Consider the following 54730-nt stretch of genomic DNA (forward strand, 5'->3'; position numbering starts at 1 on the left):
GCGTGCCGACATAAGCCGGCGCGCGGGCTGCATGTGGTTTTGCCGGCGGAACATTGGTCGCGTTCGCATCACTGGTGGAGGTGCGTACGCCGAGCTCTATCCAGGCATGCAAGTCGTCGATGTCGTAGAGGACGCGTCCACCGATCTTTCGGTATTTCGGCCCAGTGCCATAGGTCCGGTGCTTTTCGAGTGTACGGGCGCACAGTCCGACAATGGGTGCTGCCTCCTTTGTGCGCAGGTATTTTCGGGGCGCGTCCGCGGGACCCTTCGACATTGCTCGATCTCCATTCGGTTGTGCTGTCATCCTGGCCTGCCGGGACGCGCAAAGCGGATCATGCTCGAAATGGGGGAAAGGCAGGGAGGGCAAAGATCGGGGGGCGTGTTGTTGCTACCCCGATGAGAGACTTCGGCGGCCGGACTTCCCGCTGCGACTGTGGGGGTAGAAGAGAAGATCGCGATAGCCGCCAGCGACTAAAAAAGCTGCACGACGCAAGATAGCCCGGACCTTGTGCCGGAGGTGATGATCACGCCAGTCCCGCGGTACAATCGGCTCTCGCGACAACAGCACCTCCGCGATCTGACGATAGGTTGCACCCATGTGGCGGCCATCATGCGCGCGCAAATTGAGGATGTGCCTGATCCTGGTCTGTTGCGGTAACGAGCCGTAGGATGGACCGGCAGCTCGGCCGTTCAGCGCCCGCCAGAGCCGGCGCGCCGCATCGAGCCGCGTCTCAAATGCAGCGTCGAGCGGCAGAAAGATAGCATCGAATTCGCCGGAGCCGTCTTCGCAGACCAGATGGCTGTTCCCGGTTGGAGCAGACCAAAGAATGTGGAGCCCTTCTTGCTGCTCCCAAACGCTGGCTCCGATAAGTCTGGAAGGCCGAATTCCCTGATGAGAGGGGCTGAAAGAGGCAGACATCCGCGCGGTCCGCAGCACGCGCGGCGAGGCCTGTTCTGTCCAGATGATATTCTCAGCCTGCGGAAATCCGGCACCGGCAGTCTTGAAATCGCGCACCCCAACGGGCAGCGAAGTCGCGCTGATCGACAGGATCTCCGGAGCTTGAGAGCTGCGATGCGATCTGACTGCACTCGGCGATGAATTTGTCGTTCCGGATCAGATACTCGGCGGCGAACTCCTCAGCTTGGTAGCTGCTCATGTGAACGTAGGCCGCCGGTTCGGTCCAATCGTCCTGCACGGTTCCTGTCCTCTCCGCATCACTGCATCTGAGGCCCCGGCATCAACATTCAGGGCGAGGAGAAATATGAATAGTTGGAGAGTCGGCAAATCATTGCGCTGATTCAGCAAAGCGTGACTGGGCGCTCAATGGGGAGCGCCGCCTGCGAGAAGGTACCGGTAGCCGCTGGTCGTCATCCATCGCGCGCGTGCAAGATGGGTTTCCCAAGACCGGAAGGCCCGCTCCGGCTCCTGTTCTGGGTCAATGTGCAGGACGATCCTGGCCACCTCTCGCCAGTCGGCATCTTCCGCCGCCGCATCAAGCAGGCGAATGTAGGTAAGTAGCCGCTCCTCATCATAGCCGGTCAGGATCGGGGCGTCCGGCGCAATGTCGGCGACGTCAGGATCGAGCAGTGGCTTGAGCAAGTGATTTCCAATCGTCGAAGTCAATTTGTCGAGAATACTCCGTGGTTGGATACTCGACAAGGCATTGCACTCGCGGACATGGAAATACGCGAGGTATTTGCGCGCAATCTGAGGCGATACCGAAAGGCGGCGGGGCTTTCGCAAGAAGAACTTGCCCACCGTGCGGACGTTGATCGCACCTACGTCAGTGCATTGGAACGCAGCGTCTATGGCGCAACGATAGACGTGGCCGACAGGTTGGCAAACGTCCTTGGCATCGAGGCCGCAGATCTGCTCAGACGTCCCGCACCGAGTCTTCAAAGATGATACGAACGATTCTCGGGCGATTTTTGATGGCTGCGGTGAACCGCAACTGCAGTCCACTGCAGCGTTCACAAGCAAAAACCAGCTCCCGCCCGGTCGCGGGCGGGAGCTCGCGGCTGTCAATCGCCGTTACGGCGGCCGTTGGGCCGGGACCAGATGAGGCTTTGGCTTTCTGCGTCGTCATCGTCGAAGAGGTTAGCGTAGATTGGAGCGGTGAAGCTTGGATCGTCCAACTTCAGGCCGAGATATTCGCGGCCCTCGCTGGAGCGCTTGGCCCATGCGGCGCCGATCTCGACCTGCCCTACGAAGACGCGATGGCTGGGTGCGGTGTCGCCGGAGCGGTTTGCCTCGGGCACGATGCGGACGTTTTTGGCCTGAAGCGAGAGAGTGATGATTTCGCCTGTGAACTCGTTGTTGCCGGTCTTTTTGAAGGTTCCGATGGTCGCCATGAGCTTTCTCCTTGAACTCTGTTTCGAGCCCGCACCAGTGCGGCCTCGATGGCGATCTGAGGGCCGGAGGCGATCGACGCCGCATCGCTTGCGACCGCAGCGTCAGCGGAGGATGACAGCCAAGCGACTTTGTTGTTTCGCGAGGAATGACGGCGAAGCCGGCAGGGGGAGAAAGTCGATCGGCGCCATTGCGGCTTAGGCGATTGAGGCGAAGCCGACCTTCGGCCAGATCAGGCCATTGAAGAGGCCGTCTGGAGCGGCAGACCAGATAGAGACATCAACGGCAACCGCGAGCTGGTGCTAGCACCGCGCCTAAGACACGCACGCCATGGATCAGCTCAAGGCTGACGTGCATCACCGGAAATTCGCCATGTTTGGAACGGGACGGCACGTCGTGGCCGACCCGAACTGTGTCTCGCGCGAACCCGCGTCACCGATATCGAAGACGATGCACTGGCTGGTCAGAAACAGCATCCGATCCGCCCCGGTCCTTCGGTGAGTTCGCCCCGATCCAGGTCCCGTCCGGTTGAACGGACGTAACTATCTCGCCGGTGATGCCGGCTGCGAAGCAGCTGAAAAACGTGGAAGGTAAGCGTGATAGCGTCGCGCACCTTCGCATCCACGTCAATTTGACTATCGCAACAAACGGCGTCGGCGGAGTGGAAAAATCCGGCATCCCGGACCCATCCAATCCAGCGAACTGGAAGAAGCCCCGCGGCCCGACCGTGGCCGTATCGTGCAACGGACAAAGGGAAGAGAGCGGCGCTATGCGCCGCCTCCTTTGGGGCGGAAGTCGAGGACTGGTATGCCGAGCTTCTTTGCCTTGTCGGCAAGATTGTCCTGAATTCCAGTCCCGGGAAAGACGATGACGCCGATCGGCAGCACGTCCAGCATTGCGTCATTGCGCCTGAACGGGGCGGCTTTCCCATGCTTTGTCCAATCGGGGGCAAAGCCGATTTGGGGCACCTTGCGATGGTCGGCCCAGCAGGAGGCGACCTTTTCGCCACCTTTCGGCGATTTCCCGTGCATCAAGACCATATCGGGATGCCTGGCGTGGACCTGGTCGAGCTTGGCCCAGATCAACTGGTGATCGTTGAAGTCGAGACCGGCAGTGAAGGCGATCTTCGGGCCTGGTGGCAGAAGGACTTCCTGAGAGGCGCGTTTCTTGGCGCTGAGAAAATCGCGGCTGTCGATCACCGCAGAGGTCAGGTTGCGGTGGTTGACCATTGATCCGCTGCGCGGTCGCCAGCTCGATCCGGTGTGGCGCTCATAGTGCTCGGCGGCCTGATCGCGCATCAGTTCGAAGGCGTTCTGGCGTTCGATGAGAGTCTGTCCTTCGGCCGTCAGGCGTTCCAGCTCGACCGATTTCACTTCGCTGGCGTCCTGCTCACGCTGGCTGCGGCGCTGCGCCTGCTCGTTATGGTCAAGTTCACGCTCGATCCGATCTGCGGCGCGGTGAAAGACATTGACGGTCGACCAAAGGAGGTCGTCGAGGTCGGGCTCGAGGCGGGTATCTTGCAGGGTGGCGACGAACGCGTCGAAGATGTCTGCAATCGCGCCGGCGACGCGGTGGCCCTCCGGAAGCGGCCGGCGATCCGGCTCATCCGCGAAGGGCCGATAGCCATAGAGCTGGAGTTCGGTAACGGCGTAGTCGATCGGTGAGGACGAATGCTCCGGTTCGTAGTCGTCATGCTCGCTCATTTGGATGCTCCGTCGGTTAGACCGCGACCCTCGCGGCCTTCATGGCGACGAAAGCCGGCGGGCGGGACGGTCCTGCACCTGCAGCGAAGCGGAGGGCCGGAGCATCAGCGGAGGAGGGCGCAGGCCGGCTATTTTGCTTCGCGATGGAAAGCGCTCCCTTGGGAGCGCGCCGGAAAATAGTCGGCCGAAGACATTGCGGGGCCGGGTCGTTTGCCGGCCGATCGCCCTCTTGAAGGCCGGAGGCGCGGTTTCTCTCCGATCTCAGGAGCACTTAGCAATGCCACGATGGCGGGGAGCGACCGGTTCCGGGCTACGCCGCCACTGGCACAAATCGGGCGATGTCCTGCGGGGCGAGTTGGACCTGGGCGCGGGCTCTAAGATCAGCGACGCCGAACCTACAGAGGTCTTCGTTGAAATCGCCAAATGCCGGCGAGAGCACGATCGCCTCGATCCCGGCAGCATCTGCTCTTTCGATCAAGACATCACGCGCGCCGTCACCGGCTGGATCGGGGTCATGGACGATGTAGAGCCGTCTGAGGGTGACGGGGAACAGGATGGCAGCAAGATGCGCGGCCGAGAGCGCTGCGGCCATGGGCATGTCGGGCAAGACACACCGAAGCGACAGGACCGTCTCGATGCCCTCGCCGGCCGCCATGACTTCGTTGGGCGGACCAAAGCGAACCGCATGCCCGAGAAGGTCGCCCATAGCGCGCCTCGGGGTATCTACTGGTGCCTTGCCCCGGCCGGAAGGGTCAATCCAGGTGCGATGTGCGCCGGTCAAACGACCGCAGAGATCGGTGACGGAAGCGATCATCGCCGGCCAGGTCTCAGTTGGCGAGTGTTGGTCGGACCGATAATAGCAGCGGGGGTGGAAACGCAGGCTTTCGGTCCCGTGCAAAGCAGTAATACTGCGGTTGCGCAGATACGTCTCTGCGACCGTGCCGCCAATCGGCCGCGACACCGCAAACAGCCGGCGCGCTTTCTCCGACATTTCCGCCGGCGCCGCCAGCAACTTCGACCGGATTGATGTCTGCTCTGGCTCGGGATGCGGTAAGCCGAGAAACGCTATTGCCTCATGGGCAACGTCCCTGAAGTCGCTCAAGCCGCGGCTCTCGCGGATGATATCGAGAAGATCGCCATGCTCCCCGGTCGCCGCGTCAGTCCACTTGCCGGCTGCGCCCTTTCCGCTCTGCGAGCCGACGAGCCGCACGAACATCGAGCGGCCCGGCGTATTTCGGACATCGCCAACAAACCAGTAGCGGCCCTCGCGATGTCCGTTCGAAAGATAGTGGCGACAAACCGCTTCGGCCTGCCGACCCAGGAGGTGGGCCAGTTCGGACGCGTCGTGTCGGGGCATCATGCATCCTCCCGCGTGTCGATGCCCTGCACGGGATAGCGCTCCAGCAGCTTGCCCAGAATTGCGGGTCCGAGCGCCTGCGGCTCAGTGGGACTGGCCGACCCTGCGCGAATGTGGACGGTAAGGCGCTCGATGCAACCACTGGTGGTCTTGCGCACGATGAGGTGCGAGCGGGTCGTCACTTCAGCTACGAGGTCAGGTAGGTCCTCGAACCAGATGTCAGCCTTGACGCGGACCTGGGACATGAAGAGCACCACCTTCTTGAAGGCAATGTCTCGCGAGGACAGAAGGGTAATTTTCTGAAGGGTAGTCGCCATCGGAATGTACTCCGAGACGGGCAGCCGAGAGCCTCTCTCTCGACCTTCAAACCCGTCATGGAGATTCCGGCACTCCTCGTCCTCTTGTACTTGGCAGCCAACCGAGGTTGTCGCGGGGTAGCAACTCAGTGACGGCGTTCCTGTTTACAAACGCGGCTGCAACATACAAACGTGCAGCAGTAGCGATTAAGGACCACAGCGCCGCGATGAACGACGAGCGCGGCTGGTCGCCCCATTGGAAGCATCTGCGTTCTTCATCACGCCTTCGGCGCTGTGGCTTGCGACATCGAGGGTATGCGGCTGAGTTCGAGAGCGAACAGTGCGCTTTTGCGACGGGAAATCGATTTGGACTTGGTTGGTCATCACGGGCGGCCTGCCGCTAATCGTCGCCAGCAATGACCTTGCCAGCCAAGAAGCGAAGGAGATACTCCGCTGCCCTGCTCGCTTGAAGGCGGCGCGGGGCGCGCGGGCATTGCGACGCAATAGGCCCTGCCGGCAGTATCGATACTGAAACGATGGTCGAATCCCTTTAGGAGTGTGTCTGGCCGGACTGGAAGCAGAGGCCAGCCATAGACTTGTTGGCGCAACCACTCCGATTGACAGGTCGAAGGCGCCTCTTCGCCGCAGCACCTCCGGCGGGCGGTTTTCGCAGCCGGTTTTTTGGAGAAGAGTTCTCCGGCAGGATCATGTCCAGAACGGCGAGACAGGACGGAGTGCTCAACGAGGTCGGCGAACAGCTCGGACCTAAGAACTGCTGAGGGCTTCTTATTGAAAATCCCCGACCAATTCGACGAGACCACGCCACTGCGCGTCGAAATCGCTGCGCGAATTGCCTTTCCCGACGGCTCGATGAGCGCAGCAGGCCTACGCAAGGAACGTGACGCCGGTCGACTTGAAACGGAGCTAATCGCCGGAAAGGAATATGTGAGCCTGATGGCAATCGCGAGGATGAGGGAACTATGCCGCGGACGTCGAAAGGGCCACGCCTGGTATGGCGTGACGAAAGCTGGAAAAAAGATGGGACGCGCCGAAACAAAGCTGGATGGTTTATCCGCGATGGAACCAGCTTCATCAGCGCTGGCGGCGGCGAAAAAGGCCGTCCAGGAACTGAAGCTGAAAAGGCGCTCGCCGCCTACATCGGAAGCAAATACCACCGAGCGCGGGGAGCCGAGGACGTCTTAGTTGCCGATGTGGTCAACCTCTACCTTAAAGAGGTTGCACCGAAGCACGCGACACCAGAAGAGACGGCGGCTCGGCTGGACAAGGTCCTTGATTTCTTCGGGGAAAAAACTCTCGCCGCCATCAATGGCAAACTCTGCCGCGAGTACATTGCGTCGCGCCCCTCCGAAGCCGCGGCGCGCCGCCAACTCGAGGATCTTCGTGCCGCCATCAACTACTACCGCAAGGAGGGTTATACAACCGCCGCACCGGTCATCACCCTGCCAGACAAGGCCGCCGCCCGCGAACGCTGGTTGACCCGCAGTGAGGCGGCCGCACTGATCTGGGCCGCTTGGCGTATGAAGCAGACATGGAAGGGCCAAGAGAGTGGCCGGCGCACTGGGCGACATCTCGCGCGCTTCATCCTCGTCGCGCTCTATTCAGGAACGCGCTCGGCTGCAATCTGCGGTGCCGCCATGCGTCCAACCAAAGGGCGCGGTCATGTGGACCTTGACCGCGGTATCTTCTATCGCGCTGCCACCGGCGCTAGGAAGACCAAGAAGCGGCAACCCCCCGTACGCTTGCCGCAGCGGCTGCTAGCGCACCTCCGGCGCTGGGCGCGCACTGATCTCCACATCGAGACCAAATCGCGCGGCAAAAGTGCCAACATCGGTCGCAAGATATCGCAGGATTTTGTCGTGGAATGGAATGGAAAGCCGGTGCTGTCGATAGACAAGAGCTTCAAGACCGCGCGCGAAATCGCCGGCCTGGGGCCCGACGTCACTCCGCACGCGTTGCGCCACACCGCGGCGACTTGGTTGATGCAGGCCGGCACCGATATGTGGCAGGCTGCCGGCTTTCTTGGCATTACGGTGGATGTCCTGATCGAAACTTACGGTCATCATCATCCTAATTTCTTGGCAGACGCCGCCGAGAAGATCACGAAGAAGCCGGTTTTCTCCAAGTCGCCGCAAACCGTTCCGAGTATAACTCAAATCACAAGACACGAACGCAGTGTGCTCATCCCACAGGTTTCCCACAGAAACGGCGAAAGGAAACGCGACCAGTCGTGAGCGAACGTGGCGAAGGAGCCCAGGAACAATAACGACTTGCTGGTAAATCCACATCGTTCGGGACGATGGGATCGCACGTTCACAACTGCCATCCGCACCCGCTAAAGGTCTACTCCGGCCCCAGGGGGCGTGCTCCTAGCCGTGCCGTGGATCGGTTTGCCGGGTCCCGAAACTGACATTCAGTGTCGGAGGATTAGAGGCAAAGGTCGTGATGCTTGGCTTGACGGTGGCATACGGATCCCCATGTTATCCGAGCGCGTTTGACCTGCCGTCCATCAGAGAGGGCATCACGGCGGGTGATTTCGCCTTGCTGCTGAGCGCTGAACGGCATGAGGTGCCCGCTTCGGTGAGACCACCACGCTTCGGTTCCTGCCGGGATGCGCGCACATCGCCGAGGCGTGAGAATTCGCTGAACCGTTTATCCTCGCCAAAGCTCAAGCTGTCGTCGGTCAAGGCCTGTCGATTTCATTTAGAGCGGTTCATTCAGCAGCTTGGTCGATCCGTCGTCCGGCGTGTACTCGTTTGTTCGAAGGTTCAGAATACAGTCGCGACTGGCCCACAATCTGATCTGGAGCCTCCAACAAGGTCAACTGCTGATCCTCCCGTTCGACCCACTGGAAGAATCATCGGGTGCGGACGACTGGGTCCAGGCGGCTACTTAGGCGACGAATGGAGGCGTTCACTCGCGACCGCTGCGGGTTCTTCGACGAGCGCTGTCGAACGCCATGCCTTTGCTAGACACACGTTGTGAAAACGCGTGATAAGGTCGGCCCGCGCAAGATTGAACGATGGCCGGGGCACCAAAAAGATGGCACACGGAATGTGCAACTCAATGCTCGGCTGTGCGGCGCTCGCCTTGGCCGCGTGTCAATCGGCTCCTCAAACGCCGCAACCCGTCACTCTCGAACCTGCGTTAGGATCGGGAGTTCCTCTCCAACCGCCCTTGGCTGATGCCGGGGTTCCTTCCGGCTCAGCAATCATGCATCAATCCGTGGCGGTCACTCCGCCTGGCAAGGGCGTTCCAACAAAGTACGCTGCTTTTTCCGGTCTATGGGCTGGTCGATTGGAGGGGATATATGACGCCAAACTTGCTGTTCAAACGGTTTCTTCCAATGGGAAGGTGACGGTCACCTATGCGTGGGGAAATCTGGGCGACAACCATCCGGGAGAGGCCGCCGGCGCTGGAAGAATTGTAGGGAGCACGTTGAAGCTGGAGCGCCTACCGAATGGCGCCAACGTCAGTTTTGACATGCGGCCTGACGGAGCACTGGCCGGAACCGTTACTCTTGCCGGTCAGACCTACAGGGGCGCGTTCCTCAAGCAATGATCAAGAAACATCTGAAGCTTATGCAGAGGGCCAGGCGCCTGTTCCAATATGGCCTTCCACTCGGTTCAGTCCCGACTCTATCAAGGCGGCGAGATCAACACCTCCGGGAGAGCGAAGAGCACGGCCAGCCGATTAGAGCCGAAGCTCAAGCCTTGTCGTTTGCGTATTTTGCCGCCACCCTTGGTGACATTACTGTCACGAGCTCGGGTTGAACTGTCATGTTGTTGCGATGTTTCATCGGATAGTTTGTGCCAGCCAGGAAGACGCTCAGAATCCAACGTACTAGCAGCCAAAGCTGCTTGTACCACATAACCGGGTTCATTCTGCTCCATTCTTCTGAAACGTGACGAAGATAAGCCGCTTGCCTTCGCGCACGCTATCTTCGAGCGGCTTCGCCTTCGCCAGATGCGCCGCAATCGCGCTGGCCAGCATGCAACCTGTTCCGCGCATCGATGAAGCAAGGCGCGGCGTATCGAATTGGATGGGCTCATGATCGGAGCGTAACAGAAAATCGGTCGATCGGGGTCCCGAGGCATGCCCACCCTTGATCAGCACTGCCTGCGGGCCGGCGGTCAGCAGTCTTTGTCCTTGTTGGAGCGCACCGTCCTCATCCACTGCCAGTTCGCAGTCAATAAGGAGCGCCAGTTCAGGAAGGTTGGGCGTGACCAGGCAGCAAAGCGGTATCAGATCGCGCTTCATGGCGGCGATAGCGCCTGGTTCTAGTAGAGCCCGGCCTGAGGTGGAGGCCAGCACTGGATCGATTACTATCGGCACCTGTCGATTTTCGCGCAGTACGCCGGCAACCGCAGCGATGGTCTCGGCTGTTCCGAGCATGCCGATCTTGATTGCCGCCACTTCCTTGGCCTGCAGCGCGGCGCGCATCTGACCAGCCACCAGGCTTGGTGGGGAATGATGGATTTCTTTCACGGCGTCGTGCGTTTGCACCGTTAGCGCTGTGACGGCCAGACAGGTGCGAACGCCAATGGATGCGATCGTTTCGATATCGCGTGCTATTCCAGCGCCGCCGCTGGAATCCGATCCGCCAACGACAAGCACATGCGGTTCTCGTCTCATCGCCATCGGTCCGTCTTTTCGATCCACTCCCTGGTGCGCGCTTCGGGATCGGAGCTCAACGCGATGTCCGTGACCACTGCCGCGCTGTCGGCGCCGGCTCCAAAGACGCCGTCGAGGCGGCCAGGGTTGAGGCCGCCGATAGTGATTAATGGGATTGGCGCCACCCGCCGCTTCCACTCGCTGATTCGCTCTAGCCCTTGCGGTGCCCACTTCATTTTCTTCAAGATGGTGGGATAGATCGGACCCAGCGCAACATAGTCGGGATCGGCAAAAATGGCGGTTGCCAGCTCGACATGATCATGCGTGCTCAACCCGAGCCTGACACCGGCTGACCGTATCCTTGAAAGGTCGGCGGTCTGCAGATCTTCCTGGCCGAGATGCACGAAGTCGCAGCCCTCCTCGATTGCCAAGCGCCAATGATCGTTGACGATGAGCTGGCACTGGTGCTCGGCGCACAGGGCCTTCGCCTTCCGGATTTCGGTGCGCAACCTGACCTCATCTGTGGTCTTGATGCGCAGTTGCACCAGCCTGACGCCAAGCGGCGCTAGCCGCTCGATCCAGGCAGCGCTGTCGACGATCAGGTAGAAGGGATCGAGCTTCATGAAAAAACTGCCCTGCCGATTGCCGGCGTCGACGGAACTGCGACCTCGCGCGGCTCGAGCAGCCCCGAACCGTAGGCTTCACGACCGGCTTCGATCGCCTTGCCGAATGCTCGCGCCATGCCGACCGGATCGGCCGCCTTGGCAACCGCCGTGTTCAGGAGCACGGCGTCAAAGCCGAGTTCCATGACGGTCGCTGCGTGCGACGGCCGTCCGAGGCCGGCATCCACGATCATGGGAACGTCGGGGAAATGTCTGCGCATCGAGCGTAGCGCCATGATGTTGATCGGCCCGATGGCGGAACCGATTGGTGCGCACCACGGCATCAGGACCTTGCAGCCCGCCGCAAGCAGCCGCTCGGCGACAACAAGATCGTCGGTGGTATAGGGGAATACTGAAAAGCCGTCCTCGCACAGGATACGGGCGGCTTCAACCAGGCCGAACACGTCAGGCTGCAGCGTGTCGTGGTTGCCGATCACTTCGAGCTTGATCCAGCTCGTGCCGAAGACCTCGCGCGCCATTTTCGCGGTGGTGACCGCTTCCTTGACGGAGTGGCAGCCGGCCGTGTTGGGGAGGATTCTCGTGCCGAGCGCGCGGATCAGCGACCAGAATTTTTCGCCAGCCCTGCCGCCGGCCATCTCACGCCGCAGGGACACGGTCACCACCGAGGTGCCCGATGCCTTGATGGCGTCGGCAAGGATGGCCGGCGAAGGATATTGAGCCGTGCCGAGAAGCAGCCGGGAGGGAAGGGGCATTCCGAAAAGTTCGAACATTGTCTAGCCTCCCTGCATGGGCGAGAGGATTTCGATCCGGTCGCCGTCACTCAACTGGAACTCCGCCCGATTGGCTTTGTGTACGAGGTCGCTGTTGACGGCCGTCGCCAGCCAATCGCCTTCATAGTCGAGTGCGGCAAGCAGCTCGGCCAGCGTGGTGGCGGCAATCTCATGCGCTTCGCCGTTGACCATCAATTTCATGAGCAAGCTCCTTGGTTCCGTCTTGATTGAAAACCAGGTCGGCAGCCTGGCGCGCCATGGCTGGGGCGAGGAGAAAACCGTGGCGATAGAGCCCGTTGATCGCGACGGTGCTTCCGTGGCTCTCGACTTGTGGCAGGTTGTCCGGAAAGGCCGGGCGAACACCGGCGCCGGTCTCAATGACGCCAGCCTCACCGAATGCCGGGTGGAGAGCGTACGCCGCTCCCAAAAGCTCCATCATTGAACGCGCCGTCACCGGTCCGGTGGACCGGCTCTCGATCATGGTCGCGCCGATCATGAAACGGTGGTCGGTGCGCGGCACCATGTAGAGCGGAAAGCGTGGATGAAGCAGCCGGACCGGGCGCGACAGTGAGACATCGGGCGTGCGCAGGATCAGCATCTCGCCGCGAACGCCGCGCAGTCGGTCATCGACCGCGCCTATCCCCGTGCAGTCGGTCTGGCGATCGAAACCGGAGCCAAGCCGGGCGTCGACGCCGAAGCGGAATTCGACGCCCATCACCGCCAGCCTGTCATGAAGTGTCGTCATCGCCTGGCGTGGATCGAGATGGGCCTCGTCGGGGAAGAACAGCCCACGGCGGAAGCGGCCGGCGAGGTCGGGCTCCAGCAACGCGATTTCATCTTCATCGACGCGCCGATAACCCGACGTGCGGGTGGCAAAGCGGTCGAGCTCGCCCGTATCGCGCGGCGCGGCCACGACCAGTGTTCCGGCCCGCGTCACCTGGTCAGGCGTCGCCGCATCCCACCAGTCCGCGGCGTTGCGTCCGAGATCGAGCACGGACTGCTCGGCGCTTTCACGCTCGCACCAGGGCGCCAGCATGCCGCCGGCGAACCATGACGCATTGCCGCCAAGGCTGTGCCTTGTCTCGGCAACGGTCACAGCCGCGCCGCGCGTAGCGAGCTCGAAAGCTGCGGTGAGGCCAGCGACGCCGGCCCCTTTGACCAGCACCCTCATGATCGCTCATGCGCCTGCGAAAGGCATAAGCGCTGCGCCGGTCTCTGCCGCCGGCACGTAGAGGTCACCGCCATCCCGGTACCTCGCCGCCATCGCCGCCATGCCCTCCTTCTGTGCCTCGGCGCGGATGTCATGGGAAATGCGCATGGAACAGAATTTCGGGCCGCACATCGAGCAGAAATGCGCCACCTTGTGCGCCTCCTTGGGCAAGGTCTGGTCGTGGAAGGATCTTGCGGTTTCGGGATCGAGCGACAGGTTGAACTGGTCTTCCCAGCGGAACTCGAAGCGCGCGCGGGAAAGGGCGTCATCCCGGACTTTCGCCGCTGGATGGCCCTTCGCGAGGTCGGCGGCATGCGCCGCGATCTTGTAGGTGATCACGCCAATCTTGACGTCATTGCGGTCGGGAAGGCCGAGATGTTCCTTCGGCGTGACGTAGCAGAGCATGGCGGTGCCGAACCAGCCGATCATCGCCGCGCCGATGCCGGAGGTGATGTGATCGTAGCCCGGCGCAATGTCGGTCGTCAGCGGTCCAAGCGTATAGAACGGCGCCTCCCCGCAGACAGCGAGCTGCTTGTCCATGTTCTGCTTGATCTTGTGCATCGGCACGTGGCCAGGCCCCTCGATCATCACCTGGCAATCCTTCGCCCATGCGATCTGCGTCAGCTCGCCCAACGTTTCCAGCTCGGCGAATTGCGCCGCGTCGTTGGCATCGGCGATCGAGCCCGGACGGAGCCCGTCGCCGAGCGAAAAGGACACGTCATAGGCCCGGCAGATGTCGCAGATCTCCGCGAAACGCTCGTAAAGGAAGCTTTCCCGGTGATGGTGCAAGCACCATTTGGCCATGATCGAGCCGCCGCGCGAGACGATGCCCGTGACCCGGTCGACGGTCAGCGGGATGTAGTGCAACCGCACGCCGGCGTGGATGGTGAAATAGTCGACGCCCTGTTCGGCCTGTTCGATCAGCGTGTCGCGGTAGACCTCCCAGGTCAGGTCCTCGGCAATGCCGCCCACCTTCTCCAGCGCTTGGTAGAGCGGCACCGTGCCGATCGGCACCGGCGCATTGCGCACGATCCAGTCGCGGATGTTGTGGATGTTGCGGCCGGTCGACAGGTCCATCACCGTATCGGCGCCCCAGCGGATCGCCCACACCATCTTTTCCACCTCTTCGGCCATCGAGGAGGTGACCGCCGAATTGCCGATATTGGCGTTGATCTTCACCAGGAAATTGCGGCCGATGATCATCGGCTCGCTTTCGGGATGGTTGATGTTGGCGGGAATGATCGCGCGTCCGCGCGCCACCTCCTCGCGCACGAATTCCGGCGTGACGAAATCGGGGATCGCCGCGCCGAAGGCTTCGCCGTCGCGCTCGAGCTTGCCGCGCAGGATCTCGCGGCCGAGGTTCTCGCGGATGGCGACGAACTCCATTTCAGGCGTGATGATGCCGGCACGCGCATAGGCAAGCTGGGTCACGGCCTTGCCTGCCTTGGCCCTCAGGGGCCGGTTTCGGACTGGAAACTCCGGTGTCAGGCGTTCGCCCGTGACGAATCCATTGTCTTCCGGCCGGACATGGCGGCCCTCATAGGCCTCGACGTCACCGCGCGCCGTGATCCATTCGTGACGAAGCCGGGCAAGACCCTTCTCGATGCTGGTTTCGACAGTCTGGTCGGTATAGGGGCCGGACGGATCGTAGACGGTGACGGGCGGCTCGCCGGCCGTTGGATGGACGGAGATTTCGCGCATCGGCACCCTGATCTGCGGGTGGATGGCACCGGGTTTGTGGATTTTCCGCGAGGCGGGCAGCGGTCCCGTCGAGACGGCGGGAGTGAGGGCATTCATCTTGAGGCTCCTTTGCTCATGCATTGGAGACCCAGTTCTGTGACGGAAGGATGAGACGCTTCTGTCGACCTGCCGAAACAGGACCTCGGGCGTAAACTCCCGCAAAGCGCTTGCACCGTCCCTACGCCAGTATGAACTGGATCAGGTTCAACGGGTCACTGCGCCGCGAAAGCAAGCAGTATCTCAGCCCCTTGCCGGGACTCCCCTGGTGAATGCGTCAGGTTGGACGGGACGTCTCCGGTTTGTCAAGCGCGTTCTGGCCGCGGCTGATCGGCGGCTGGTCAGACCGTGCGGAAAAAATCGCGCATGTCTCGGCGACAAGTCAAGCGTGGGAGATGAAGACAGGGACAAGGAATCGCAAACTGTCGGACTAAAAATCGATCCGCCTCAATGGGAACCAAAGGTTTGCGCGTAGATCGCCTCGATTCTTCCTGCCTCGTCACTGGTCAGCGCGGAGAATTCCTTTTCGCGCTCGCGGTTCGACAGATGGCCACCATTCTGGTGAAGGAAACGGAAGAGCAGGGCGGCCAACCGCTCGGGCATGTCGATAAAGGCGTCCACCTGCTGCCGAAATTGGGCGTAGCGCTGCAGAAACGCGGTTTCCTCGGGAAGGTCCCGTTCGATCGTCCGCTGAACGCAGGCATAGAGGAATTCGGCGTGCGGGGTCGCATCGAAGAACCGGTAGAAATCACCGGTGTCATTCAGCACCCGGACGTTGAATTGCGGCGTCGGTTCCCATTCCACCCACGGCAGAAGGCGCTGCGAATAGCTCTCGAGCACGCCCCTGTACTCGTTGATCTGGTCCAGGATCGCGGCCGAGACGGGAAAGACCACTCCCGGCGGATTGAAGCCGCGCGTGGCAAGGACGTGGTGGATTAGGTAGCGGTGAATGCGGCCGTTTCCGTCCTCGAACGGGTGGATGTAGACAAAGCCGAAGGCGAGGATTGCGGCGGCTATGACCGCATCAAGGTTTTGCGCGGGGCCCTGATCGAAGGCCGCCATTCCATCGATTAGCCGCGGCAGGTCCTCGGGCCGAGCGCTGATGTGATCGGGCAGGGGCGTGCCGTTGTCTCGGTCATGCTCACCGACGAAACCTCCTTCTTTTCGGAAGCCAAGTCTTACGAAACGGGCGTCGCCAAGTACAATTTTTTGCAGACGTAGCAGCTCATCGCGATCGATCGGCCAGCGGCCGGCTTCGCCGATGGCGCGGCCCCAGCGCTGGATGCGATCTTGCGGCGGGCGCTCGCCCTCGATCGCATAGCTTGATCGCGAGTCTTTGAGCAAAAGAAAGGCGGCGGTCCGAGCAAGGAGGTCGCGCGGCACGTCCGCCACGATTGCCTCCGCGCGCCGCGGCAGTTCAAGGCCAATGAATTTTTCGAGAGTCTTGGTTCGGAACACCAGGGGGCAGAACTCAGGCGTGCCGGGGAGATTGTCCTTTATGCGGTAGCGCGAAGCGGTCTTCTCGGATCCGGGCCACTGCAGCTCGGGATCGACAACCGGAACGTATCGTCCGGCCGCCGCGTCCGGCAGATCGAGACGTGTGCCCGTCAGCCATTCAGATAGAAACCAGATGCGGCGGGCATAACTGCCTGTGGGGCTTTCACGGACGAGCGCCTCGATCGGTGCGGGACCGGTCACCTGGAACAGCCGTTTGAGGACGGCAAGGTCGAGCCCCTCGTACTTGAGCGCGAAGGTCAGATGGCCTTCGAGTGTTGGATGTGGGGCATGGCGGGGCGTCATGATCCGCCAGCCATCCCGTTCGGTAATGCGATGATGCTCGCCAGTGGCCGACAGGGTCCGGGGCAAGGGCACGGCGAGCTCGTAAGCTCCGATCAGGGCGCTGTACCCGGCCGGGGTCACCATCTCCGGAAGGCGGATTTCCTGAAAAACGATAACAGGACCTGAAAATTGGTGCTTCTGCGCCACAGGCATGAAAAGGGGATCCTTTCATCGAATTTTGGTGCGACTGAGCCAAATCTTATGAAAAACGATTCTACCTCATGAAAATTGATGCTGCAAGCCGACTTTTCCGAAAACCGATCCGCGGCGGTGATCCGTCTGCATGGCTCGGCCGGAAAGTGATCGTCGCGCCGCCAGCGATCGTGGGTCACTGCGCGACCGTCGGCTGTCTCGGCCACGCCTTCAGGCGGGGGACAATCACCTCAGGCAATGTGGACGGAGCGCCAGCGCAATGATGTTCCCATGGAAATAAGCGTCCACAGCGACCAAATCAGTTCCGCGGCGATAGCACGGCGGTCGCCGGCTTTTATGCGTCGCCTTACAGCTTTGGCCTCGTGTTCAGTCATTGCCTAGTTTTTCGCCACAATGCATCTCGGTACGCCTTGTGACCTGAGATCGATTCTGAACGTGAATCACGCTGTTGCGGCAGTCAAACTCGTACGAGCTGAAGCACACCCCTTGAGACCACCACCACGCTGATTGTTAAAAACAATCACAACAAGGGTACTGCGAAACTCGGCCGAAGCAGGAAAATGGGGGCCTCTAGCCCTTGGTTTGAAGCGCTTCGCAATGCAGCCACTTTGCTGTTTGATTTTGGCCTTCGCACCTGCACAAAACTATGCAAAACCGTTGACCGCTTAAACCTGACGTAGGGGAAATGTGCCGATGAGTGTGGCGGTAGAAACGAAGGCGTCGACGCCGCCGGACATCGCGGCCAGCAAGGGCAAGGATCCGGTCGTCTGCTTGACCGCCTACACCACACCCATTGCGCAGCTCGTCGACAGATATTGCGACGTCGTGCTGGTCGGCGACAGTGTCGGCATGGTGCTTCACGGTCTGCCCTCGACCCTCGGCGTCACGCTCGACATGATGATCATGCATGGCAAGGCCGTGCGACGCGGTCTTGAGCGCGCGTTGATGGTCGTTGACATGCCATTCGGCTCCTATGAAGAAGGCCCCGAACAGGCCTTTCGCAACGGCGCGCGGCTCATGGCGGAAACCGGATGCGCCGCCGTCAAGCTGGAGGGCGGCGAGAGCATTGCCGAGACAATCCGCTTTCTCACTGCTCGCGGAATTCCCATCATGGCCCACGTCGGGCTGACGCCGCAATCGGTCAATGTGTTCGGGGGCTATAAAGTCCAGGGCAGGGGCGTAGACGGCGACAGGATTTTTCGCGACGCCATTGCTGTTGCCGAGGCCGGGGCGTTCAGCATAGTGCTGGAAAAGGTCACGGAGCCGCTCGCACGGAGAATAACCGAGAGAGCCACAATTCCCACGATCGGCATCGGTGCCTCAGACGCCTGCGATGGTCAGATCCTTGTGATCGACGACATCCTGGGCATGTTCACTGGTTTTCGGCCGAAATTCGTCAAGCGCTATGCCGAACTGGGCTCAGAGGTCGAAGCTGCCATCGCTGCCTACGCGGCTGATGTGCGGGAAGGGCGCTTTCCAGCGGCCGAACATCTTTTCGCCGATGAGCCGAAGGCCGGAGATGTTGCATGAGCGTGCCGATTGTCCGCACCGTTGCCGAACTTCGTGCCTTCGTGGCGGGATGGCGCCGTTCAGGTGCCACTATCGCCGTGGTGCCCACGATGGGAGCCTTGCATGAAGGACATTTGAGTCTCGTGCGTTCTGCGCTTCAGAAGGCCGATCGTGTGATCGTGACGCTGTTCGTCAATCCCAAGCAGTTCAACAATGCCGCGGATCTTGCCGCTTATCCCCGCACCGAAAAGGAAGACGCTGCAAAGCTCACTCCGTTGGGCGCACACCTGCTCTATGTTCCGCATGCGACTGAGATGTATCCTGACGGCTTCACCACGACCGTGTCCGTGTCCGGCGTCGGCGAAGGCCTATGCGGTGCGTTCCGGCCTGGTCATTTCGATGGGGTGGCGACCGTCGTTGCAAAGCTCTTTTTGCAGACCGGCGCTGATTTCGCCTTTTTCGGAGAGAAGGACTTCCAGCAGCTTCTACTCATCACTCGCATGGTCCGGGACCTGGATATGCCAATTACCATCGTCCCCTGTCCGACAGTCCGGGAACCCGATGGTCTCGCTTTGTCATCGCGCAATGTTCGGCTCTCGCCAGCGGAGCGGGCCATTGCCCCAAGGCTGGCATCGGTCCTGCTCGATACTGCGGAGGGGCTCTCGAACGGCTCTCCCGTCCTGCCAGCGCTTGCCCAAGCGCGTGCAGCGATCCTGTCCGCAGGCTATCGCGAGGTCGAGTACCTGGAACTCCGTGGCGAAGCAGATCTGCAACCGATAGCAACAAGCATCGATCGGCCGGTCCGCCTGCTCGCAGCCGCGTGGCTCGGCCAAACACGGCTCATTGACAACGTCAGAACACTGCCGCCTTGCCAACTCACAAATGAGTCGCTGCGGACTTCCGGCTAGCGTGAAAATGCAGCTCGGGCCGCGCGAGCGTGATTGGACGCGGTTGTCTCCATGAAAACCTTGTCAACTTGCTCTGGCCGGGCAGAGAGAGCCTTGCGTGAATGCGCGCCCAGAACGAATATATTGGTCATTAGCATTTGCGTTGGTGAAAGTTCCCGAATAGGAACGAGTGACGAATCAGGGGCCTGAGCTTGATGGACGAAGCAACTGAGCAGACGAGCACTGGTCTTTTAGGGCTGACAGCGGGCATCGTCGCGGCCTATGTCCAGAACAACGCAATGCCGGTAGCGGATTTGCCGGCGCTGATTGCTGGCGTCAATTCTGCGTTGTCGGCTCTAGTTCAGCCCGTCGCGGCACCACCGCCAGTATCTACTCCGGCCATAAATCCGAAGAAGTCGATATTTCCCGACTATATCGTAAGTCTCGAGAATGGGCGGAAATTCAAGTCTATGAAGCGTCACCTGGGTTTGCTGGGCATGACACCTGACGAGTACAGAGCCAAGTGGAGATTGGCCTGGGACTACCCCATGGTGGCCCCTAGCTATGCAGCCAAGCGGTCTGCTCTGGCTAAGGCGAGCGGTCTTGGCCGCAGACGCACTGCAAAAACACCGCCTAGGAAAGGCCCCGCAAAGCGGAAACCCAAGGTGTAGCGCGCGCCTATCAGAGTTGGCAGACGCCAAAGCCTGACCTCTCGCTGACCAGATGAATGCGATTCCGCCCAGCCATCTTTGCGGCATCGAGGGCGGCGTCGAGGCGCCCGGCCCGTCGGTGACCAGCTCGTCCACTTGCGCGGTCGCCACACCTGCCGGGAAAGTGTAGCCGAACTCCGGCTCGTCCTTCAGCGGCCTTGAGTTACGAATAACGGCCAGCGTTCTTTCGACAATCAAATTCGGCCTCTGTCGACCTCGCTTGTAGTATCAAGACGAATTCCGCCCACGCGACCGAAACAATCTGCGAGTCGCACCTGACACTGAATGCGGACTGCGAAATTACGCAAAAGAGCATCACTCGCCTGGTGGCCGAACCTGTCGTCAGACCCAATGAGAGGTTGAGCAACCTTGCGTTGGACGGAAGCAGTGCTGGTAACAAATGCCAAGCCTAGTCTAGTAGAGTCCGCGAGTGGCAATCATTCGTCGTGAGTCGATGCTAATGTACGCGTTTCGCAGCACTCCGGCTCGCTATATCGCCTAAGACGGCATGAAGAAGCGATCCAACTTCCAGTTCGGCGAACCTGGGCGCAACTCCTGATTCGGACAACTGAAGGAGAATTGTCTTGGCAGTGCCGCGCCAGAACGCATTCGCATCTTCGCCGTTCTTGGTTTCCAGCACGCGGGCAATTCCCTCGACCAACTTCCGCCGCCGATACAGCGGAAACGCCCTTATGTTTGACACCGATCACCTACCCATTCAGTCTCGCGATTAAGCACTGGAGGATGAGAAAATCTGGTTAACGGCACATCCTTTTTGTTGGGTGAGCGTGTAGCGGGAGTTCTGAGGTCGGGCGGCGGCTTGGGCGCAACTGTCGGGTAGCAGGGATGGGCCAGAGCGACATTGGCCAATGTCCGTTCACCAGCCAAGACGGTCCGGGCTGGCAGAGCGAATGGACTTCGCTATGTCGGACGAGCAGCCTGGACGACGAATATGTTGGTCCCTGCCGGCGCCTGCCGTGGTAAGCGGGATCGGTTGTCCGATTTAGGAGCATGCCTGCCGCACCAAAGGGCTGCAATGCGCGCCGGCGAACCCAATGGGTCAAAGCGGGGATACGGCCTCGGAAGCAAGCCGTGAGGAATAGCTTAGCTGCCGGTATTCTGTGAAGGATCGTTAGCCGCGGCGTCCGACGTGAACAAGCCCTATGTCCCAATCAAGGGAACTGTGACTGTCGTTGCGTAATTTATCGGATACTGGTCGAAATATGGGAACTCGATGACGAAGGCATAGGTGGCGGTCAGATGCGCTAAGCGGAACCCGCCGCTAGGGGGATCGATCCCAATCGTAACCACGACGTCTTTCAGTCCCAGATCCAGTAATTTTTGCGTGGCGATGGCTTGGATCTGGGCCTGCGTCAGCGAGTTCTTCATCTGCAGCGCACGCGAGGACGTTTCCAGCGTATACCGAACGCTCGACATGCCGTTCAGAGCCCAGCCGAACGCGAAAATGCCGAACAAAAGCATCATCAGAAAAGGCGCGAGCAGTGCGAACTCCAATGCAGCTCCGCCTGATGCATTGCCCGCGAAAGGTCTCCGTTCAGCGGACACGAATCACCTGTTGATGACCGAGCTCGCGTGAAAAGGAAACCTCGCCAAAACTGAAGGGCGGTGACCAGGTGGCTGTCGCCTGGATTACGAGGAAGACCGAGGGGGCTTTCAAAGTGTCGCACAGGATCGATGGATCGACCACGATGTTCCCGCACATATATTTACGGCTCAGCGTCACCTGCGCGCCATCGGGGTGGTTTTCCCAGCTCGAAAGAGCGACAGCTTGGATGGTGGCGTCCTCGACGGCTCCTTGCATCACGAGGTTCGCCGCCGTCTTGACGCCTGCACGCATCGACAACGTGTTTGATACGAAGGACCAGCCGTTAATGATGCCAAGAAGTACCAGGCAAAGGATGGGCACAATCAGTGCAAACTCTACCGCAGCAACACCTGAATCGCTCCGGAAAATTCGGACGGATCGCCGTTCCACGAAAATTACTCGACAAGCCGAACGGATTGCGTCGCCGGAATATTGCGCATTCCGAGGCTCGTGCAATCCTGGCTGATGCTGGTGTTGCCGGACCACTGCAAGGTGCCGGCGACGACCTGGGTGCAACCACCCTTGCCAGAGAAATTGCCGAGATAATTGACGTCCTGGGTTGGAAAATACAGAGCGCCGGTCAAAAGTGAATCCGCCGTCCCATTGAAGGTGTTCGACCCCGTCAGGTTACCTTTGTTGCCGTAAAACAGAACACCGGAATACGTGCCCGACGTGGGTGCGCTAAGCTTGATGGTGGCGTTACCGTTCATGCTGACGCCCGAGCTGCCGGCCAGATAGATGAAGACGCCGTCACCGGAGATATTGGCGTTCGCGTTCGCTTTGAAATCACCGCCTCCGATGACGTACACGCCGGGCGAGAGGGCAACATTGCCGCTCAGGCTCAACCCGCTGCAGTATGTCCCGGGGTTCAGGGTCGACAATCTCGGATTTTGACAAGAGTCAGTGGCCGGTGGCGCGGGCAGGTCGGCAAACGGGTCACCGGCGGGTAAGGCCTGAGTTATCGGGCTGGCGCAAACGGTTGTCACAGGGTTGCTCAGCGAAACGCCGCCGGCTGATATGAGGCAGTCGGCCTGAAGGTTGGCCGATCCCTGAAGTTTGATGGCGTCGGCGGCTATCGAATTCGACATTACGGAGCAGCCCGTCATTTTTATGGTCGAACTGCCGGAAAACAGCGCCGCTTTCGGGGCGGAAGGATTGAGCGACAAAGCGCAGGCTTTTGATGCGTCAGTGATGAGAGCCACCGCTCTTGCCCGTGCGCCGACCGCGTTCTGCGTGAATATCGATGTAAAAAATCGATCGAGGTTTTGGTGAACGATTACCTCAACGGCGTTTTTCGCCACGCTTGATCCGGACGAAGGGGGGCTGAAAACTTCGATCGTGCCTGCCGACGCTGCAAAACCGTTCGAGGCTGCTGAAAGCGTCGCGGCGGAGACAATCGCGGACTTGTCTGATCCCGAAACCTTTTCCAAAGCGCCTGCATAGGCTGCCGCGTCGGCCACCGCCTGCAATTTCAAGCTACTGTAGTACCAATAGGAGGTTTCGACACCGAGGCCCGCACCGCCGACAACTATCGGCAAGGACAGCGCGAAAACAACGGCTACGTTGCCGTTATTCCCGAGGCGTCGTCGTAGACCGCGGCCGAACCGGTCGAAGATATGGGCGACCCATTCCATTGAGGTTTGTAGGCGCAAATACATGAAAGAATGAATAAGAAATTCCCTCCACTTGCACCCTCCTGGGCGGGCTCTGACTCAGAGATCCTGTCCATCGCCCCACCTGAGGCGGGCGAACGCGAACGAGCCTCTTGGTCGCTGGCAACTGGGGGCGCGGTGTCGATGATTTCACATACAAAATGGGGTTCGTTGACGGCGAACAAAAGTGACGCGATCGGCGGCGCCTTCAAGATCGTCGGCAACAGATATTCGGCCCTTCAGAGGGCCCGCGCCTGCACAAGTCCACATCACGGCGCGCGCAAGTCTCTTCGTCGCCGCGAGCTTGCCAGATCACTAGATGTTTTGGCGCGACCCGATAGATTCACTGAAGCGTCCGCGGTGACACGCGACCTGACGCATCCATTGCCGTGTGCCTGTCTTAGGTATTTTATGCCTAGAGGATGAATTCAGCTGATTTGACACTGATGGCAAACACTGCGAACCCACCTTATGAAAATTCCGGCGAGCATCGGCGCGAGCGCCGCCACCGTGTGCTAAAGGGCGGCACGATCATCACCGGGATCCAGAATTCCGAAATCAGCTGCACCTTGCGCAATCAACACGAGGGGGGTGCCGAGCTGAAGGTCGCGCCCGAAGCCCGGGTTCCCGATCGCTTCTTGCTCTACGTCGCGGTTGATGGACTTGCCTATCGATCGGAGGTTTGCTGGCGCCGCAACGACCGTATCGGCGTCAAATTCACCGGCACCGAGCCCAAACCGAAACTCCACTACGGCTGACCGACGGCAAGATGAAGGTCAGCGCGCCGCCATCCGGCCCGCAAACCAGCACTCCCCTAGGCGGGCACCTTCGCCAATTGCGCGCGTCCACCATAGGCGCGCAGGACACCTTCAGTGGCGGCGCTCGCGTTCTGAAACCCTGAAACCATTCGGCAAATCTCGGTCTGAGGCTCTCCTCCACTGGCCCTCAACCCGTCACCGCGACGCGGGCCGAATCTAATTCTTCGGGGCAGAGCGGAACTCGGGAAGCGAGCGCCGACTAGCAGAGGTCTTCCTCAGAAAGTCTGTACCCCGGCAAAGGAAATTTTCCGCTTTCGCGGGAGCCTTTGCTATGTCCGGGCCGCAGTCGCAAGGTCGCTACTTCAACGAACACATCCGCAATTTTTCGGGTGCCACCTGTTGCTGGCGATAGCGATCGGGGATGAGCTAACATTTTGGTGCTGATGTGGCCTTGTCACTCCAACTGTCGCTTGGTGGACGCATTGCAGCTGATGCGCATATGGTGTCCTGACGGTCCGCGCGCGCCGGGCAAACCCGATCCCGAGCCCGACTTGGTGCAACAACGCTTGATCGGCCCGGCCGCACGAACTGCGGCGGGTTTTTGTTTAGCTCGATTGAACACCGGTCCGCAGAGAACGTCAGGCGCACCCAGTAAACCTACCGCTGCCTGAGTTCACGCGATGATTGTTGTCATAGAGCGGTGATATCGATAACATACAACCGATTTGATTCTAGAGGAGCCGGGCTAATGGACAAAGCCGAAACCAGTTCCTGCCATACGATGTGCCGTTTGCTGCGGCTAGCGCAGAGGCATGATGGCTAAGACAGCGTCGTCGAGGCCCCTCGAGAGCCAAGCACCGACTATGGTCGATGTAGCCCTGCGGGCTGGCGTGTCGGCCATGACGGTCTCGCGCGCTTTAAAGGACGGCGGCCGCGTTTCCATGACCACTCGGGAAAAGATCATGGCCGCGGTCAACGAGCTGGGCTATGTGCTCGACCAGTCGGCCGGCAGTTTGTCTTCGCGCAAGACCGGATTTGTCGCGGCGATCGTTCCCTCGATCAACAATTCAAATTTCGCCGACACGGCGCGCGGCATTACCGATGAGCTGGAAAGCACGGGGCTCCAGCTTCTGCTCGGATACACCGACTACACGGTCGAGAAGGAAGAGAAGCTGATCGAAGCCATGCTCCGACGTCGGCCGGAAGGCATCATTCTGACCGGCGGCGCGCATACGGACCGGGCACGTCAACTTTTGAAAAGCACGGGCATCCCGGTGATCGAAACCTGGGAGTTGCCGGCCAAGCCCATCGACCAGGTTGTCGGCTTCTCCAACGAAGAGGCAATGGGGCTTCTCGTAAGAACGCTCGCCAGAAAGGGCTACCGGAAATTCGGCTACATTGGTGGTACGACCTCGCGCGACACGCGCGGCAGCCAACGGCGCGAAGGCTTCGTCCGAGCCATCGAGGAGCTCGGTCTGCCGAATGGCCGGCTTGTTTCCTTCGGCGTGCCGCCGATCTCGATCGAGCAGGGCGGGCAGGCCGTCGTCAGCATGCTGGAGCGTTGGCCGGACATTGAGGCCGTGCTGTGCGTCTCGGATCTGTCGGCTTTCGGGGCACTAATGGAATGCAAGCGCCGCGGAATGCGGGTCCCGCAAGACATCGCCATCGCCGGCTTCGGCGACTATGAGGTTGCCGCTTTCTGCCATCCTGGCATCACCACGGTAAATGTTGATTGTTACGGCATCGGGCGGCAGGCTGCACGCCGGCTCATCCAGATCATCCGGGGTGGCGAGAAGAACCACGGACAGGAAATCGTCCTGACTGGTTATCGTGTCGTTGAGCGCGAAAGCACCTGAGTTTAGCCTAGCGCGATCTGAACCTTCATCGATTTGTTTCGGTTGCCGGCGATCTCGAAGGCCGCAACCGCCTCATCGAGCGGATAGATGCCGGTCAAAAGTGGTTTCACATCGACGCGGCGCTGGTTGATCAGATCGATTGCGAGTGCGAACTCGTCATGGAAGCGGAAGCTGCCGCGCATCTCGATCTCCTTGGAGACGATCAGGTTCTGCGAAATCGAAAGGTCGCCGCCGAGCCCCAGCTGAACGAGAACGCCGCGCGGCTTTAGGACATCTAGACCCGCCCGCACTGCGCGCTCGTTGCCGGAGGCCTCGAACATCACGTCGAAGCTACCTTTGTTAGCATTATAGGCAGCAAGCTTTTCGCTATTTGTCGCGACATTGATGGTATGGTCGGCGCCGATCTCCAAGGCCTTCGCCAGCACGCCGTCTATGACATCGGTCGCAACGATTTCGCGTGCGCCGTGCGCTCGGGCGGCAAGGATACAAAGCGCGCCGATCGGGCCGCAGCCAGTGATGAGAACGCGTTTGCCGAGCAGCGAACCTGCGCGGTTGACGGCGTGCAGCGTCACCGCAAAGGGCTCGGCAAAGGCGGCTTCGTTGATCGAAACATGATCTGCGATCTTATGACATTGCCATGCCTCGGCGACCAGTCGCTGGCGGAACGCACCCTGGATGTGCGGCATCGGCATGGCGCTGCCGTAAAAACGCATGTTAAGACACTGGTTCTGCATGCCTTGGAAGCAGTAACGGCAGGCATTGCACGGCCGGCTGGGCGAGATAGCGACGCGGTCGCCGACAGCGAGCGAGGAAACGCTGCCGCCCACCGCGTTGACCGTGCCGGCGACCTCATGGCCTAGGATCATCGGCTCGCGAAGACGGATCACACCGAAACCGCCATGGTTGTAGTAGTGCAGGTCCGAGCCACAGATGCCGCCCGCCTCGACGGCAATCTCCACCTGTCCATCGCCAGGAATATCTGGATCGGTCTCTTCGATCCTCAGGTCTTTTGCAGCATGAATGACGATCGACTTCATCAGGTGGTCCTTCCTCAGACGACCGGCGTCAACAAGGGCTGTCCGCCGAAATGGGCCGCGAGATTATCACGAACGAGCTGACCCATGGCTTTGCGGGTCTCAACCGTGCCGCTTGCGTGGTGAGGCTGCAGTACGACGTTGGAGAGCCTCAGGAAGCGCTCGTCGATCGTCGGCTCGTTCCAAAACACATCGAGCCCGGCGCCCTTGATTGCGCCCAATTCCAAAGCAGCAAGCAATGCGGTCTCGTGGATCGTGCTGCCGCGCGAAATGTTTATCACGATGCCGTGCGTTCCGAGTGCTGCCAGAACCGCCGCATTGATGATGTGCTTCGTGCTGTCACCGCCGGCAAGCGTCACGATCAGGAATTCGCTCTGTCGTGCCAGCTCGACCAGATCGCCGACGAAGGCGTAGGGTAGGTCGTCGCGCTTGCGCACATCGAAATAGGAAATCGCACAGTCGAATGCAGCGGCGCGCTTGGCCACAGCCGCGCCGACACGGCCCATTCCGACGATGCCCAGCCTTTTGCCGCAGACGCGCGTGACCAGTGGCATGTTGCCCTTGCGCCAGCTGCCGTCGCGGACATAGGCGTCGGCCTGCGGGATTTTTCGAGCGACGGCGAGCAGCAAGCCGATGCCGATATCGGCAACATCCTCGGTCAGCACATCCGGTGTATTGGTGACGTGGATGCCATTCGCTCTGGTGTAAGCAAGGTCTATGGCGTCGGTGCCGACGCCATAACAAGAGACGATTTCGAGCATCGGCAGTTTTGCCATCAGCGCTGCACTGGCACCAAGCTCGCCGCGTGTCGCGATGGCGCGGACGGCGCCGGCATGACGGGCGACCAAGGCGTCCTTGTCCTCGGCCTGCCATAATTTATGGACGCGATATTTGGCCTCGATGTCTGCCATATCCCAATCCGGATAGGGACCTGTCATCAATATGTCGGTCACGGTGTTGTCTCCTCCGCGAATTCATTTTCTTATTGACTATGTTATCGATAACATTCATGTCAATAGTGGCTAGGGGCGGCGCGAACGAAATCGTGTCCGCTTTTGGGAGGTTGGTCTGGAGGTGCGCATGAGCAGTTCGCTCTTCGATTTGACGGGCAAGCGGGCGCTGGTCACTGGCTCGGGGCAGGGGATCGGCCTGGCCTTGGCACAGGGGCTGGCGCAGCACGGCGCCGAAATCGTGCTCAATGGGCGCAGCGCCGAAAAGGTCGCGGCCGCTGCCGATGCACTGGCGGTCAAGGGTCACAAGGCTCACAGCGCGGTCTTCGACGTCACCGATCACGCTGCTGTCGTCAAAGGCGTCGCGGAGATTGAGGATGCGGTCGGCGCCATCGATATCCTCGTCAACAATGCCGGCATGCAGTTCCGGACGCCGCTTGAGGATTTTCCCGCCGAAAAGTGGGACGAATTGCTGCGCACCAACATCTCCAGCGTGTTTTTCGTCGGGCAAGCGGTAGCGCGCCACATGATCCCGCGGCGGAGCGGTAAGATCATCAACATCGCCTCGGTGCAGAGCGAACTCGCTCGTCCCAATATCGCCCCCTACACGGCAACGAAGGGCGCGGTGCGCAACCTGACGCGCGGCATGTGCGCCGACTGGGCCAAGCATGGGCTTCAGGTCAACGCCATCGCGCCTGGCTATTTCAAGACGCCGCTCAACCAGGCGCTGGTCGACAATCCCGAATTCTCGGCCTGGCTGACCAACCGCACGCCTGCTGGACGCTGGGGCGAAGTCGGTGAACTGGTCGGCGCGACGATTTTCCTGGCCGGACCGGCCTCATCCTTTGTCAATGGACACACGCTCTATGTCGATGGCGGCATTACAACGTGCCTCTGAGGCGGCGCTCATTGTCGTGATGGGTGTCAGCGGCTGCGGCAAGACCAGCATCGGCGTCGAGATCGCCGCGCGGACCGGGGTTGCCTTCCTCGAAGGCGACACGCTGCATCCGGGTAGCAATGTCGAGAAAATGTCGGCGGGCATCCCGCTTGGCGATGATGATCGCTGGCCCTGGCTGGATCTGGTGGGCGCAGCCTTGCGCCAGGCCTATGAAGAGGGCCGCGGGCTGGTGGTGAGTTGCTCGGCTCTGAAGAAATCGTATCGCGATCGCCTTCGCCATGCGGCGGGTGGGCCGCTGGCGTTCATATTCGCGGCGGGATCGCGCGCCCTGCTGCAAGCCCGGATCGCCGAACGTCGCGGTCACTTCTTTCCGCCAGCGCTGCTCGACACTCAGCTCGCCACACTGGAAAGCCCGGGCGATGAACCGCTTGTGGTCACCGTCGATATAGACGCTCCGGTCGACAGGATCGCCGACGCGGCCTTGAAAGCGCTCGGCAATTTTCTGCAGCCCCATGCTGCCGGCACAAAGAACGAGGCACGTTGAAAATGACACAAGCAGCAGCGAAGGTCGCCGTCATCGGCGCCGGCATTATGGGATCGGCGATCGCCACCCGCCTGGTCGAGACAAAGCAGGCAGTGACGGTGTTCGACCTCGATAAGGCGAAGGTCGCCGCGTTGACTGCAAAGGGCGCGGCTGCCGCCACCTCGATTGCCGAGGCAACGCGAGCGAGCAGCTTCGTGGTCCTCAGCCTCAACCATACCGACATCGTGCGCTCGGTGGTGTTCGGCGAGAACGGTGTCGCGGTTGCCGGGTCGTCCGAAAAGCTCCTAATCGACATGTCGTCGATCGACCCGGCCGACACCGCTCACATGGCAAGACAGCTTTCGGCCGAGACCGGCATGAGATGGGTCGACTGCCCGCTTTCAGGTGGCGTTCCTGGCGCTTTGGCGGGCCGACTGACTGTCATGGCGGGCGGCGAAACAGCTGACTTCGAACACGCGCGCACTGTGATGCGGCATCTGTGCGCCAACTACACGTTAATGGGGCCGAGCGGAGCCGGGCAGACGACCAAGCTGATCAACCAGCTTTTCTGCGCTGTCCTGTTCCAGGCCGTTGCCGAAGCCGTGAAGCTCGCTGAGGCCGGCGGCGTCGATCCGAAGGCAATCCCGGCGGCGCTTAAGGGGGGACGCGCCGATTCCAGCATCATGCAGGAGTTCATGGTGAAATTCGCCGCCCGGGATTTCTCGCCGACCGGCCGCATCGACAACATGTTGAAGGATCTCGATTCGCTGCAGGCCTTCGCCCTCAAGACCAACACGCCGATGCCGATGACCGGGCAAGTGGTCGAGGTCCATCGCCTGCTCTGCGCGGCTGGCCTGGGGCCGAAGGATTCGGCAGAGATGATGCGCCTTCTCGACGGCAAGATTGCCGGCTAGCAATCGAACACTTTGTCGCTTGACGCCCGGAAATGTTATCGATAACATCAGCTGGCGATCTTGGGAGGAACGCTTTGTGGCCGAAGAAAAACTGATTGAGTTCAAGTCGGTTACGAAAGAGTTCGGCGGCACTCGCGCTCTTTCCGACGTAACGCTCGATCTCCACAAGGGCGAGATCCTGGCACTGCTCGGCGAAAATGGTGCCGGCAAGTCGACGCTGATCAAGACGCTTGCCGGTATCTATCGGCCCGATGGCGGCCGTATACTGTTTCGTGGCGAGCCGTATCACCACCGCCCGCCACGGCCGAGCCAGCGTCAGTCGGTTGCCTTCATTCACCAAGATCTCGGCCTGATCGATTGGATGACGGTTGGCGAGAATGTCGGCCTAGCCCAGGGGTTCTCGGTTCGCTCAGGTCTCATCGACTGGCATGCTACCGAAGAACGCGCGCGCGCGGCACTCAAGCTCGTCGGCTGTGATTTCGACCCGACGACGCGTGTCCAGGATTTGACCCGCACAGAAAAATCGCTGGTCGCCATCGCTCGCGCCTTGGCCACCGAGGCCGATGTGCTGGTGCTCGATGAACCGACCGCCAGCCTGCCTGCCGACGAGGTCGATCGCCTGTTCGACGCCATCCGCCCGCTGAAGCAGCGGGGCGTGGGCATGATCTATGTCTCGCATCGTCTCGACGAGATTTTCCGCATCGCCGACCGTGTCGCCGTGCTGCGCGACGGCAAGCTGGTCGGCCAGAAGAAGGTTGCCGACACCAAGCCGGACCAATTGGTCGAGATGATTGTCGGCCGTCCTGTAAGTCAGGTTTTTACCAAGGCGTCGACAGAGGCCGGCAAGACGATCTGCACCGTCCGCGATCTGGTTTGTGCCGGCGCCGGTCCGGTCTCCTTCGAGGTGCGCAAGGGTGAGCTGCTCGGCCTGGTCGGGCTGCGCGGCGCCGGGCAGGAACTGGTCGGCCGGGCACTGTTCGGTTGTCAGCCATTTTCAGGCTCCGTGACGATACGCGGCGTTCACCCGGACCTGTCGAGCCCGATCGCGGCGATGGCGTCCGGCGTCGGCCTGATAGCCCGTGACAGGACCGAAGAATCGATCGCGGCCTCCTTGTCGATCCGGGAAAACAGCTTCCTCAACCCCGGCGCTGGCAAGCGCGGCCTCTTCTCGTTTCTGGCGCCGCACAAGGAGGCTGCCCTCGCACAAGCTATCGGCGGTTCGGTCGGGCTGCGCCCCAATGATCCGAACCTGCCAATCGAGGCATTGTCCGGGGGCAACCAGCAGAAAGTGGTCGTCGGCAGGTGGTTACACACCGGCCGCACTTTGCTGATCGCCGAAGATCCTACGGCCGGGGTCGACGTCGGCGCCAAGGCCGAAATCTACCGGCTGATCGGACGCGCGCTCGAAGCCGGCCTCGCTGTGGTCGTGGTCTCGACCGATTTCGAGGAGATCGCCCACATCTGCCATCGCGCGCTGGTGTTTTCGCGCGGACGCATTGTGCGCGAACTTACCCGCCACGACCTGACCACTTCCGCCGTGATCACCGCGGCATCGGCTTCCGAAGCCGCCTGACCCTTCCGGAGCAAAGCCATGCAATCTATCGAATCCAGCGCACTCGAGCCGACCCGTGGCGAAATGGCGGGATTGCCGTTGACGCAGAAGATTATTCGGCTGCTGCCGGTCTACGGGCTGGTGATCCTGACCCTGTTGTTGATCCTGCTGTTTTCGGTCTTGCTGCCGAACACGTTTCCGACGCTGCTCAATTTGCGCTCGATCATCTCCGACAAGGCGATCATCGCTTTGTTGTCGCTGGCGGCAATGATCCCGATGGCGTCCGGGCGCATCGACTTGACGGTCGGCTATGGGATCGTGCTGTGGCACATTCTTGCCATCAGCCTGCAAACCATGTTCGGCCTGCCATGGCCCCTGGCGGTGATGATCGTGCTGCTTCTTGGGGCGGCAACCGGCTTCCTCAACGGCCTGCTGGTCGAAGTAGCCCGTATAGACTCTTTCATCGCCACGTTGGGCACCGGTACCGTGCTCTATGCGCTGGCCCTATGGCACACTGGCGGCCGACAAGTGGTTGGTGTGTTGCCCAACGGGTTTTATGCGCTCAACGGCACGATGGTTTTCGGGCTGCCGATCACCGGGCTCGATGTGCTGGGCATCGCCGTCGCGCTCTGGATCGTTCTCGAATATTTGCCGATTGGCCGCTACGTCTATGCCATCGGCGCCAATCCGAAAGCTGCCGCCCTCAACGGCATTCCGGTGCGCCGCTTCGTCATTGGAGCCTTCATCTCATCGGGCTTCCTGACGGCGCTGACGGGCGTTTTGCTCGCCTCGAAACTGCGCATCGGGCAAGCCAGCGTCGGGCTGGAGTATCTTCTGCCGGCACTCGTCGGCGCGTTTCTTGGCTCGACGACGATCAAACCAGGACGCGTCAATGTGTGGGGCACGATGACCGGCGTCATCATCCTTGCGGTCGGCATTTCAGGCATCCAGCAGTTCGGCGGCTCGTTCTTCGTCGAGCCCCTGTTCAACGGCGTGACACTGCTCGTTGCGATCGGCATTGCCGGCTACGCGCAACGAAAGCGCGGCGCGGCGCACATAGCAAGGATCAAGAATGTCGCGCAATCTGCGAAGTGACCGGCACGGAACCAGCCCAGGGACAATGACGGTGGATTGCCGTCTGCAGCCAACAACGCTTGGCAACTACGAGATATTGGATGACCGGTTCCGGAAGCTGACGATTTCGCATGCCAAGCTGGAGCGGCTGTGGTCCGGCAGCCGCTGGGCCGAAGGTCCGGTCTACGTTCCGGCCGCTAAGCACCTGCTGTGGTCTGACATCCCCAACGATCGGCTGCTGCGGTACGATGAAACCGACGGTTCCGTCAGCGTCTTCGACACGCGCTGCAACAACCAGAACGGACATACCCTCGACCGCGAAGGCCGCGTCGTTGCTTGCGAGCATCGCGGCCGGCGCATCTCCAGGCTCGAGCACGACGGAGGTTGGAAGACCCTCGTCGAAACCGTCGATGGCAAACGGCTCAATTCACCGAACGATGTTGTTGTCAAATCCGACCGGACGATCTGGTTTACCGATCCGGTCTACGGCATTGAGGGCCATTATGAAGGTATCATTGCCAAGGCGGAGATCGGCGGATCCCATGTCTACCGGTTCGACGAGACCTCCGGCCACGTGAGAGCCGTCGTCACCGATCTGGTCCAGCCCAACGGTCTCGCTTTCTCCCCGGACGAAAAGATTCTTTACGTCTCGGACACCGGCGCAAGCCATGTGCCCGGCCTGCCGCGGGCCATCAAGGCATATGATCTTGCGCAAGACGGTCTCTCCGCTCGGGCACGCGGTGCTTTCGCCGAATGCGAGGCGGGTGCCTTCGATGGTTTCCGTGTCGATTACGGCGGCAATATCTGGGCCTCGAGCGCGGACTCGGTCCGCGTCTATTCGCCGGACGGGACCTTGATAGGCCGAATCCTGGTTCCGGAACTTGTCTCGAACGTTTGTTTCGGCGGTCCGAACCGGAACCGGCTCTACATCACCGCCCAAACATCCCTCTACGCTGTCTACGTGAACACCCAGCCAGCCGGCTCAGGTCCGGCAGCGGGAAAAATCGCCGCCTGAAACCACGCCGTGCCGATCAATCTCAAGCCTTCTCGGGAAGGCCAAAACATTTCAAACGCCAAGGGAGGTTACCGAACATGCAACGCAGAACATTCCTCACAGCATCCATCGCCTTGATTATGATCACGACCGCTGCTCCGTCCTTGTTCTCAAACCAAGCGCGCGCGGACGAGATGGCCGACGCCATGGCGGTCGTTCAAAAATATGCCCAGAAGGTCACCGCTTGGGACGGCCCGACCACTGGTCCGAAGGCCCAGCAAGGCAAGACGATCGTCGTGCTTGCCGGGGACCTCAAGAATGGCGGCATTCTCGGCGTCGCCAACGGTGTCGAGGAAGCGGCCAAGGCGATCGGCTGGGAGGTCAAGGTAATCGACGGCGCAGGATCGATTGGCGGGCGCACCGCCGCTTTCGGCCAGGCGATAGCGCTGAAGCCAAATGGCATCGTCATCGATGGGTTCGATGCCATCGAGCAGGCGCCGGCGCTGGAGCAGGCGAAGTCCGCGGGTATCCCGCTGGTCTCATGGCATGCGGGACCGGTCATCGGGCCTGATGAAAAGAGCGACGTCTTCGCCAATGTCTCGACCGATGCGATGCAAGTCTCTACCGCTGCGGCCGACTGGGCCTATGCCGACGCCAAAGGCAAGCCCGGCGTTATCATCTTCACTGACTCGACGTATGCGATCGCCATAGCCAAGGCCGACAAGATGAAGGCGGAAATCGAGCGGCTGGGTGGAAAGGTGCTCGAATATGTCGACACGCCGATCGCCGAGACTTCGCAGCGCATGCCGCAGCTCACAACTTCACTGCTGCAGAAATACGGCGATGCGTGGACGCACTCGCTGGCGATCAACGACCTGTATTTCGACTTCATGGGACCGTCGCTTGCCGCGGCCGGCAAGGCTGGCACCGACGCGCCGGTCAATGTCGCTGCCGGCGACGGCTCCGAATCCGCCTATCAGCGCATCCGTGCCGGCGAATTCCAGAAGGTAACGGTCGCCGAACCGCTCAACCTGCAGGGCTGGCAACTGGTCGACGAACTCAATCGCGCCATTGCCGGTGAAAAGTGGTCGGGCTACTTGTCGCCGCTGCACGTCGTGACGGCCGACAATGTGGAGTTCGACGGCGGCCCCAACAATGCATTTGACCCCGGCAACGGTTACCGGGACGAGTACAAGAAGATCTGGGGCAAATAGGCATTCGGCAAGCGGGCGCCTCACGCGATGCGCCCGCAAAGCCAGACTCACGTTGTGGTCGCAACTTCAGAAAATTGCTTGACCCGCTAACTGCCGCCACCGGGCGGCAGGTGATCCCAGGTAGAAAGTTAGGAAACTCTCGTCATGATCATTCGTTACGCCCTCTTCGAAGGTCAAATCCACGCCGGACGCGAGAGCGAGTTTCGGCGTTTCGTCAAGGAGAAGCTGGTGCCGCTGTGGACGCAGTTTCCCGGAGCCGAGGAAGTGCGAGTCTTGGACGGTGCGGTGCGGGACGAGGGCGCTCCGGTCTATGCCATGGCGCTCGCCATCCGGTATTCGGACATGGATAGCTGCAACCGGGCGCTTCTGTCCGATGTCCGGTCTCAGAGCCGGGACGTGACCGGCGAGCTGCTCAAGATGTTCACGGGACGTGTCCATCATCATGTCTTCGAGGCCAATGACTACGCACCTGACCAGATCTCAAAACAGCAGCAAACGGCGCACTAGCCGCAAGCCCGGCGCACCGCTTCTGAGTGAAATGTCACTGTCAATCGGCAAGACCTTCGGCGATTCCAACCATGTCGTTGTCCATCATCATTGCCGGATCGCTTGCTCCGGGCGGCAAGACCACCGAACAATTGCGATGGTCTCGTAGGCGGGCGTATCGGCGTTTCTGGCGCCGACCTCAACCAGGATCCCGCAATCTTTTTGCCACAAAAGTCATGCCGTCCACACTCCCCATCTGACTCGGTCAGTCGTGTATCTCTGGCCTGCTACCCCGCGACGACCAAGACCGTGCTTTCCGGCGATCAACGCAGCACGACATCCTGACCTTCCGCCAGCCTGGCAGCGCCGGTGTTCTGCACAATGACCTTGAGCGTCTGGCCAGCACCCTCGACAAAGTAGGTGCTGCTATTACCGGCGAAGATGCGCTTCGACACCTGGCCTCGCAGCACATTCGCATCGGCCGCATCCGGGGCCTCGGCATCAGTGACGATGCGGATGCGTTCGGGCCGCACGGCGCAGCTTGCCTTGGCCCCAGCTGTAAGCTTGGCACCCGCGCCTGCGGCAATCCCCGTTCCGTCAGGCAGCCGGATGCCCGTAACCAGTGGCGTTGCCGCGAAGGATGTTGGCGTCGCCCAGGAAGGTGGCGGCAAACTCACTCTTCGGCCGATCGTAGATCTCCTCGGGCGGGCCTTCCTGCACCAGTTTGCCATCGCGCAGAATGCCGATGCGGTCGCTCATCGTCAGCGCTTCTTCCTGGTCGTGGGTGACGAAGATCGTGATGCCGATCTCGCGCTGAATACGCTTGGGCTGCAATGGATGCCGCTTCGCGACGCATGACGACCATTCCCGACTTGCCCGCCGACCAATGCGGAAATCGTCGAGCCCGCGGTTGCGCCAGAGGCGGTCGTCGACGCTCAGAAATCGGCTTCTTCGAAATAATTGACCTTCAGCCATGTGTTCGACGGTCCACTCCTGTAGCGGCTGTCGGCGTGCTTCGAGACGATGCTCTCGAGCCCCATCTTCTCGATCGCGCGGAAGATCGCTAGCGCACTGTCCTCGAAATGCTCGCTGTACTGGATCTTGCCGAGGCCGTGCTCAACCAGTTGCCACAGCGCCTGCTTGCGCTGCAGCAGGGGCAAGGAGGCTAGATTGCGAGCGTCGAGATGGAGGATGTCAAACGCGACGAACACCAGCCGGCTGGGTTCGTTCCAGATCGTGGCTTCCAGCGCGGGGTAATCGGGAGCGCCCTGGTCGCCTGGCACAATGACCACGCCGTCGATAATGGCAGCCCGGCATGGCAGCTCGACAGCCAGCGCGATGGGCCAGTATTTCGTGGTCCAGTCACGGCCGTTCTTGTTGTAAAGACGCACGCCGTCTTTGTCGATGATGAGCTGCGTTCGGTAGCCCTCAAGATTGATCTCGTGAACCCATCCCCCATCATCGGGCGGCTGCTCGACCCAAGTCGGGATCTGTGGCGGAATGAACTCCAGCCGGCCACCGTTGACCTTGGCACGCTTACTCAATGGCGCCACCTTTGGCTGCGCAGCGAGGCTAATCGGCACAGGCGGCCCGACATCCCCCCAACTCGGACGCCTGCCGTCTGTGCCGGCCCCACCAAGCCATTGCGAGCATCTGCGCACGTCGCCGAATTGTCGTTAGCTTCGCATCCGAATACTTATCCGGGCGTACATATCTCGCTCTTGCGGCGCTCTTGCACGCCGTCCTTTGGCTAATTTCGGACGACCTTCGTCAGTCCATCAAAAGCACCACAGCGGGATGCAGCTTCTTCAGATTCGGCAATGATTTCGATTGCCAGGGTATGTCGGGCGTTCCACGCACGACGAGTCGAACATCGGGATGCTTGCGCACCTCGATGGTAAATTTCGCCAGCAGGTTGATGCCGGACGAGTTTAGAAAGTGAAGGTCCCTCAGATTGAGCGTAATGGAAGCGGGATCACAGGCAAGAACACTGGCCGCCAACGCCGTGATAGGCGCACCGGCCTCGGAACTGGCAAGCCGCATTGCACCGTCGAAGAAAATTTCGCTTCCTTCAGTCCACACACGGTAGTCGTCTGTCTTGATTTCCATAGCCTGGCTTCGTTTCATCTAGTTGTGAATTTGCGAGATCGGAATGGAGGCATATGTCTCCACGCAAATCCGATCGCTTTCGTCGGTGGCGCTGAATATCCAAGCCAGGCGTGCGCCGTAGTCGCTCATCAACGTCAGCAATCCAAGTCCGGAGCCTGCCATGTCGGGGTTGGCGGCATTCTCTTCAATTCGCTGTATCAGCAGGTCCATAGGGTCGCCAACCGTGAGATCCGCCAGGAGACTTTGGAACTTAGAGGCATCTTCACCATCGACGTCATTCGACACTTTGAGCTTGAAGCACTCCGAATCCATCGACGCCTCGATCAAGATCTCACCTGGTGCGCGAAACTTGACGGCATTTTCGATGAGTTCGTTGACCAGATATCCAATACTGTGCCGCACTTCTATGTAGTCATTGCGGGACGACCGGAAGCGCAACGCGAAAAGATCGGCGATGAAGTCCGCGGTCGTGGCACAATGACGCCAACTCAAGTCGAGAGGTCCGTCAAAGAGCCGCACGCGACTGGCGCTCTCCTTCATCCCGATTGCAATGTCAGGGGTACCGAACAGCGTTGTCATGGCTATTTGTGCCTTATGATCACGAGGGTGATGTCGTCGTGGATCTTCTGGACCCCGATATGGGCCATCAGATCGTCGATAATCCCGGTTTTGATGTCCTCGGCGCTGCTGCCGTGACGTTTTTGTGCGCTCTGACAGAGGCGATCGAACCCGAACAATTCTCTGTCTTGGGCTTCGGCCTCGGTCACACCGTCTGTGTGCAGCACGATCACGTCGCCGCTCCCGAACAGGATGTCACGCGTGGCAATGAACTTCGAGATGTCATTCTCCAAGCCAACCGGCAGACCCAGATCAATTGTATCGATACGTTCAACTTCCCCATCCGCGCGCAAGACGAGAACGTCCTCATGCTGGCCGGATAGCGTTACCCGCTCGTCCTCGAAGTCAAGAAAGGCCAACGAGAGATGCTTGCCGGTGTTCGTCCGCTCGATGTTCTTGTAGATTGCCCTGTTCAATCGATCGAGAAACTGGTGCGGATCCCCCTCGTTGGTCTCCTGCAGCGCACGTGCAACGGATTGGACCATCAGCATCAGCACGCCGCTCTCGAGACCATGACCGGTCACGTCGCCGATGCCGATCTTGACCCGTGGCCCGTTCTGCAGGACGTCGTAATAGTCGCCGCCGACCTCGTCGGCCGGCCGCATGTAGGCTGCGATCTCCAGCCCCGGAATCGCTTCTAGTTCGAATTGCTTCGGCAGGACCATCATCTGGATCTGTCTGGCGACCGCGAGTTCGGCACCAAGGCGAACGTTCTCGTCCTGCAGCTTTTCGTTGAGTGCGGAAATCTCCTGATTTGCGTCCCCAAGTTCCCTGGTTCGTTCGTCGACGAGTTGCTCGAGGTTTTCCGTGTGAAAGCTGATCTGCTCAGCCATGCGATTGAAAGCCACCCCTGCCGCTCCAACTTCGTCGCGCGTTGGGATGCTCACGCGGACTGAATAGTCTTTGGACTGGAGCCGCTGGGCGGCGCTGGCAAGCGCCCTGAGGCCCGCGGTGATCCGCTTCGAAATTCCGAGCACGGCGGCAAAAACAATCAGAAGCGAAACGACGATCGCGGCGATCTGAAAGAGCAGGATACGGTTGGTTGCGCGGGAAATACTCTTCTGCGCGGCGAACAGGGATGCATAGATCTCTCGTTCGGGAACGACGATCCCGACCGACATCATTTCGGACTTGATCGGTCCCGAACTCCACAGATTGGTCGGCTTCAATCTTTTGAGGACAACAATGTAGGGCACGCGTTCGCCCTTGTCGTCGAGCATGACATGCTGAATGACGCCGTCATTGTTCTGGTCGAGAGGCAGCGACGCGATAGCCGGCTGCGTACTTCCCCGCAGGGATCTCTCCAGGCCGGTGACGCCCTGGGTGCCCGCATCGCTCGATGAAGTCAGGCCGATGATTGCCTCGCCTGACGGATTGATCGCCACCACGTTGCCAGTCGACATTGTGAGAAAGCCGAACCCGGTCTCAGCGATCTTCACACGTTCGACGACTTCCGCGAGTTGATCGAGAGTGATGTCTGCTCCCGCCGTACCAGCGATACCGGTGCGATCGCGCGTCCACAGCGGGTGGAAAAAGCTGACGATTAGCTTTCCCGTGATCGCATCGGTGTACGGCGCTGTCTGGGTGATATCGTCAGGGACCGGACGCGAGGCTGGATCCTTGGCCCATTGCTGCCATGACCCGTAGATTCCCGGAAAGAAAAACTCCCAGAACTCCGCCTTGTTGTGGCCTGGATAGAGCCGGTCGAAGGTCTGTGCCTGGTCCGTATACGGTACGGTCCTGAAGATCGGCCGTTCCTTTGGACCAATATAGTACATTTGCAGTTTGGACGACCCGCTGGACATGAGCGTCGGCGCAACGAGGTCCAACACAGTGCTGTCTTCTATTTCCCGCTGAACGCTTGGCATTGGATTGTGGTCGGCGCCCAGCAGGTAGCCCCAGACGCTGACCACGGAAGGCGCTCCCGGCAGGTTCTGTGCCCAATCGCCCTGTGCGTCGTAGACGACCCTCACGGAGCCGGGCACCTCCTTCGACAGCGTGGCCCCGACCTGCTGTTGCCTGCTTGGATCGTCGATCTGGGCCTGCAGCACGCCCGCCAGGGCCTTGACGTCCCCATGGACTCGATCGAGCAGCAGGTCGACGCTTAACGCTGTCGATTCGGCATAGGAACGAATGTATTCTTGGTTTGCGGTCGTCAGGCCCTCACCGACTTCGGAAGTGGCGTCGCGCGACAGTTTTTGAACATTCCAAAGCGCCAGGCCACCGCTCAAGAGGAGATCGAACAGCACGGCGCCGCCAACGACCAATACGAATTTCGCTCGAAAGGAGCGCAGGCCGAATCGCGGTGTTAGCTCGTCATCGGCTTTCATTGCGGCCGTCGCCCCGATGCGACCCAGATCGGCCAACCCGCATAACCCTTGGGGTGGAGCGCAGCGAAAATGTGGTCCTGGAAGCCCTGCCGAAACCGTGCGACGAACTCCGGTCCATCGCCGCGTCTGGTCACCATCTCGCCCGCATAGACATCCGCCCAGGCCGCAATGACATCGGCGAAGTCCTGCGGATCCCCGTCCAGGTTAGTGACCATGAAGGTCTCCACACGGATGTCTTCGAATCCGGCTTCGATCAGGTATCGCCGGCTCTTGGGTCCAAGCTCGACGTCCATCTCGAAATGCCCGAAAAGCTTCGCTACCTCATTGTAGGTCCAACGAATGCTTTCGGCGCGGGGCTCGCCGAGGCAATGCGAGTTCTTCTCGTTGGTGATATAGACCCGACCGCCCGGCTTGCAGATGCGGTAGAGCTCCTTGAGAATGAGTTCAGGTCGATTGAAGATTTGAAGGGAATGTCGGCAGGTGACCAAGTCGAACTGCGCTTCGTCGAGCAGCATCTCCGAGGCATCGCCATAGGTATATTCGATGCCCCGGATGTCGAACTCCTGCATCACTCGTCGAGCATAGTTCAGGCTTGACATGGAGTGGTCGAGGGCGACGATCCGCGACGGCTGGAACTCCTTCTGCGCGAGCACGGCGAAATCACCGATCCCGCAACAGATGTCAGCCATGACGATCCCGGACCTCATGCCGTGTCGCGGCAAGATTGCGCGCTCGTGGCGCCAAGTCAACTTTGTCTGAGTGCGCAGGATGGGTACGAACCCGCCTTCCTCAAGGAAACCCTGCCCCGGATAGAATTCGGTGTCATACTCCTCGACCGTGATGTTCGGTTCGATTGCGCTCAGGCGACCGAATTTTCGCGAGGTCCATCCGACGACGCTTGATGTGATGACCACGAATTTGAGATCGGGTCGAGCGCGACAAGCGTCGATGATGATCCTCGAAAAGCTGTGAAACGCAGCGTTGTTCATCTGCGTCAGGCGCCTGACATTGACGTAGAGAACGCCGCGCACATGGCCGATCGCATCGCGGAGCAATGCTATGCTCGGCCCAAGCTCATCGATCCCCTGAGGCCGGACCACTCCCGAAATGGAGAACTCCTGGTTATTGGCGTCGTATTGCGCCTTGAAGCGCGGGAGAAGGTCGTAAGGGCTCAATGTTGCAAGCCCTCAAGCGGAAGGTCCACGACAAGCTTGATTGCATCGCCGTCGGCGTCCTCGAGCCACAGTGTCGCATTGTAGTCAACAGCCAATTCCAGGAGTACAACCTCGCGGCTCGGCGCGAGATCCCCAGACACCGAAGTGAGATACCGCTCTCTGGCCTCCATTCCTACGAACTGCGACACGGCTTCTTCGTAGAATTGGCGCTCCTCTGGCACACAAGGAAATGTTAACTCGATCCTGTCCGTCGCGCCATGGCGAGACACCCTGCATGCCAGTTCGCCGTCGGCATGGCGAGTACGAAAGGCGACTTCCAGCAATTCGTTGAAGGCAGAGGAAAAGAGATTTGAATGGTGGACCGAGTCTGACCTGTTCTGACTGATCATCCGGGCCACGTATGTCGAGACATAATCGCAATGCTTCCAAGCGGAGACAAACGCTTTGATTTCCATGTCGATCTGGATCATCGGCTCAAAAGTCGGCTCGCCAGCCAGGTCATGATGAACAGGTCCCATCGGCATCCTCACTTGTTCCATCAGTATTGAGCTCTCGCGGGGTGATGGCCTCCGCGATGAAAAATTTCTCCGCGCCCGCAATGAGTCAGTCTCGCACCGACTCGAAGAATTTCGCGGTATCTGCCTCGATCGTTCTACAAATCTCCGCCTCACCGTTAACGAAGGGCGCAAGGCGCTAGAGCGCTTGTTTTGATTCCTCCATCGCGCGTACCACCCTCAGCGGAGACCGCCTGATGAAACCGCTGATCGCCTCGGCTCCAAGCGGCTTTCCCAGGAAGTTGCCTTGCAGGCAATCGCAATTCTCCTTGATCAGCCACCGTGCCTGTGCCGCTGTCTCGACCCCCTCGGCAGTGACATTTATCCCGAGGCCGTGCGCCAGATTCATGATCGATCGCACGATCGTTTGGCTTTTGAGATCGGTCTCCAAGTCCGCAATAAAGTACTGATCTATCTTCAACGTATCGAAGGGAAAATTTTTTAGGTAGCTCAACGAAGAATAGTATGTTCCAAAATCGTCTAGCGATATTCTTATTCCCAAGACATTCAGCGTATTCAGTGTGTCTATATTGTCGATCGTCTTCTCAAGTAGAACCCTCTCGGTTATCTCAAGTTCAAGTCTGTCGGCTTCAATCCCAACTGCGTCGATGACCTGAGCGACGGTGTCCGTCAGCGAACCGCTAAGGAACTGAGCCGGCGACAGGTTCACTGCGACTGTCAGCGAGGAGGGCCACGTCAACGCCTGGCGACAGGCTTCCTCGAGCACCCATCGCCCAATCTCGTCCATCAGACCGTCAGCTTCGGCGATCGGTATGAACACGTTGGGTGGAATGATTCCGACCTCAGGGTGCCGCCACCGCAGCAGCGCTTCGAAACCGGTCACTGACGAGGGAGGTCGAATGAGCGGCTGATACTCCAGATAAAGCTCGCCGCGCTCCAGCGCGGTTCGAAGGCTGCGCCTGAGATTCTCGCGTTGCTCGAGCAAGAGCAGCATCGAACGGTTGAATGTTCGAGCGCAGCCGCGTCCATCTGTCTTGGCCGCGTAAAGAGCAATATCAGCGGCTTTCATCAACTGTTCGCCATCGGTCCCGTGCTCCGGCCCGAAAGCAATTCCGATACTCGAGCCGACGAACACGGGAATGCCGTTGATGAGGAACGGGTCCTTGAACGCGTCGACTAGAGATCCGGCGAGGCGTTCAGCCTCTGCTGGCTGCTCCTTTCCCAATTGGATGACAGCGAACTCATCGCCGGCATACCGGTAAGCGGATTCGCCGTCCTGCAGCGCGTCGCGGATACGACCCGCCGCGAGTTGAAGAAGAGTGTCGCCTGCTCCATGGCCGAGCGTGTCGTTGACCGCTTTGAAATCGTCAAGGTCGATTTGCAGAAGGGCGGCTTTCGGCTTTGATCCGCCGAGGGCCGCCATTGCCTGCTGCAGCCGCTCGCCGAATCGCCGCCGATTCTGCAGTCCGGTCAGCACGTCGTGCGTCGCCTGATGGAGCAGAACTACATGCTCTTGTTCCTGCGCTGCGCTCCGCCCGCCGTCCTCCCTTAATTCGATGATTCCCGCACCATTTGCCGTGGTGAACACAAAAACGGACCGGTGCGCTCCGCCCGATGATCGCGGCAAGTCGATGCTGGCCGGAGAGCCACCCTGGAACACACGAAGAAATTCGTCGCGATAGCTCGTATCGAGAAAACTCGGGTAGATCTCCCAGACGGCGGCGCCCGGCGCTACCGCGCCTCCGTACAAGCCTTTGAGCCTGGCCGCGTAGTGCGTCAGGCGAAAGTCACGGTCATAGAACGACAAAATTTCGGTCGTGTTCGCCAAAAGGTCTGCCAGAACGCCTTCGCCGACACTTGGAGCATCGCTCGATGAAAGCCCCTCACTCTCGGTGCCGACGCCTGAAGCCTCTGAGGGCAAGTACCACCTCCATAGGCGGTGCAGAATCGCGCCCCCCAGTCTAAAAATAGCATAACTGCCGAGCTTGGCAAACTTTCAAATCGCAGTCTTAATAAGAGTCGCCCGCAGGTTAGTTCCATGTATTCTCCGCCTTGATTGGCGGCAAATTATCGATAAAGATGAACCGTCCCAGTTCGTTAACAAATCGTGAATTGGCCAGAATCAGCTGTGTGATTGATGCGCAGTAGGCGCGACACGAAGATATTGTGGTTCATGAGGCGCCGTGACCTTCGCCACCGCGGGCAACCCCTCTTCTGAATCAGCCCAATCAGCTTCGCGATCCTGTAATCAGTTTCCGAGCGCCTTAAGCCAACCTTCGAAGGAAGAGGCCTCCTTGTCTCCGGCATGCGAAACAGAGTGGGCGGGGCGGGGCAATACCACAGTACTGCGGCCTTCGCGGGGGCTGTAGCCGAATTCCTTGCTGAATGCTCGGCTGAAATTAGCCGCTGAGCTAAACCCAAAGGCCTCAGCAATTTCAACAATGCGCCGGCTGTCCGCTGGATCGCTAAGCGCAACATGGGCTGCCATAAGGCGGCGACTTTGTATGTAGTGGAGAACGCCACCGCTCGGTTCGAACACCTGATAGAGACGAGAGCGCGATACGCCGAGCGCCCGGCAAATTGAATCCGGTGTGAGATGAGCTGCATCCAAATTGTTTTGGACGTATCGACGCGCTCGCTCCATTAGGGCGACACTTCTCAATTGTTCGGCGGCCGCAGCCTGTTCGGCCGGAGGCCCCAGGCAGGCAATGATCATGCTGCGTGTTGCGTGCACAATGCGGGGTAGATCGTCAGCGGTGAGACTGCGCAGCCTTGCTTCGATGCTGTTGACGTAGTCGACCAAGAGGTTGGCAAAGTTACCTGACAGAATTGAATTGTTCTTTGCATCGAGGGTTGACGCCGCATCAGAGAACAAATCACGCGGCAGATAGAGAACAAGACTTTCCGAGTCCGTTACCCTCCCGCGAAACGGATAGCCAAGTGATCTGATCTCCAACTTGCCCGGCTGGTTTTCCGCAACGAGGCGGTCGATCTCCGTCCACGACCGGCCGGTACGAGGCAAGACGATATACCAGTGATCGATCGAACTGGATCGGAGCTTCGCGGCGGAACGCATGAAGCTATGTGCCGGCGCGCGCTGTTGAATCATCAGCATGCCCCCGAGATGCCAAGCCGTGTGGTCGGCGGGAAAGCCATCGTTCAATGATTTGTCATCCGGCAACCTGACCTCGACAAGCGGCGCCATATGCGCTTGCCAAGCGGCGAACTGATCCTCTGGCGCCAGTTCCAGCGTCGAAAAGGACAGAGGTTCGAACGCCGGCGCGGGCGATGGAGCGTCTTCATTGTGGGATTGATCTTCGCGTGGCCAACGACGCCGATCACGGTCCCGCAGCTGCCCCGCGCGGACCTCGTCTTGCCGCTTAGTGTCCATCGCGTGGTGCCATATCCGAATCGGGTATGCCCATGCCCGTCTCAATCATGTGGTGTACCTCGGGCATCTGGCAAGACTGGTGAACTCGAGTCGAGTGAAACGGCGATCACGCTGGATTACGGCAAGAAATGCATTGCGAGATAAGTTTCTGGATGCGACGCCAACGACACTCTTCAACCTGGTGCGTATAGAATCGGGCATCGTGGAATATCAGTTGAGGAGACCACCAAAATGGCCACTAGGCTCAACAGCGAAACTCGTCGCAGGATAATTCTGGATGGATACGGTAACAACGAGCCGTTGAAAAACATTGCGGCAAAGGTCGGATGCTCACTGGCGAGTTTGAAAGTCACCGCCAGCAAACTCGGTTGCACCCGAACTCCGAAAGAGGCAGCCGAATTTCGGCGCGGATTTCACGTCCCGGAAAACAAGCGGCAGGATTACTATAGACTTATGATTACTGGACAATATAAAGCCCGTGAGTGTGCGCTTATGCTAGGATTAACAACGGAGCAATCAGGAACCAAGTAAATTGATTCCTATGCACTGCAGATGACATTGTCATTTAGACAGCCATCGCTTCAGCGGTTCATCAGCAAAAGCCCGCCGCAAGCACGGCAGCGGGCCCTGAAAGGTTCGCACAGATGCTGCGTCGGCATTTCAATCGCACCTGCCTCAGCCCTCATGACCTGGCTATTTGCGAACGCGTGTTCGATCAGGTCTGCGCGGATGAGCATCTCGACCCTTTGGACCCGGCTGCCGAAACCTTGACAGTAATGGTTGTGGCCATTTTTCGAAATGCTCATACCAGCGAGCGCGAACTGCTTGAGGCGGTCAAGTCTCGTCGGAAAAAGGCTGCGGGAAGGCGCGTCGCATGAATCCGTTCAGTCGCGACGCGCGGTTGCCAAAGACACCGGACTCGAAAACCGCCGCGGGCACGGGTTCACAGTGGTTTCAATACTACTCCCTCCAGTGGTTGCCTGGTGCAAGTCGCTTGATCGGTTCACGCCGTGCTGGCATCTGCGAACGGCTTTCGAGCGACCTGCCGAAGGATCCAGTGATCCGAGCGGATATCGCGACGAAGATTTCGAGAGAGACCGACGGCAAAATTGGGCCGGACCATACGGTGGTCGCGAAAGCCAAGCTGGACCACAACCTGTTTGAGGAACAGGACGAAGCTGACGCCTTCGATCGCGAACCATCTGTGGTTCCGTTGCTCCTGGTTCTTTATGTGCTTTCAATGTTGATCTTGGCCGGGTACGCGCTCGCTCGTGCGTATTTTCTATGACGCCCGCTCACCTCTAGTGCGCCATCTCAATTTCGAATTTGATCCTAGCGTGTAGCAAAACCTCGCCCGTCTCGGTGCGAACGATCATCGCAAAGCTGCGATCAGAACCGTCTGCCTTGTCTTTCACGATCGCCGCCAAGGCCTTTGCAGCCTCGACCTTGGCAGCTTCCACGTCTGGAAGATCGGTGCCTTGATCGTCCGGATATACGTCATTGGCATCCGCGAAGTCGAAGAAATATCGCGGCATTGCGTTGGTGCATCTGTTCGAGGATCAACTAAGACGAAGCGATTTTGCTGCTTCTGTAAGGCGGGCGCGATCGTTGCCGTAGGTCTTGATCAACTGCCGAACCTGGTCGGGCGTCAGGCCGTTTTGCCCGGCGAAGTATTCTACCTCATATTCTTCGTCCACCGATACGCGGTTGCGGTCTCGGAAATCCCGCTTGCCCCTGTCGTCAGCCATTCTGGTCCTCCTCTCGGATTCGGATCAACAGCAACGCCGGGAAGCAGCTTTCGTTGCCACACCCCTGGAATCACGTTCCGTTCACTGTGGCTAACATAGCTTTGTACCTAGTATTGACTGGGTGCGTAAAGTTGTAAGTGCCGGCGGCGGCCGCCTCGAGTTCATTCCGCCGAGGGTGCCCAAGCTGGTCTCAAAGCCGCGGGAGGGTGAGCACTGGATTCACGAGATCAAACCCGACGGCTTTCGAACGCAGATCGTCATAAACAGCCTCGACGACATTCGCGCCTCACGGGGAGCGGTGCGAACTGGACGAGCAAATATACCGGCCCCATCGAAGCCGCGCCATGATCCCTCGGCGCCTTTAACATCATGCATCTCGACGGCCACGATCTGCGCGACGTCGGCTGCAAGGCGCGCCGCATAAATCCTGTTCGGCATCATCAAGCCAAACAGCAGGATCCAGTTCAGCGAAGCCATCCCCGGAGATCCCAAGGTGATCTTCTATCTCGCCGACCAGGCGGGGCTCGAGGGGATCGTTTCCACGCGCGCCGAGGGAGCCCGGCAAGGCCGCATTCGCCTTGCTGGCGGAGCCAGGCGCCGGGAAGTATGTCGGTTCTTCATCAGTCTGGGGCTCGATGTGAAGGAACGGCTGTGGAAGCGGGTCCAAGAACATGCCGGGCCTCCTCCGGAGGGCGTCAAGAAGCGACCAGCGACGCAGTGGGTCAAGCCGGGAGAGGTCAAGCAGCGCGTCAAGTGCCTCCGCGGCGAGCATAAATATATACGCAGCGCTTCCTTGCAGAGATTCGACGATGAGAAGTAGCCCTATCGGGGCAGCCGGTCGACCGTTTCGATGATGGCTTTGGCTAGGGCCTCGGCCTGGTGGGTCAAACTCAGCCGTCAGAGTAATCGCGTTTTTCGTGGCCGGCTGGCGCGCATCATCGCGCGCGATAGCAAGGCTCAGTCACTCGCTACTTTATTGCTGGTGAATCGTTCTTCACCAAGCGGACTGCGGCCTCCACCAGACGCCGTTGCGTACGTATCCTGTTGGACAGCACGATATTCTGGGTCAACATTTCTTCTGTGCGTTCGAGCGCGAGCTCGGTCCGATTGATGCGCTCCCTGGCATCGGCCATCGCGCGTCCCTGGAGTTCCATCGCGTTCCTCATGATTTACTAACTCATGGCGGACCGTGTCGTTCCCTCATGCCTGTCGCACGGCATCGTCGGGCAAGCCAGGGCATTCGTGCCTCGACTCTTGGCATTTCCTTCTGTGTCATGTGTCGGTCGCCATCAGCTCCCGCGGGTCCATCGCGCTTCCAAGATGCAGTGGACTATCGCCTGAATGAGGCCAGCCAATTCTGGTCGATCTTTTCGGGCTTGCTGGACGGTCAGGTCGGCGAAGCGACCGATGGATTGATCGGCCGATCAAGATCCTTGCCTTTGTAGCGGCCTCGTTGTTGGTTTCAATCCGCCTCGCCTCGGAGCACAGCCATCTTTCTGCGCGAATTGGGCGTCCAGGCCGTGATGGTGTCCGCATCGACGGTGATCAGCGCCCCCGCTTTCAAGGTCACTGTCCGATCCACCTCGTCCACGCGCGCCACTTCGCCTGTTAGCTGTAACTCGTCACCCGGTTTGACCTTCTTCGGTGCTGGGATCGAATGCGGAAATCCGTAGGAGGGGATGCTGACGCTAGCTCTGCCGTCGTCGAGCAGCTTCAGGACCGTGACGGCAATTGCCACTCGTCGCCGACATTGATGTCCTCAATTTTCCAAGCCATGTCCATGAGTCTGGGGCGGCTTTGGCGGTCGTCAAGAGATCGCCAATTATGGAGAGGGTGCGAACTGCGCCCGACCTGCGCTTTGTTTCGGAACCGATTCGAACCAGCGATATTGAATCAAATTCGCAGTGTTTGGAGTGACGGGTGCATGCTTACCGAGCTTGGCGTTGGCCGGCTGTCGTTCATTGAATTTCAAATGCCCACGCTGGTCGATAAGCCACCTAAGGGAAGCGGATGGATTCACGAAATCAAGTATGATGGCTACCGCACACAGCTGATCATTCATTTGGGGCGGGTGCAGGCCTTCACACGAAACGGCTACGACTGGACCGACAGATACCTCCCGATCGTCCGCGCTGCGGCTGAGCTAAAAGCGAAGCTGGCAATCATCGATGGCGAAGCGACAGTGTTCGGCGCCACGGGGCGTCCGGATTTCCAGGCGCTACGCCGGGAACTTGGAAAGGCCGAGTCGATGACGCTGGTCTTCCACGCCTTCGACCTCCTCCACCTCAACGGCAAAGATCTGCGTGAGGCTCCGCTGCTCGAGCGCAAGGGGGCATTGCAACGTCTATTGAAAGACGCGCCCCCGGCGCTCGTCTATGTCGATCATGTGGAAGGCGACAGCCCAACTGTGTTCGCGCACGCGTGCGAAATGGGCCTTGAGGGTATTGTCTCCAAGCGTGCCGATTCCCCTTATCGCTCCGGCCGGCAGGAGAGCTGGCTCAAGCTCAAATGCGTCAAGAGCGACAATTTTCCGATCGTCGCCTTCGTCGAGAAGTTGGGTGCGCGGCCACGCAGGATTGCCTCGCTCTATCTCGGCCGTCGCAAGGGCAATCGCATCCACTACGCAGGCAAGGCGCAGAGTGGCTACAGCCTCACCGACGCACGCGAAGTGCGCGAACGGCTGGACCCACTGATCATCAGTAAATCTCCACTCGCCGAACCAATAGACAAGCCAAAGGCCACTTGGGTGCGGCCGGCAGTCGAGGCCGAAATCCAGTATAGCGGCATCACCGATGATGGGCTGCTGCGCGAAGCGGTGTTCAAAGGGCTGCGCGACGATGTGAGCCCGCCGGCCGGCGCGCCATTGATCCGCAAGACGCGGCCGCCCAATGAACCTTTCGGCGTCCCGCGCGAGAACATTCTGCAACTGCTGCCCGATGCGGTCGTGCCCTCGAAAGAGGATCTGATCGGCTATTGGAAGAAGGTGGCGAAGAAGGCGCTTGTCCATCTCGGCCGGCGCCCACTCAAGCTTGTTCGCCACTCGCACGGCACAACGTTCTATCACAAGGGCAAATTGCCCGAAATTCCGGAAGCCGTGCACCAACTCCGCATCCAGAAGCGCGAGGGAGGCGAAGGTGTGAGACTCTGGATCGATGATCTGGATGGCCTGCTTGGCTTGGTCGAAATAGGCACAGTGGAACTGCACCCTTGGAACGCAACTGTTGACGACATCGAGCATGCTGACCGCGTTGTCATAGATCTTGATCCTGGCCAAGGGGTCGAATGGGAGTTGGTCCTCGAGACCGCTCTAACGCTTCGAGACGTGCTGCGTTCGGAAGGACTCGATAGCTGGCCCAAGGTGACCGGCGGCAAAGGCGTGCATGTGATGGCGCCACTGCAGGCTGCGGTCACCCACGACGCCGCTCGGCAGTATGCTCGCAAGCTGGCGCAACAGTTGGTCAGCAAGCATCCCGATCGCTACCTTTTGTCGGCTGCGCCAGCCGCCCGCTCAAAGCGCATTTTTCTGGATTATCTCCGCAACGGGCGCGGCAACACGGCGGTAGGGGCCTATTCGCCACGGGCCCGCCCCGGCTTTCCGATAGCGGCTCCGGTTAGCTGGAATCAGCTTGAAAAGGGAATACTGCCCGATGCGTTCACACTACAAAGTCCTTTTGCCTGACGACACCGCATCTAGACTAAGAAAAGGCCACACTCTCTTGTTTCGCGTCTCCCTCCTCTTTAGCCTGATTACTTCGCTCTGAGGACGGGTATGAAGCAGAATCCGGAAGGCAGTCGGCGATCAGCCGCAGGAAACGCATTGGTCGTCGGGCTTTTGACCTTGAGCATATCCCTGGCAGCATGCACTGCGGCTTCGAGCAGCGAAAAGGCCGGCTGGCTCACCCAGCGCAGTGCCTCCAGGGTCACCAAAGCGATGGAGAAGAAGGGCTTAATGCCCGCGACCATCGACTGCCGATACAGCCACAACGGCCCGGTCAATTTATCGAAATTCACCTGGAAGCGTGCCGCCGCCACCTCGATTTGGCGCTGGTACGTTGGACCTCCCGACTATGTTGCGTCGAATGAGGTTCGGGCATGTGCAATCGGCCTTCATCGCGTGTTTTCGAAGAAGGTTCGGCACGCAGGTACGGGCCAAACAGTCCAATGTTCGATCTGGACGAACTAATCGTCTGCGCCGCCGCCCACGGAGCAAAGACGATGCCGGACTCCGGAGCAAGGTGGTCGCATGCTCCTTCAACAGATGTCTGAAACTAGCCCATAGCGGACAAATCTCGACAGTTTCCAGGCCCTTCCGGAAAATTCGAGACCGCATTGGGCAAGTCTTTGCACCTCCGGGTACGCCCTGCTGCTTTGGCTGCTACTTTTGCCTTGCGGATTTGGGAATTCGAGCTTTTCGGTTGTTTGCAATCATCCATTTTGGGGAACCGACGGATGCCGGCAAGCAAGGTCTTATGGGGTCAGGTCCTCACCGCCGTTTTGATTGTCGTCGTGATGACATGGGGGGCGACACAGTGGACAGCATGGCGGCTCGGCTTTCAAACCCAACTCGGTCCACCTTGGTTCGAACTGGCTGGACAGCCCATTTATCCGCCGCCAGCTTTTTTCTGGTGGTGGTTCTTCTACGACGCGTATGCGCCGAGAATCTTCTTCGAGGGCGCAGCGATTGCCGCGAGCGGCAGCCTCATGGCGATCGCCGCTGCGATCGGGATGTCGCTGTGGCGGGCGCGCGAGGCAAAGGACACCACGACCTATGGCTCGGCGCGCTGGGCGACGCGAGACGAAATCAGGGCCGCCGGCCTGATGGGTCAGGATGGGGTGGTGCTCGGCACGTTCGACCGACACTATCTGCGCCATGACGGTCCGGAACACGTGCTGTGTTTCGCACCGACCCGAAGCGGCAAGGGCGTTGGCTTGGTTCTGCCGTCACTGCTGACCTGGCCGGGTTCGGCAATCGTCCACGACATCAAAGGTGAAAACTGGGAATTGACGGCCGGATGGCGGGCCCGTTTCGGCCAGGTGCTTCTGTTTGATCCGACCAATGCTGGATCCGCAGCCTACAACCCTTTGCTGGAAGTGCGACGGGGTGAGTGGGAAGTTCGAGATGTGCAGAACGTGGCGGATGTCCTGGTCGACCCAGAAGGCACATTGGAACGACGCAACCACTGGGAGAAGACCAGCCATGCGCTGCTGGTAGGCGCCATACTGCACGTGCTCTATGCGGAGAAAGACAAGACCCTCGCTGGCGTGGCAAATTTCCTTTCCGATCCAGAGCGGCCAATCGAGACAACGCTGCGCGCCATGATGCTGACGCGGCATTTGGGCGATGCAGGCCCGCATCCCGTCGTGGCGTCGGCTGCACGGGAGCTGCTTAACAAGTCCGAGAACGAGCGCTCGGGCGTGCTCTCGACGGCCATGAGTTTTCTGGGCCTCTACCGGGATCCGGTTGTGGCCAAGGTGACGTCACGCTGTGATTGGCGGATCGCAGACCTCGTCGAGGGGACACGGCCGACGACGCTCTATCTGGTCGTGCCGCCGTCGGACATCAGTCGCACAAAGCCGCTGATCCGACTAGTGCTTAATCAGATCGGACGGCGACTGACGGAGGATCTCCACGCGAAGGACCACCGACAGCGTCTTTTGATGATGCTGGACGAGCTCCCGGCGCTCGGCAGGCTTGATTTCTTCGAAAGCGCGCTCGCCTTCATGGCCGGCTATGGCATCAAGTCGTTCCTGATCGCACAATCGCTCAATCAGATCGAAAAGGCCTACGGGCCGAACAATTCCATCCTCGATAATTGTCATGTGCGGGTGAGCTTCGCCACCAATGACGAGAGGACAGCCAAGCGCGTCTCAGACTCTCTGGGGACCGCGACCGAGTTGCGCGCCATGAAAAACTATGCGGGGCACAGATTGTCGCCCTGGCTCGGGCATCTGATGGTGTCGCGGCAGGAAACGGCGCGTGCACTGATGACGCCAGGCGAGATCATGCAGCTGCCGCCGACCGATGCGATCATCATGATCTCGGGCCAGTTCCCAATCCGTGCAAAGAAAGCACGCTACTTTGCCGACCCGCGTCTTGCCGAGCGCGTCTTGCCGCCACCAAGGAGCGCTGGGACCATGCAAAACGCTCGCTCTGACGACTGGACCGAAACGACACTCCTTGCTGAGCCGGAAAGCAAATCTCCGAAATTGAGCGCGGCCACGGGCGAGCAGGACGAGGATCCGGCCAATGGCGGCATTCGCCGTCAGCCCGAGCTTCCCGAACACGAAGACATCGCGCCGGAGCGAACGCCACGCTGCGACGATGAGTTCGACCTTGATCGTGACGAGCCCGACGATGAGGCCCTGCGTCGTCGCAGTGTCGATCAGGCTATGAGGCGCGCTGCACGCCAGGCCGCCCTTGACCCCAATGATGGCATTGAGCTTTGAGCGCATGAAGAACGCCAAGAAAAGACGTCTGTCTGCCTATCTCGACCCTGACGTAATGAGGGCACTGGCAGATTACGCGGGGCGGCGCGAGGTCTCGCTGTCACTGGTCGCCGAGGCTGCGCTCGCGTCGTTCCTGTCGCCGGACGCCGAAGAGCGAAAGCAAGCGGCGATAACTCGCCGCCTCGACCACATCGATCGACGCGTGCAGCGGGTCGAGCGCGACGTCGGAATTGCTATTGAGACGCTGGCACTGTTCGTTCGGTTTTGGCTCAACTCGACTCCAGCCTTGCCGGAATCGGCACAAGCCGAGGCGCGCGCCAAGGGTTTGCAGCGCTACGACAATTTCGTCGATGCGCTCGGTCGCCGGCTCAGCAAAGGACCAAGGCTCAGGCAGGAGATAGCCGACGATGTCCCGCCAGCGCCGCCATCAGCTGGATGAGCTGGCGGCAAGATCGGCGCTTCAACAGCCCAACCCCGGTGCCCGATTGCGGAGCTACTTTGCGCAGCTGATACCCATCAGAATCACCTTTTCATCGGAGCGGCGAGCTCGGCATCCGTCTCCACAGTCGATCTCGGCCAACAGGTGCGTTGCCGCTTGGAGTTCTTTCGACCGCGCATGCTGGGTTGAATTCGAGCCTTGCCGCCGGAGGAACAGGTTCTTGCCCGTGCCGTAAGCAAAAGTTGCAGATGGTAATCATTTTGGACTGCCTGGTGGCACGGCATCGCTGTCGAAACCGGACATCGGGCCTTTCCTTAGGCGCAATAACTTTGAAACAAATCCTGCCGGCAAGCGTTCCAGCATAGCGGGCGGGTTGCCGGAGGACCCAATGCCCGACGAATACAATGAGATCGTCATTCCTCAACACCACGACGCGTCGCCACTTCGGGAGGAGGAGTATTTCGTCGTCTGCCCGGCGTGCGGCCAAGCGTTCGATATCAGGTGTATGGCAGAGGCGCTTCATCACAACGAGCTGGGCCACGAGCCCTACGACCTCGACTCGTAGTCGGCAGTCACCGACGTTCGTCGACGAACGTCGACCCTGTTCGAGACCAACACCGAGGTAAGTTCTCGCTCATCTCGCCGGCGTTGCAGTCCGGTCGGCCTACAAC

General features: G+C 60.0%; 60 protein-coding genes, 1 pseudogene and 1 riboswitch (1 of these 62 cut by a window edge). Of the genes and pseudogenes, 24 read left to right on the forward strand and 37 right to left on the reverse strand.

Annotation, left to right across the window (positions count from 1 at the left end; all coding sequences use genetic code 11):
- The 4 genes from AC0L2Y_RS02525 to AC0L2Y_RS02540 form a co-directional block, all read right to left on the reverse strand.
- Positions 1-274: the 5' portion of a helix-turn-helix transcriptional regulator gene (locus AC0L2Y_RS02525; protein WP_473553562.1), read on the reverse strand. Its footprint begins 17 nt before the window's first position; only the first 274 of its 291 coding nucleotides appear in the window; its start codon is at positions 272-274; its stop codon lies beyond the left edge, outside the window.
- Positions 275-388: 114 nt separating this feature from the next.
- Positions 389-1015 (reverse strand): DUF2285 domain-containing protein, encoded by a 627-nt coding sequence (locus AC0L2Y_RS02530; protein ID WP_473553563.1) that lies wholly within the window; start codon positions 1013-1015, stop codon positions 389-391.
- Positions 972-1196 (reverse strand): transcriptional regulator domain-containing protein, encoded by a 225-nt coding sequence (locus tag AC0L2Y_RS02535; RefSeq protein WP_473553565.1) that lies wholly within the window; start codon positions 1194-1196, stop codon positions 972-974. The genes AC0L2Y_RS02530 and AC0L2Y_RS02535 overlap by 44 nt, the downstream gene beginning before the upstream one ends.
- A 125-nt stretch (positions 1197-1321) precedes the next feature.
- On the reverse strand, positions 1322-1600 hold the full coding sequence (locus tag AC0L2Y_RS02540) for a DNA -binding domain-containing protein (protein WP_352716625.1): 279 nt from the start codon (positions 1598-1600) through the stop codon (positions 1322-1324).
- A gap of 78 nt (positions 1601-1678) precedes the next feature.
- On the opposite strand from AC0L2Y_RS02540, the gene AC0L2Y_RS02545 reads away from it, so the two are divergent.
- Complete coding sequence (locus AC0L2Y_RS02545; RefSeq protein ID WP_473553567.1) at positions 1679-1906, forward strand: helix-turn-helix domain-containing protein; 228 nt, start codon at positions 1679-1681, stop codon at positions 1904-1906.
- A 116-nt stretch (positions 1907-2022) separates the two neighbouring features.
- Here AC0L2Y_RS02545 and AC0L2Y_RS02550 read toward each other — a convergent pair whose 3' ends face one another.
- The 4 genes from AC0L2Y_RS02550 to AC0L2Y_RS02565 form a co-directional block, all read right to left on the reverse strand.
- A complete protein-coding gene (locus AC0L2Y_RS02550; RefSeq protein ID WP_473553569.1) occupies positions 2023-2352 on the reverse strand; it encodes a DUF736 domain-containing protein in 330 nt (109 codons plus the stop codon).
- Positions 2353-3117: 765 nt separating this feature from the next.
- Positions 3118-4053, reverse strand: coding sequence for an SLOG family protein (locus AC0L2Y_RS02555; protein ID WP_473553571.1), 936 nt, complete (start codon positions 4051-4053; stop codon positions 3118-3120).
- 310 nt (positions 4054-4363) lie between these two features.
- Positions 4364-5410 (reverse strand): DUF7146 domain-containing protein, encoded by a 1047-nt coding sequence (locus AC0L2Y_RS02560; protein WP_473553694.1) that lies wholly within the window; start codon positions 5408-5410, stop codon positions 4364-4366.
- Positions 5410-5727, reverse strand: a complete 318-nt coding sequence (locus tag AC0L2Y_RS02565) for a hypothetical protein (RefSeq protein ID WP_473553573.1) — start codon at positions 5725-5727, stop codon at positions 5410-5412. The genes AC0L2Y_RS02560 and AC0L2Y_RS02565 overlap by 1 nt, the downstream gene beginning before the upstream one ends.
- A 959-nt stretch (positions 5728-6686) precedes the next feature.
- Here AC0L2Y_RS02565 and AC0L2Y_RS02570 point away from each other — a divergent pair.
- Complete coding sequence (locus tag AC0L2Y_RS02570; RefSeq protein ID WP_473553575.1) at positions 6687-7958, forward strand: tyrosine-type recombinase/integrase; 1272 nt, start codon at positions 6687-6689, stop codon at positions 7956-7958.
- Between the two features lie 246 nt (positions 7959-8204).
- Here the strand turns inward: AC0L2Y_RS02570 and AC0L2Y_RS02575 are convergent, their stop codons facing one another.
- Positions 8205-8411 (reverse strand): hypothetical protein, encoded by a 207-nt coding sequence (locus AC0L2Y_RS02575; protein ID WP_473553577.1) that lies wholly within the window; start codon positions 8409-8411, stop codon positions 8205-8207.
- Positions 8412-8937: 526 nt separating this feature from the next.
- On the opposite strand from AC0L2Y_RS02575, the gene AC0L2Y_RS02580 reads away from it, so the two are divergent.
- Positions 8938-9285 (forward strand): hypothetical protein, encoded by a 348-nt coding sequence (locus AC0L2Y_RS02580; protein ID WP_473553579.1) that lies wholly within the window; start codon positions 8938-8940, stop codon positions 9283-9285.
- A 318-nt stretch (positions 9286-9603) separates the two neighbouring features.
- On the opposite strand, the gene AC0L2Y_RS02585 is transcribed toward AC0L2Y_RS02580, so the two are convergent.
- The 7 genes from AC0L2Y_RS02585 to AC0L2Y_RS02615 form a co-directional block, all read right to left on the reverse strand.
- Positions 9604-10365: a hydroxymethylpyrimidine/phosphomethylpyrimidine kinase gene (locus AC0L2Y_RS02585; protein ID WP_473553695.1), complete on the reverse strand. Its 762-nt coding sequence runs from the start codon at positions 10363-10365 to the stop codon at positions 9604-9606.
- Positions 10356-10961 carry a thiamine phosphate synthase gene (locus tag AC0L2Y_RS02590; RefSeq protein WP_473553580.1) on the reverse strand — a complete coding sequence of 202 codons (606 nt, stop codon included), beginning with the start codon at positions 10959-10961 and terminating at the stop codon, positions 10356-10358. The genes AC0L2Y_RS02585 and AC0L2Y_RS02590 overlap by 10 nt, the downstream gene beginning before the upstream one ends.
- On the reverse strand, positions 10958-11731 hold the full coding sequence (locus tag AC0L2Y_RS02595) for a thiazole synthase (RefSeq protein WP_473553582.1): 774 nt from the start codon (positions 11729-11731) through the stop codon (positions 10958-10960). Before AC0L2Y_RS02595 ends, AC0L2Y_RS02590 begins: the two co-directional genes overlap by 4 nt.
- A 3-nt stretch (positions 11732-11734) precedes the next feature.
- Complete coding sequence (gene thiS, locus AC0L2Y_RS02600; RefSeq protein WP_447255313.1) at positions 11735-11932, reverse strand: sulfur carrier protein ThiS; 198 nt, start codon at positions 11930-11932, stop codon at positions 11735-11737.
- On the reverse strand, positions 11901-12902 hold the full coding sequence (gene thiO / locus AC0L2Y_RS02605; protein WP_473553584.1) for a glycine oxidase ThiO: 1002 nt from the start codon (positions 12900-12902) through the stop codon (positions 11901-11903). The genes thiS and thiO overlap by 32 nt, the downstream gene beginning before the upstream one ends.
- Positions 12903-12908: 6 nt before the next feature.
- Positions 12909-14738 (reverse strand): phosphomethylpyrimidine synthase ThiC, encoded by a 1830-nt coding sequence (gene thiC / locus AC0L2Y_RS02610; protein WP_473553586.1) that lies wholly within the window; start codon positions 14736-14738, stop codon positions 12909-12911.
- A 100-nt stretch (positions 14739-14838) separates the two neighbouring features.
- Positions 14839-14955: riboswitch (TPP riboswitch) on the reverse strand.
- Positions 14956-15125: 170 nt separating this feature from the next.
- A complete protein-coding gene (locus AC0L2Y_RS02615; protein ID WP_473553587.1) occupies positions 15126-16670 on the reverse strand; it encodes a Fic family protein in 1545 nt (514 codons plus the stop codon).
- A gap of 693 nt (positions 16671-17363) precedes the next feature.
- Between AC0L2Y_RS02615 and panB the strand changes: the two genes are divergently transcribed.
- The 3 genes from panB to AC0L2Y_RS02630 all read left to right on the forward strand — a co-directional run bounded on the left by panB (position 17364) and on the right by AC0L2Y_RS02630 (position 19737).
- On the forward strand, positions 17364-18200 hold the full coding sequence (panB, locus tag AC0L2Y_RS02620; RefSeq protein WP_473553588.1) for a 3-methyl-2-oxobutanoate hydroxymethyltransferase: 837 nt from the start codon (positions 17364-17366) through the stop codon (positions 18198-18200).
- Positions 18197-19087 carry a pantoate--beta-alanine ligase gene (panC, locus tag AC0L2Y_RS02625; protein WP_473553590.1) on the forward strand — a complete coding sequence of 297 codons (891 nt, stop codon included), beginning with the start codon at positions 18197-18199 and terminating at the stop codon, positions 19085-19087. Before panB ends, panC begins: the two co-directional genes overlap by 4 nt.
- 194 nt (positions 19088-19281) lie before the next feature.
- Complete coding sequence (locus AC0L2Y_RS02630) at positions 19282-19737, forward strand: Ros/MucR family transcriptional regulator (RefSeq protein ID WP_473553591.1); 456 nt, start codon at positions 19282-19284, stop codon at positions 19735-19737.
- A gap of 496 nt (positions 19738-20233) precedes the next feature.
- Here the strand turns inward: AC0L2Y_RS02630 and AC0L2Y_RS02635 are convergent, their stop codons facing one another.
- The 4 genes from AC0L2Y_RS02635 to AC0L2Y_RS02650 all read right to left on the reverse strand — a co-directional run bounded on the left by AC0L2Y_RS02635 (position 20234) and on the right by AC0L2Y_RS02650 (position 23016).
- Positions 20234-20479 (reverse strand): DUF6074 family protein, encoded by a 246-nt coding sequence (locus AC0L2Y_RS02635; protein WP_473553593.1) that lies wholly within the window; start codon positions 20477-20479, stop codon positions 20234-20236.
- Positions 20480-20937: 458 nt separating this feature from the next.
- Complete coding sequence (locus AC0L2Y_RS02640) at positions 20938-21291, reverse strand: TadE/TadG family type IV pilus assembly protein (RefSeq protein WP_473553595.1); 354 nt, start codon at positions 21289-21291, stop codon at positions 20938-20940.
- Between the two features lie 40 nt (positions 21292-21331).
- Positions 21332-21772, reverse strand: coding sequence for a TadE/TadG family type IV pilus assembly protein (locus AC0L2Y_RS02645; RefSeq protein ID WP_473553597.1), 441 nt, complete (start codon positions 21770-21772; stop codon positions 21332-21334).
- 5 nt (positions 21773-21777) lie between these two features.
- Positions 21778-23016: a pilus assembly protein TadG-related protein gene (locus AC0L2Y_RS02650; protein WP_473553598.1), complete on the reverse strand. Its 1239-nt coding sequence runs from the start codon at positions 23014-23016 to the stop codon at positions 21778-21780.
- Positions 23017-23480: 464 nt separating this feature from the next.
- On the opposite strand from AC0L2Y_RS02650, the gene AC0L2Y_RS02655 reads away from it, so the two are divergent.
- Positions 23481-23792 carry a PilZ domain-containing protein gene (locus AC0L2Y_RS02655; RefSeq protein WP_473553600.1) on the forward strand — a complete coding sequence of 104 codons (312 nt, stop codon included), beginning with the start codon at positions 23481-23483 and terminating at the stop codon, positions 23790-23792.
- An 863-nt stretch (positions 23793-24655) separates the two neighbouring features.
- A complete protein-coding gene (locus AC0L2Y_RS02660; protein ID WP_473553601.1) occupies positions 24656-25648 on the forward strand; it encodes a LacI family DNA-binding transcriptional regulator in 993 nt (330 codons plus the stop codon).
- Between the two features lie 2 nt (positions 25649-25650).
- Here the strand turns inward: AC0L2Y_RS02660 and AC0L2Y_RS02665 are convergent, their stop codons facing one another.
- Positions 25651-26685: an L-idonate 5-dehydrogenase gene (locus AC0L2Y_RS02665; protein WP_473553603.1), complete on the reverse strand. Its 1035-nt coding sequence runs from the start codon at positions 26683-26685 to the stop codon at positions 25651-25653.
- Between the two features lie 14 nt (positions 26686-26699).
- Positions 26700-27620, reverse strand: a complete 921-nt coding sequence (locus AC0L2Y_RS02670; RefSeq protein WP_473553697.1) for a 2-hydroxyacid dehydrogenase — start codon at positions 27618-27620, stop codon at positions 26700-26702.
- 142 nt (positions 27621-27762) lie between these two features.
- On the opposite strand from AC0L2Y_RS02670, the gene AC0L2Y_RS02675 reads away from it, so the two are divergent.
- The 8 genes from AC0L2Y_RS02675 to AC0L2Y_RS02710 all read left to right on the forward strand — a co-directional run bounded on the left by AC0L2Y_RS02675 (position 27763) and on the right by AC0L2Y_RS02710 (position 35308).
- A complete protein-coding gene (locus AC0L2Y_RS02675) occupies positions 27763-28530 on the forward strand; it encodes an SDR family oxidoreductase (RefSeq protein WP_473553604.1) in 768 nt (255 codons plus the stop codon).
- On the forward strand, positions 28499-29074 hold the full coding sequence (locus AC0L2Y_RS02680; RefSeq protein WP_473553606.1) for a gluconokinase: 576 nt from the start codon (positions 28499-28501) through the stop codon (positions 29072-29074). The genes AC0L2Y_RS02675 and AC0L2Y_RS02680 overlap by 32 nt, the downstream gene beginning before the upstream one ends.
- Before the next feature lie 2 nt (positions 29075-29076).
- Positions 29077-29967, forward strand: a complete 891-nt coding sequence (locus AC0L2Y_RS02685) for an NAD(P)-dependent oxidoreductase (RefSeq protein ID WP_473553608.1) — start codon at positions 29077-29079, stop codon at positions 29965-29967.
- Positions 29968-30043: 76 nt separating this feature from the next.
- Positions 30044-31540, forward strand: a complete 1497-nt coding sequence (locus AC0L2Y_RS02690; protein WP_473553610.1) for a sugar ABC transporter ATP-binding protein — start codon at positions 30044-30046, stop codon at positions 31538-31540.
- Positions 31541-31558: 18 nt separating this feature from the next.
- Positions 31559-32614 (forward strand): ABC transporter permease, encoded by a 1056-nt coding sequence (locus AC0L2Y_RS02695; protein WP_473553612.1) that lies wholly within the window; start codon positions 31559-31561, stop codon positions 32612-32614.
- 25 nt (positions 32615-32639) lie between these two features.
- Positions 32640-33608, forward strand: coding sequence for an SMP-30/gluconolactonase/LRE family protein (locus tag AC0L2Y_RS02700; RefSeq protein WP_473553613.1), 969 nt, complete (start codon positions 32640-32642; stop codon positions 33606-33608).
- 77 nt (positions 33609-33685) lie between these two features.
- Positions 33686-34801: an ABC transporter substrate-binding protein gene (locus AC0L2Y_RS02705; RefSeq protein ID WP_473553615.1), complete on the forward strand. Its 1116-nt coding sequence runs from the start codon at positions 33686-33688 to the stop codon at positions 34799-34801.
- Between the two features lie 144 nt (positions 34802-34945).
- The gene (locus tag AC0L2Y_RS02710) at positions 34946-35308 is read left to right on the forward strand and encodes a hypothetical protein (RefSeq protein ID WP_473553616.1); all 363 of its coding nucleotides are present in this window, start codon (positions 34946-34948) and stop codon (positions 35306-35308) included.
- A gap of 302 nt (positions 35309-35610) precedes the next feature.
- Here the strand turns inward: AC0L2Y_RS02710 and AC0L2Y_RS02715 are convergent.
- The 9 genes and pseudogenes from AC0L2Y_RS02715 to AC0L2Y_RS02755 form a co-directional block, all read right to left on the reverse strand.
- A pseudogene (locus AC0L2Y_RS02715) lies at positions 35611-36121 on the reverse strand (TOBE domain-containing protein); the annotation flags it as partial.
- Positions 36122-36222: 101 nt separating this feature from the next.
- A complete protein-coding gene (locus tag AC0L2Y_RS02720) occupies positions 36223-36831 on the reverse strand; it encodes an ATP-dependent DNA ligase (RefSeq protein ID WP_473553618.1) in 609 nt (202 codons plus the stop codon).
- Between the two features lie 226 nt (positions 36832-37057).
- Complete coding sequence (locus tag AC0L2Y_RS02725; protein WP_473553619.1) at positions 37058-37396, reverse strand: slr1659 superfamily regulator; 339 nt, start codon at positions 37394-37396, stop codon at positions 37058-37060.
- Between the two features lie 18 nt (positions 37397-37414).
- On the reverse strand, positions 37415-37975 hold the full coding sequence (locus AC0L2Y_RS02730) for a slr1658 superfamily regulator (protein WP_473553620.1): 561 nt from the start codon (positions 37973-37975) through the stop codon (positions 37415-37417).
- 2 nt (positions 37976-37977) lie between these two features.
- Positions 37978-40344, reverse strand: coding sequence for a SpoIIE family protein phosphatase (locus AC0L2Y_RS02735; RefSeq protein WP_473553622.1), 2367 nt, complete (start codon positions 40342-40344; stop codon positions 37978-37980).
- Positions 40341-41519 carry a methyltransferase domain-containing protein gene (locus AC0L2Y_RS02740; RefSeq protein WP_473553623.1) on the reverse strand — a complete coding sequence of 393 codons (1179 nt, stop codon included), beginning with the start codon at positions 41517-41519 and terminating at the stop codon, positions 40341-40343. The genes AC0L2Y_RS02735 and AC0L2Y_RS02740 overlap by 4 nt, the downstream gene beginning before the upstream one ends.
- Positions 41516-42058 carry a ubiquinone biosynthesis methyltransferase UbiE gene (locus tag AC0L2Y_RS02745; protein ID WP_473553624.1) on the reverse strand — a complete coding sequence of 181 codons (543 nt, stop codon included), beginning with the start codon at positions 42056-42058 and terminating at the stop codon, positions 41516-41518. The genes AC0L2Y_RS02740 and AC0L2Y_RS02745 overlap by 4 nt, the downstream gene beginning before the upstream one ends.
- Before the next feature lie 154 nt (positions 42059-42212).
- Complete coding sequence (locus AC0L2Y_RS02750) at positions 42213-43862, reverse strand: putative bifunctional diguanylate cyclase/phosphodiesterase (protein ID WP_473553698.1); 1650 nt, start codon at positions 43860-43862, stop codon at positions 42213-42215.
- Between the two features lie 420 nt (positions 43863-44282).
- Complete coding sequence (locus tag AC0L2Y_RS02755; protein ID WP_473553626.1) at positions 44283-45425, reverse strand: helix-turn-helix domain-containing protein; 1143 nt, start codon at positions 45423-45425, stop codon at positions 44283-44285.
- 231 nt (positions 45426-45656) lie between these two features.
- Here AC0L2Y_RS02755 and AC0L2Y_RS02760 point away from each other — a divergent pair, with 231 nt between their 5' ends.
- From AC0L2Y_RS02760 to AC0L2Y_RS02770, 3 genes are all read left to right on the forward strand, one after another.
- On the forward strand, positions 45657-45956 hold the full coding sequence (locus tag AC0L2Y_RS02760) for a hypothetical protein (RefSeq protein ID WP_473553628.1): 300 nt from the start codon (positions 45657-45659) through the stop codon (positions 45954-45956).
- A 113-nt stretch (positions 45957-46069) separates the two neighbouring features.
- Complete coding sequence (locus tag AC0L2Y_RS02765; protein ID WP_473553629.1) at positions 46070-46303, forward strand: hypothetical protein; 234 nt, start codon at positions 46070-46072, stop codon at positions 46301-46303.
- Positions 46300-46713, forward strand: coding sequence for a hypothetical protein (locus AC0L2Y_RS02770; protein ID WP_473553631.1), 414 nt, complete (start codon positions 46300-46302; stop codon positions 46711-46713). Before AC0L2Y_RS02765 ends, AC0L2Y_RS02770 begins: the two co-directional genes overlap by 4 nt.
- Before the next feature lie 13 nt (positions 46714-46726).
- Here AC0L2Y_RS02770 and AC0L2Y_RS02775 read toward each other — a convergent pair whose 3' ends face one another.
- The 3 genes from AC0L2Y_RS02775 to AC0L2Y_RS02785 all read right to left on the reverse strand — a co-directional run bounded on the left by AC0L2Y_RS02775 (position 46727) and on the right by AC0L2Y_RS02785 (position 47650).
- Entirely contained in the window at positions 46727-46960 is a 234-nt protein-coding gene (locus AC0L2Y_RS02775) for a DUF6894 family protein (protein ID WP_292665332.1), read from the reverse strand.
- Between the two features lie 24 nt (positions 46961-46984).
- Positions 46985-47173 carry a DUF3606 domain-containing protein gene (locus AC0L2Y_RS02780; RefSeq protein WP_473553633.1) on the reverse strand — a complete coding sequence of 63 codons (189 nt, stop codon included), beginning with the start codon at positions 47171-47173 and terminating at the stop codon, positions 46985-46987.
- 219 nt (positions 47174-47392) lie between these two features.
- Positions 47393-47650 (reverse strand): hypothetical protein, encoded by a 258-nt coding sequence (locus AC0L2Y_RS02785; protein WP_473553635.1) that lies wholly within the window; start codon positions 47648-47650, stop codon positions 47393-47395.
- 16 nt (positions 47651-47666) lie between these two features.
- Here AC0L2Y_RS02785 and AC0L2Y_RS02790 point away from each other — a divergent pair, with 16 nt between their 5' ends.
- Entirely contained in the window at positions 47667-47993 is a 327-nt protein-coding gene (locus tag AC0L2Y_RS02790) for a hypothetical protein (RefSeq protein ID WP_473553637.1), read from the forward strand.
- 148 nt (positions 47994-48141) lie between these two features.
- Here the strand turns inward: AC0L2Y_RS02790 and AC0L2Y_RS02795 are convergent, their stop codons facing one another.
- Together AC0L2Y_RS02795 and AC0L2Y_RS02800 are read right to left on the reverse strand one after the other, a co-directional pair.
- Positions 48142-48327, reverse strand: coding sequence for a hypothetical protein (locus tag AC0L2Y_RS02795; RefSeq protein ID WP_473553639.1), 186 nt, complete (start codon positions 48325-48327; stop codon positions 48142-48144).
- A gap of 308 nt (positions 48328-48635) precedes the next feature.
- The gene (locus AC0L2Y_RS02800; protein ID WP_473553641.1) at positions 48636-48911 is read right to left on the reverse strand and encodes a hypothetical protein; all 276 of its coding nucleotides are present in this window, start codon (positions 48909-48911) and stop codon (positions 48636-48638) included.
- Positions 48912-49097: 186 nt separating this feature from the next.
- Between AC0L2Y_RS02800 and ligD the strand changes: the two genes are divergently transcribed.
- Positions 49098-50852, forward strand: coding sequence for a DNA ligase D (gene ligD, locus AC0L2Y_RS02805; RefSeq protein ID WP_473553643.1), 1755 nt, complete (start codon positions 49098-49100; stop codon positions 50850-50852).
- A 68-nt stretch (positions 50853-50920) separates the two neighbouring features.
- On the opposite strand, the gene AC0L2Y_RS02810 is transcribed toward ligD, so the two are convergent.
- Positions 50921-51205, reverse strand: coding sequence for a hypothetical protein (locus AC0L2Y_RS02810; RefSeq protein WP_473553645.1), 285 nt, complete (start codon positions 51203-51205; stop codon positions 50921-50923).
- A gap of 417 nt (positions 51206-51622) precedes the next feature.
- Between AC0L2Y_RS02810 and AC0L2Y_RS02815 the strand changes: the two genes are divergently transcribed.
- The 3 genes from AC0L2Y_RS02815 (at position 51623) to AC0L2Y_RS02825 (ending at position 54624) form a co-directional block, all read left to right on the forward strand.
- Positions 51623-53620, forward strand: coding sequence for a conjugal transfer protein TraG (locus AC0L2Y_RS02815; protein WP_473553700.1), 1998 nt, complete (start codon positions 51623-51625; stop codon positions 53618-53620).
- Entirely contained in the window at positions 53604-54059 is a 456-nt protein-coding gene (locus AC0L2Y_RS02820; RefSeq protein WP_473553647.1) for a CopG family transcriptional regulator, read from the forward strand. The genes AC0L2Y_RS02815 and AC0L2Y_RS02820 overlap by 17 nt, the downstream gene beginning before the upstream one ends.
- 388 nt (positions 54060-54447) lie before the next feature.
- Positions 54448-54624, forward strand: a complete 177-nt coding sequence (locus AC0L2Y_RS02825; RefSeq protein WP_473553648.1) for a hypothetical protein — start codon at positions 54448-54450, stop codon at positions 54622-54624.
- Positions 54625-54730: the final 106 nt, after the last annotated feature.

Source organism: Mesorhizobium sp. WSM4830, assembly GCF_055811495.1.

Excerpts from the sequence above, each read along its gene's own strand:
- AC0L2Y_RS02760 (WP_473553628.1), top strand. The coding sequence starts at position 45,657 with ATGGCCACTAGGCTCAACAGCGAAACTCGTCGCAGGATAATTCTGGAT.
- AC0L2Y_RS02700 (WP_473553613.1), top strand. The coding sequence starts at position 32,640 with ATGACGGTGGATTGCCGTCTGCAGCCAACAACGCTTGGCAACTACGAG.
- AC0L2Y_RS02655 (WP_473553600.1), top strand. The coding sequence starts at position 23,481 with ATGGCAAACACTGCGAACCCACCTTATGAAAATTCCGGCGAGCATCGG.
- panC (WP_473553590.1), top strand. The coding sequence starts at position 18,197 with ATGAGCGTGCCGATTGTCCGCACCGTTGCCGAACTTCGTGCCTTCGTG.
- AC0L2Y_RS02650 (WP_473553598.1), bottom strand. The coding sequence starts at position 23,016 with ATGGAATGGGTCGCCCATATCTTCGACCGGTTCGGCCGCGGTCTACGA.
- AC0L2Y_RS02555 (WP_473553571.1), bottom strand. The coding sequence starts at position 4,053 with ATGAGCGAGCATGACGACTACGAACCGGAGCATTCGTCCTCACCGATC.
- AC0L2Y_RS02675 (WP_473553604.1), top strand. The coding sequence starts at position 27,763 with ATGAGCAGTTCGCTCTTCGATTTGACGGGCAAGCGGGCGCTGGTCACT.
- AC0L2Y_RS02735 (WP_473553622.1), bottom strand. The coding sequence starts at position 40,344 with ATGAAAGCCGATGACGAGCTAACACCGCGATTCGGCCTGCGCTCCTTT.
- AC0L2Y_RS02695 (WP_473553612.1), top strand. The coding sequence starts at position 31,559 with ATGCAATCTATCGAATCCAGCGCACTCGAGCCGACCCGTGGCGAAATG.
- ligD (WP_473553643.1), top strand. The coding sequence starts at position 49,098 with ATGCTTACCGAGCTTGGCGTTGGCCGGCTGTCGTTCATTGAATTTCAA.
- AC0L2Y_RS02685 (WP_473553608.1), top strand. The coding sequence starts at position 29,077 with ATGACACAAGCAGCAGCGAAGGTCGCCGTCATCGGCGCCGGCATTATG.
- AC0L2Y_RS02665 (WP_473553603.1), bottom strand. The coding sequence starts at position 26,685 with ATGAAGTCGATCGTCATTCATGCTGCAAAAGACCTGAGGATCGAAGAG.
- AC0L2Y_RS02745 (WP_473553624.1), bottom strand. The coding sequence starts at position 42,058 with ATGGAACAAGTGAGGATGCCGATGGGACCTGTTCATCATGACCTGGCT.
- AC0L2Y_RS02550 (WP_473553569.1), bottom strand. The coding sequence starts at position 2,352 with ATGGCGACCATCGGAACCTTCAAAAAGACCGGCAACAACGAGTTCACA.
- AC0L2Y_RS02815 (WP_473553700.1), top strand. The coding sequence starts at position 51,623 with ATGCCGGCAAGCAAGGTCTTATGGGGTCAGGTCCTCACCGCCGTTTTG.
- panB (WP_473553588.1), top strand. The coding sequence starts at position 17,364 with ATGAGTGTGGCGGTAGAAACGAAGGCGTCGACGCCGCCGGACATCGCG.
- AC0L2Y_RS02725 (WP_473553619.1), bottom strand. The coding sequence starts at position 37,396 with ATGGAAATCAAGACAGACGACTACCGTGTGTGGACTGAAGGAAGCGAA.
- AC0L2Y_RS02560 (WP_473553694.1), bottom strand. The coding sequence starts at position 5,410 with ATGCCCCGACACGACGCGTCCGAACTGGCCCACCTCCTGGGTCGGCAG.
- AC0L2Y_RS02705 (WP_473553615.1), top strand. The coding sequence starts at position 33,686 with ATGCAACGCAGAACATTCCTCACAGCATCCATCGCCTTGATTATGATC.
- AC0L2Y_RS02580 (WP_473553579.1), top strand. The coding sequence starts at position 8,938 with ATGCATCAATCCGTGGCGGTCACTCCGCCTGGCAAGGGCGTTCCAACA.
- thiS (WP_447255313.1), bottom strand. The coding sequence starts at position 11,932 with ATGAAATTGATGGTCAACGGCGAAGCGCATGAGATTGCCGCCACCACG.
- AC0L2Y_RS02780 (WP_473553633.1), bottom strand. The coding sequence starts at position 47,173 with ATGGCTGACGACAGGGGCAAGCGGGATTTCCGAGACCGCAACCGCGTA.
- AC0L2Y_RS02795 (WP_473553639.1), bottom strand. The coding sequence starts at position 48,327 with ATGGAACTCCAGGGACGCGCGATGGCCGATGCCAGGGAGCGCATCAAT.
- AC0L2Y_RS02670 (WP_473553697.1), bottom strand. The coding sequence starts at position 27,620 with ATGACAGGTCCCTATCCGGATTGGGATATGGCAGACATCGAGGCCAAA.
- AC0L2Y_RS02770 (WP_473553631.1), top strand. The coding sequence starts at position 46,300 with ATGAATCCGTTCAGTCGCGACGCGCGGTTGCCAAAGACACCGGACTCG.
- AC0L2Y_RS02590 (WP_473553580.1), bottom strand. The coding sequence starts at position 10,961 with ATGAAGCTCGATCCCTTCTACCTGATCGTCGACAGCGCTGCCTGGATC.
- AC0L2Y_RS02765 (WP_473553629.1), top strand. The coding sequence starts at position 46,070 with ATGCTGCGTCGGCATTTCAATCGCACCTGCCTCAGCCCTCATGACCTG.
- thiO (WP_473553584.1), bottom strand. The coding sequence starts at position 12,902 with ATGAGGGTGCTGGTCAAAGGGGCCGGCGTCGCTGGCCTCACCGCAGCT.
- AC0L2Y_RS02585 (WP_473553695.1), bottom strand. The coding sequence starts at position 10,365 with ATGGCGATGAGACGAGAACCGCATGTGCTTGTCGTTGGCGGATCGGAT.
- AC0L2Y_RS02710 (WP_473553616.1), top strand. The coding sequence starts at position 34,946 with ATGATCATTCGTTACGCCCTCTTCGAAGGTCAAATCCACGCCGGACGC.
- thiC (WP_473553586.1), bottom strand. The coding sequence starts at position 14,738 with ATGAATGCCCTCACTCCCGCCGTCTCGACGGGACCGCTGCCCGCCTCG.
- AC0L2Y_RS02730 (WP_473553620.1), bottom strand. The coding sequence starts at position 37,975 with ATGACAACGCTGTTCGGTACCCCTGACATTGCAATCGGGATGAAGGAG.
- AC0L2Y_RS02615 (WP_473553587.1), bottom strand. The coding sequence starts at position 16,670 with ATGCCTGTGGCGCAGAAGCACCAATTTTCAGGTCCTGTTATCGTTTTT.
- AC0L2Y_RS02775 (WP_292665332.1), bottom strand. The coding sequence starts at position 46,960 with ATGCCGCGATATTTCTTCGACTTCGCGGATGCCAATGACGTATATCCG.
- AC0L2Y_RS02630 (WP_473553591.1), top strand. The coding sequence starts at position 19,282 with ATGGACGAAGCAACTGAGCAGACGAGCACTGGTCTTTTAGGGCTGACA.
- AC0L2Y_RS02820 (WP_473553647.1), top strand. The coding sequence starts at position 53,604 with ATGGCATTGAGCTTTGAGCGCATGAAGAACGCCAAGAAAAGACGTCTG.
- AC0L2Y_RS02565 (WP_473553573.1), bottom strand. The coding sequence starts at position 5,727 with ATGGCGACTACCCTTCAGAAAATTACCCTTCTGTCCTCGCGAGACATT.
- AC0L2Y_RS02595 (WP_473553582.1), bottom strand. The coding sequence starts at position 11,731 with ATGTTCGAACTTTTCGGAATGCCCCTTCCCTCCCGGCTGCTTCTCGGC.
- AC0L2Y_RS02680 (WP_473553606.1), top strand. The coding sequence starts at position 28,499 with ATGTCGATGGCGGCATTACAACGTGCCTCTGAGGCGGCGCTCATTGTC.
- AC0L2Y_RS02545 (WP_473553567.1), top strand. The coding sequence starts at position 1,679 with ATGGAAATACGCGAGGTATTTGCGCGCAATCTGAGGCGATACCGAAAG.
- AC0L2Y_RS02755 (WP_473553626.1), bottom strand. The coding sequence starts at position 45,425 with ATGGACACTAAGCGGCAAGACGAGGTCCGCGCGGGGCAGCTGCGGGAC.
- AC0L2Y_RS02825 (WP_473553648.1), top strand. The coding sequence starts at position 54,448 with ATGCCCGACGAATACAATGAGATCGTCATTCCTCAACACCACGACGCG.
- AC0L2Y_RS02570 (WP_473553575.1), top strand. The coding sequence starts at position 6,687 with ATGCCGCGGACGTCGAAAGGGCCACGCCTGGTATGGCGTGACGAAAGC.
- AC0L2Y_RS02785 (WP_473553635.1), bottom strand. The coding sequence starts at position 47,650 with ATGGCTTCGCTGAACTGGATCCTGCTGTTTGGCTTGATGATGCCGAAC.
- AC0L2Y_RS02660 (WP_473553601.1), top strand. The coding sequence starts at position 24,656 with ATGGTCGATGTAGCCCTGCGGGCTGGCGTGTCGGCCATGACGGTCTCG.